The sequence below is a fragment of the Rhodococcus sp. 15-725-2-2b genome (genome assembly GCF_002259075.1).
Lineage (GTDB): Bacteria > Actinomycetota > Actinomycetes > Mycobacteriales > Mycobacteriaceae > Rhodococcoides.
Genome location: NZ_NPFL01000002.1, coordinates 1 through 55,840, shown reverse-complemented (window position 1 = coordinate 55,840; position 55,840 = coordinate 1). Strand labels below are relative to the sequence as shown.

Here is a 55,840-nt window from a genome sequence, read left to right as displayed (position 1 = left end):
GCGCGGACTGTCGCGTCGCGAGCTCGGTACGTGGACGAACGCGATGATCGCGTCGGGCACACGAATGGACTTCTCGACGCTGCCGGTGCCCACCGTCGACAAACATTCGACCGGTGGTGTCGGAGACAAGATAACGCTGCCGCTGGCTCCGCTGGTCGCCGCCTGCGGGGCCGCTGTGCCGCAGCTGTCCGGTCGAGGACTGGGCCATACCGGCGGAACGCTCGACAAGCTCGAGTCGATCCCCGGGTGGCGGGCGGATCTGAGCGGCGACGAGATGCACCGCATCCTGGCCGATCCGGCGATCGGTGCTGTCGTGTGCGCTGCCGGTGCCGATCTGGCCCCCGCCGACAAGAAGCTCTACGCCCTACGAGACGTGACGGGAACGGTCGAATCCATCCCGTTGATCGCCAGTTCGATCATGAGCAAGAAGATCGCCGAGGGCACCGGGGCGCTCGTGTTGGACGTCAAGGTGGGTGCAGGCGCGTTCATGAAGAACGTCGACGACGCACGCGAACTCGCGACCGCGATGGTCGAGCTCGGAACCGACGCGGGCGTACGAACTCTGGCGGTGCTGACCGCGATGGACACCCCGCTCGGGCTCACCGCGGGCAACGCGCTCGAGGTCGAGGAATCGGTGGAGGTACTCGCCGGAGGTGGGCCGGCCGACATCGTCGAGCTGACGATCACGCTGGCCCGCACGATGCTCGCCGCGGCCGGGATCGAGGGCATCGACCCCGCCGACAAACTCGCCGACGGTTCGGCCATGGATCGGTGGCGAACGATGATCGCCGCGCAGGGCGGCGATCCCGATGCCGCACTACCCGTCGCCCGCGAGAGCCAGGACTTCACCGCCGCCACCGACGGTGTCGTCACCGGATTGGACGCGATGGGCGTCGGACTGGCGGCGTGGCGGCTGGGCGCGGGCCGCGAGCGACAGGGTGAGCCGGTGCAGGCCGCCGCCGGTGTCCGATTGCACGCCAAGCCTGGCGATCGGGTGCATGCAGGAGATCGGCTGGCGACGCTGTACACCGACACTCCCGAGCGCTTCGAGTATGCGCAGCAGGCACTCGAATCCAGCTGGGAGATAGGGGCCACGGCCCCGCAGCCGAGGCCCCTCGTGATCGACCGCATCGGCCGGTAGCAGCCTCCGTCAGATCAGGTTCCCTGCCTCGGTCAGAACGCTGCGCAGGATCTGCTCCATCTCGTCGAACTCCTTCTGACCGCAGATCAGTGGCGGAGCCAGCTGCACCACCGGGTCGCCGCGGTCGTCGGCGCGGCAATACAGGCCTGCGTCGAACAAGGCCGTCGACAGGAAGCCGCGAAGGATGCGTTCGGCTTCGGCGTCGCTGAACGTCTCCTTCGTGGTCTTGTCCTTGACCAACTCGATGCCGTAGAAGAATCCCTCGCCGCGCACGTCTCCGACGATCGGCAGGTCGTGCAGTTTCTCGAGCGTCGCACGGAACGCCGGTGCACTGTCCGCGACGTGCGCGTTGATGCCCTCGCGCTCGAAGATGTCGAGATTGGCCATGGCCACGGCGGCGGAGACGGGGTGGCCGCCGAAGGTGTACCCGTGCGCGAAGCTCGATTTGCCGTCGTCGAACGGCTCGAAGAGCTTGTCGGAGGCGATCATTGCGCCGATGGGTGAGTATCCCGAGGTCATACCCTTCGCGCAGGTGATGATGTCCGGCACGTAGCCGAAGTCGCTGCAGGCGAACATCGACCCGATCCGGCCGAAAGCGCAGATGACTTCGTCGGAGACGAGCAGAACGTCGTACCGGTCGCAGATCTCACGGACCCGCTCGAAGTATCCGGGCGGGGGAGGGAAGCAGCCGCCGGCGTTCTGAACCGGCTCGAGGAACACCGCGGCAACCGTATCCGGGCCCTCGAATTCGATGGCCTCGGCGATCCGGTCCGCTGCCCAGATTCCGAACGCCTTGGGGTCGGTGTCCAGGGGAGCGGGGGCGCGGTAGATGTTGGTGTTGGGCACTCGGAACGCGCCCGGTGTCAGCGGCTCGAACGGTTCCTTGAGCGCAGGGATCCCGGTGATGGCCAGCGCGCCCTGCGGGGTGCCGTGGTACGCGATGGACCGCGAGATCACCTTGTGCTTACCGGGCTTGCCGACCTTCTTGAAGTACTGTTTGGCGAGCTTCCATGCGCTCTCGACGGCCTCGCCGCCGCCGGTGGTGAAGAAGACGCGATTCAGATCGCCGGGGGCGTACCCGGCGAGCCGCTCGGCGAGCTCGATCGCAGGTTCGGTCACGTACGACCACAGGGGGAAAAAGGCCAATTCCTTGGCCTGCTTCGCGGCAGCCTCGGCCAGTTCCTCCCGGCCGTGCCCCACCTGCACCACGAACAGCCCCGAAAGACCGTCGATGTAGCTCTTGCCGTTCGAGTCCCAGATGGTCGACCCTTCGCCGCGGGTGATGATCGGGGGAGTGACCCCTGCGCCGTGGCGGGTGAAGTGGCCCCACAGATGCTTGGCTGCGGAGGCGTCGAGCTCGGATGTCGTTCGCGTCATCGTGTTCCCCAATTGTATTGCTGCTTGACGAGTTTGAGATAGACCAGCGTTTCGGTGCTGGTGACACCGTCCAGACTGCGGATCTGTTTGTTCAGGATCTGCAGGAGTTGTTCGTCGTCCTCGCACACGACTTCCACGACGACGTCGAACGACCCTGCGGTGAGGACGACGTAGTCGATCGCGTCGATCGCCGACAGTTCCTCGGACAGTGCGTAACTGTCGCCGGTGCACCTGATGCCGATCATGGCCTGGCGCTTGAATCCGACCTGTACCGGATCGGTCACCGCGACGATCTGCATGACACCGGAGTCCGTCAGGCGCTGAACTCGTTGGCGGACAGCCGCTTCCGAGAGTCCGACGGCTTTGCCGATGGCAGCGTACGAGCGTCGCCCGTCCTCCTGGAGTTGCTCGATGATCGCCTTGGAGACGTCGTCGAGTGCGATGGGTGGTTGCTCGGGCATGGATCGATCTTGTCACTGTGGTAGCCGTGAACACAACCCGTCGACGATGAAAAGCGTGTCATTTCTCGATCGATACGACAGAATCCGTTGTCGAAAGGCCAGAAACAGAGAGAATCCGTGGATCCCACGGTACTGTCGCAGGCATGGCGAACATTCCTGGTTGTTGGATCGGTGGACGCTCGGCGGACGGTAGCGGTGATCGGTACGAGATCGACGATCCCGCGACCGGAGCGGTCGTCGCCGAGGTGGGTCTGGCCACCGCCGCCGACGTCGATTCGGCTCTCGCGCATGCCCGATCGGCCTTTCCCGCATGGTCCACCGCCACCCCCGCGCACCGCAGTGCCGTGTTGACGGAACTGGCGCGGCTCGTGGCCGCCGACGCGGAGAACTTCGTGTCCGAGGAAGTGGCGCAGACCGGCAAATCGTCAAGACTGGCAAGGGAATTCGACGTTCCGGGCAGCGTCGACAACATCGAGTTCTTCGCCGGAGCGGCGCGGCACCTGGACGGCAAGGCCGCTGCGGAGTACTCGGGTGAGCACACCTCCGCCATCCGTCGCGATGCCGTCGGAGTGGTCGGTTCGATCACGCCGTGGAACTATCCGCTGCAGATGGCGGTGTGGAAAGCGATGCCTGCGTTGGCGGCCGGATGCTCCATCGTGCTCAAACCCAGTGAACTCACCCCGCTGACCACGTTGCGGCTGGCGCGCCTGGCCACCGCAGCAGGCGTTCCCGACGGGGTGTTCAACGTGGTCACCGGAACCGGTCTCGACGCAGGCGTCGCACTGTCATCCCACGCGGGTCTGGACCTGATGACGTTCACCGGCTCCACTCCCGTCGGCAGGCGCGTGATGGCGCAGGCTGCCGCGCACGGCACCCGCGTGCAGCTCGAGCTCGGCGGCAAGGCACCGCTGGTGGTGTTCGAAGACTCAGATCTCGACGCAGCCATCCACGGAGCCGTCGCGGGATCGTTGATCAACGGCGGCCAGGACTGCACGGCAGCCACCCGCGCCATCGTCGCCGAATCCCTGTACGACGACTTCGTGGCCGGAGTCGCCGAGTTGATGGGACGCGTCGTGATGGGAGACCCGACCGATCCGGCGACCGACATGGGATCGTTGATCTCCCTCGCGCACCGCGATCGTGTTGCCGCCATGGTGGATCGGGCTCGCGCCACCGGAGCCAGGATCGTCACCGGAGGCCGTGTGCCGGAGGGCCCGGGTGCGTTCTACCCGCCGACCCTGATCGCCGATGTCGGCGAGCAGGACGAGATCTATCGCGACGAGGTGTTCGGCCCGGTGCTCACGGTGACGAAGCATCACGGAGACGACGATGCGATCCGACGCGCCAACGACACCGAGTTCGGACTGGCCGCCTCCGCCTGGACCAGGGACGTGTACCGCGCGGGCCGAGCGACGCGGGAGATCGCCGTCGGCTGTGTGTGGATCAACGACCACATCCCGATCATCAGCGAGATGCCACACGGCGGGTTCGGGGCCTCGGGGTTCGGGAAGGACATGTCGAGCTACTCTCTCGACGAGTATCTGACCGTCAAGCACGTCATGACCGATATCACCGGTGTGGCTCGAAAGGCCTGGCACCGAACGGTGTTCGCTTCGGCCCATCCCGAGGCGCAGGGGGATGCCCGATGAGCGCGTCATGGGCAACCGCCCCCACCGACCGCGGCGTGGCGATGGTGGCGGGCGCGGCACCGGAGTCCTACTGGCTCGACCGTCCCGAACGCCCGGCACCACGGCCACGGCATACGGGTTCGGCAGCCGCGGATCTGGTGATCGTCGGCGGCGGGTTCACCGGATTGTGGGCGGCTCTGCAGGCGGCGGAGGAGAATCCGAACCGGTCGATCGTCCTGCTCGAAGGCGATCGAATCGCCGAGGGCGCAACGGGACGCAACGGCGGCTTCTGCGCGGCCAGCCTGACGCACGGACTGAGCAACGGACTCGACCGCTACGCCGACGAACTACCCGAGCTGCTGCGCATGGGCACCGAGACGCTCGATGCGATCTGCGCGACTGCCGAGAAGTACGGAATCGACGCCGACATCGAACGCACCGGCGAGCTCGACATCGCCAATTTCGACTGGCAGGTGGACGACCTGCGGGAGCTCGGCGACGAGGGGAGACGACTGTCGCAGCCGATGGAATACCTCGATGCCGCGGCAGTGCGGTCCAGAATCGCCTCACCCATGGCGCGCGGCGCACTGTTCGACCCCGACGTCGCGATGATAGATCCCGCCAAACTCGCGTGGGGCCTGGCCGACGCGGCCGAGTCGCTCGGCGTTCGGATTCACGAGAACACCAGGGCTCTGTCGATCGGCAAGTCCGGCAACGGTATTCGAGTGAAGACGGGATACGGCACCATCGAGGCCGCCAAGGTTCTGCTCGCCACCTCGGCATCGAAGTCGTTGCGTCGCAAGCTCCGTCACTGGATCGTCCCGGTGTGGGATTACGTGATCATGACCGAACCGCTGACGTCTGCGCAGCTCGCCGACATCGGCTGGTCCGGTCGCGAAGGCTTGGCCGACTGCGGCAACAGATTCCATTACTTCCGGTTGACGGCGGACGATCGCATCCTGTTCGGCGGGTGGGACGCGCACTACTTCTACGGTAGCGACACCGACCCACGCCGAACCCAACATCCCGAAGAGTTCGCATTGCTCGCCGAACACCTGCTGCAGATGTTCCCCGGCCTCGAAGGAATCCGTGCCACCCATGCCTGGGGCGGGTCGATCGACACGTGCTCGCGGTTCAGCGCCTTCTGGGACCTCGGACTGAACGGACGGGTGGCCTCGGTGGCCGGATTCACCGGCCTCGGCGTCGGCGCGTCGCACTTCGGGGCCCGCACCGCCCTCGATCTGCTGGACGGCAAGGACACCGAACGAACACGACTGAAGATGGTGCGCAGCAAGCCTCTGCCGTTCCCACCCGAGCCCATCAGATCCATCGGCATCAACGTCACCCGCGCCGAGTTCGCCCGAGCCGACCGCAACGGCGGCAAGCGCGGCCTGTGGCTCAAGGGAATGGACGCGCTGGGTCTGGGCTTCGACAGCTGACAGAGCGGCTTCGCCGCACGTGCACGGAAACTCGACCTCTGCTACGAATTTCCGCTCACATGCGGCGCAGCCGCTCTACTCGTGCGGGACGACGACCACCGGCACCGGGGCGGCCCGCAGAATCTTCGCTGCGCTCGAACCGAGGAACACCCGCTTGGGAGTCGCCAGTCGACTCGAGCCGAGGAACAGCACATCGCCCGGCTTCCAGTCGAGGTTGCCCATCGCCTCGTCCAGCGTCGACCCGTCGGCGACGACGGACTGCAGGCCGTCGATATCGGGGAGAGCGCGAACCGCCCGATCGAGATTGTCCTGCGCGGCGGCAACCTGTCGTCGACGGGTGTCCAGTGACGTCTCGTCGCTCGGAGCCCCGGTCGGTTCGAGCGAGACCAGCGACACCAAGCGCACCGGCACGTGCGCCGCGCTGGCAAGGGTGATGGCGAAGGGCAGCGGATTCGGGGCAGAGGCCCGAGTGGGGACGGCGACGGTCAGGTCGGTGATCGGAGCGCTGGAGAGCCGGTAACCCCGAGGGGCAAGGGCCAGCGGTACCTCCGACGCATGCAGCAGTTGACTGGCGACCGACCCGATCGAGTGCCGGTTCAACAGACCGTCACCGGCACCGCCGACGACGATCATGTCGGCATCGGTGTTCACCGCGAAGTCGATCAGGGCACGGGCGAACGACTCGTGGGTGAGCACGTGCGTGGTCACCTCGATGCCCGACGGCACCTGGGCGGCCGCGTCGTCCACCCAGCCTCGCGCCTTGGCCTCGAGAACCTTTCGGTACGGTCCGCTGCCCTCCATGACGGGTTCGTCCACGGCCATGACCAGCACGATGTCGATGGAGGCATCGAGGGCACGGGCGAGGGCGGTGGCCAGGGCTACGCCGTCGTCTCCGCTGGGGGTGGCGAGGTAGCCGACGGTGATCTTCATGAGCTCGGTGTCCTTCTCTGCTAGTAAGTGTCCGGAACCTTGACTTCGGTGGACGCGGTGAGTGTCTTGCCCTGGAAGAAGTCCCTGTTGCCCACGAAGCACAAGAGCATGAGCGGAATTCCGAGTACCAGCATGCCGACGCCGAGAACGAACACTCCGCCGATCGGACCGTAGACGGTGTAACCGTAGTCGGGCTTGATCATGTCGACCGCGCTCTGGACGAACGCCCATGTCATCGACAATCCGCCGAGAAGTGGAAAGATGCCGCGCATGAACAGGTTTCGGACGGACGAGAACAGGGTCCGACGGAAATACCAGGTGCACGCGTACGCGGTGATGCCGTAGTAGAACGCGACGGCCAGTCCCAGCGAAGCCACCGAATCCTGCAGCGCGTTGGCGCTGACGAAGGTCAGCACCAGGTAGAACATCAGGGCCGCGGCCCCCATCACGAGCGTGCCGAAGCCGGGCGTCATGTACTTGGGGTGCACGCTGGCGAACCGCTTGGGAATCGCTTCGTACACGGCCATCGACAGTGTTCCGCGGGCCGTGGGCAGGATGGTCGTCTGCGTCGAGGACAGTGCCGAGATGGAGACCGTCAACAGCAGCAGCGACGCCACGATCGAGCCGGCGACCGGATCGCCGAGAATGGTGAGCACATCGTCGACGTTGTCCGGATTGTTCAGGCCGATTCCGGTGTCGCCGAACCCGGCGAACGACTGCACGGCGTATCCGACCAGCACGTACGTCGCGACGAGAATCAGTGTGGTGATCACTGCGGCCCGGCCCGGGGTCTTCTCCGAATCCTTGGTTTCCTCGCCGACGGCCAGGCACGCATCCCATCCCCAGTAGATGAAGATGCACAGAATGATGGCCTGGGCCGCGTCGGACATCGTCACTCCGGTGGGGACCAACCAACTCCACTCGGGGGTGATGGCCTGTGGTCCCGCGGTGCCCGTGCCCACCTTGACCAATGCCGTCACCGACACTCCGATGAGCACACCGAACTGCACGACGAGCAGCACGTTCTGCATCCGTTCGCTGATGAGGATGCCGCGAAAACTGACGTAGGTCATCGAGACGATGAAGAACGAACCGAGGGCGACCTTGGCCGCGGTCGACTCCGCCAGGTCCGACAGGCCGAGGAACTCGAACAGGTAGATGGCGGCGATCTCGGCAACGTTGGCGAGCACGATGATCGCCGAGACCGCCAGCCCCCATCCCGCCATCCAGCCCACCCACGGGCCGAACGCCTTGGTACCCCAGGTGAACGACGTTCCGCAGTCCGGGGTGTCGCGTCCGAGCTCTCGGTAGGCGAAGGCCGTGAGCAGCATCGGGACGAACGCGATGAGGAACATGGACGGCGCTTTGTCGCCGACGGCCAGAACGACGTAGCCGAGGGTGGCGGCCAGACTGTATGCCGGAGCCACCGCCGACAGCCCGATGACGATGTTGCCGACCAACCCGAGAGCGCCGGTGTTGAGTCCTTTACCCGGAAGGGTGTTCGGCGGTTCCACAGTGGACATAGGTCTCTCCGAAGTTCGAGTCGACCGAGCACGTCGGAGGGGGGACCCGACAGAATCGGCCGCGTGTGTGGGATGAACACTACGATTTCCGTCGCCGATTCGCTGTGTATCGACGGAATTGTTTTCATCGGAGTAACAATGCAACGGAATAGGTCGCGCAAGCGGCGAGGTTCGCCGAAATCCGTGGACTCGCCGATGGGCTTCGGCGGACGCGCGTGCGCGAGGGCCGCACGCTACCGTCGTCACATGAGCACCGCGGAGAACACTCAGTCCTCGATCGGTGGCAGTGCGCCACTCGATCTCGCGTCGATCAGGACCGCTCCCAAGGCGTTGCTGCATGATCACCTCGACGGCGGACTCCGCCCGCAGACCGTGTTGGAGCTGGCCGAGGAATGCGGTTACGACGACCTTCCCGCCACCGACGGTGCAGCATTGGGCGAGTGGTTCCGCGACGCCGCGGACAGCGGCTCCCTCGTGCGGTATCTCGAGACGTTCGCGCACACCGTCGCCGTGATGCAGACCCCCGAAGGGCTGTTCCGAGTGGCACGCGAATGTGCCGAGGATCTTGCCGACGACGGGGTCGTGTACGCCGAGGTGCGCTTCGCTCCGGAACAGCACCTCGAGCGTGGCCTGACTCTCGACGAGGTCGTCACCCACACTCTCGCCGGTTTCGAGGCGGGTATTTCCGCCGCCAAGGTACGCGGCAAGAACATCACGATCGGCACCTTGCTCACTGCCATGCGGCATGCGGCGCGTTCGCGGGAGATCGCCGAACTGACGGTTCGCTTCCGCGACCGCGGCGTCGTCGGCTTCGACATCGCCGGTGCCGAAGCGGGCTTTCCTCCCAGCCGCCACCTCGACGCCTTCGAGTACATGCGAGCGAGCAACGCGCACTTCACCATTCACGCGGGGGAGGCGTTCGGTCTGCCGTCGATCCAGGAAGCAGTGGCGTTCTGCGGCACCGACAGGCTCGGTCACGGAGTTCGAATCACCGACGACATCACCACCGGTGACGACGGCACACCGCAACTCGGTCTGCTGGCCGCCTACGTCCGCGACACCAGGATGCCCCTCGAGCTGTGCCCCAGCTCCAACGTCCAGACCGGTGCCGTCGAATCGTTGGCGACGCACCCGTTCGATCTGTTGGCCCGAGCGCGATTCCGGGTCACCGTCAACACCGACAACCGGTTGATGAGCGATACCTCGATGAGTCGCGAGATGGCCAGGCTGGTCGAGACCTTCGGCTACGGCTGGAGCGATCTCGAGAGATTCACCATCAACGCGATGAAGTCGGCGTTCCTGCCGTTCGACGAGCGGCTGGCCCTCATCGACGACGTCATCAAGCCCGGTTACGCAGTGCTCATCGGCTGATGCCGCGGACCGAGCCGGCTGCTACTTCTTGCGCAGCCGGCTCTCGAACTCACGCTCGAGTGCGCGCCACGCCTCGGCCTCGACGTCGAACGGTGCGCTCGGGGCGAGCCGATCGGGGCTGGGTTCGAGGGTGTACGAGACGTACCAGCCCAGCGGGGTGGACGTGGCGAGAGCCTCGTCCACGGAGTCGTCGCCGGCGAAATCGGCTGCGTCGGTGAACAACTCGACAGCGAGGTCGAGTTGGTCGACGTCGACTGCAGTGGGGCCTTCGGCGAGGTCGTCGGCCAAACCTGGCAGCACGTACACGTTGTCGTCGGTGACGGTGATGTCGAGGGATCCGTCGATGGCCGCGGTCTGAACGTCGGAGTAGGTACTGACCTGCGCCAGGTCGTGATCGTGGTCGTCGGCGAGATACCGGGCCAGCGACCGCTCGGAACCGAAGACGCTGATGGCTCCGCCGCGACCGAGGAACACCGGCTTGTCACCGAGGTAGCACCGCAGGGTGTACAGGGTGTCGTCCGAGGTGATGATGCGAATCGGGTCGATGCCCACGGTGGTCCAGAAGGTCTCCTCGGCGGCCGCCGCGGCGATCGGATCACGGTCCACCTCGGCAGAGTCGTCTTCGTCTTCGTCTTCGTCGTCGTCCGAATCGGAGTCGATGTCGTCCGTGACGTCGTCGGCGTCGACGGCGTTCTCGGCCGCGGCGGTGATCTCGGCTTCCGCTACGGCGACGGCAGCGGAGTCGACAGCGGGGGAGGTGACGATGGAGTCGACGGCGTCGAGCACGTCGTCCCAGTGCTTGGCGACAGCCGCTCCGATGCGGTCCCAGAGTTCTCCGCCCTCGCGACCGAGGAAGTTCTCGACGCCTCCGCCGACGGCCCCGACGAATGGGTTGGAGCCGAAAAAGCTTGTGACGGGGCGTAGTTCGCAGACATCGCCGATGGAGGAGACGATGTCGAAGGTGGCCTGCAGTTCGGCGAGAACGTCGGCCTCGGGGTCGGAGGCCACCAGCTCCGGTACCGCCACCAGATCGAAGCGGTGCAGATCGTCGGGCTCGAGTTCGTGTGCGGCGAGTGCGGAGACCACCTTCCACGACGGATGGTCGACCAGATCGTTGTCGTCGTCGGATCTGACGAATGCCGCGAGCTCTGCGACGCTCGAGAAGCCGTACAGGTCTTCCTCGTGTCCGAGAAATGCCTCCCACTCGTCGTCGCCTTCTCGCCACTCTGGTGCCCACAGCGTCGAGAAGTCACCTGCGGTGAGACCGAGTTCGATCGGGATGATGTCTCCAGCCATGGCGCGAAGCCTATCTCAGGAGTCTGTGAACGAACCCCGCAGACTTTGCAGGATCGTCTCGCGCTGCTCGAGCGCCGCAGCGGCGGCCTCTGCGGCCGCTGCGGTGATCGTCGACGCGAGTGCGTGGGCGGCAACCGATCCGAGGTTCTCGGCGAGCTCGAGCTCGACCAGGGCTCCGGATCCGTCGGCGACGACAGTGACCAGGTTGTCCGGCGAGGTGAGTCGAATTCTGATGCGGTCCAGGCGCTCGTGCGTTTCGCGGAGCGCATCGAGCCGGTCCTGGGCGCTGCCGACCAGAGTGTCGAGGTCGGTGGTGCGGGCGTCGGTCATACCTGCTTCAACCAACTCGTGGGTGCGGAGTCCTCTGCGAGATTCTCGTTCGCCTCGGCAGCGACTCGGGCAAGGGTGGGCAGACCGAGGCGATCGAGAACCTCGGTGGGAACGCCGTCCTCGGCGAGAAGCGTGCGGCGCCGAGCGCGGGCAGCCGCGCTGGCCCGTTCGCAGTGCTGGAGAATCGTCGACGCCAATGCGCCTCCGCCGTAGCGCAGTTCGCGCTCGTCGATGACGATTCCGATCGGCAGTCCGTGTTCGGTGGCACGCACCGTCACCGATCCCGATCGAGTACCCGACACCGCGCTGACGACGGTGGTGTCCGAGTCCGTCATCGTCTGACCCCTCATTCGGTCGGACGGTAGAAGCCCTTGAAGCCCATACCGCTGTTGGTTGTTCTGATCGGTCCCACCTGCACGGGGTCGCCTGCCTCGACGAGCTGACCGTTTCCGATGACCATGGCCACGTGCCCGTCCCAGACTGCGAGGTCACCGGGCATCACCTCACCGGGTGCCACGGCGGATCCGATGTCCTGTTCCTGTGCCAGACGCGGGATCTCGATGCCCTGCTGCGCGTACGCCCACTGGGTCAATCCGCTGCAGTCGAGCCCCCGGCCCGGCGTGGTACCTCCCCACGCGTAGGGCACACCCTGTTGGGTCAGTGCGCTGCGGACGGCACCTGCGGCTTCGGCGTTGGGTGCGGTGACGGTACTGCCGTCGGGTAGGCGTATCTCGACTCCCCGGCCGATGTGCTCGGGGGATCGGGAGGGATCGGTGCCCGGATTGCCCAGGTAGTTGTGGGCACCACCGCTGCCGAGCGACTCGGTCCCCGCGGCGGGGGACGAGACGGACTGGGCGAACGTCCTCGCCAGCTTCTCACCTGCCTCGATCACCTGTGATGTCGCGGGCGAGGTCATGAGATTCGAGGGTGCGCCGGAGGCCGGTGTCGGTTCGCCGCCCACGGGGGCGGGAACCGTGGGCGGAACGGCCAGTTCACCGACTATCGCGGTGTGGACGGCCAATTCGCCGCGAACCCTGGACACCACCACGAGAGCTCGCTCGAGGTGCTCGATGGCCGCCGTGATCAGCATGGTCTGCCCCGGCGGGGTGGCGATGATCGGCCCGGCCGACAGTGCGATTCCCACGAACGACTGCACGATCGCCTGCAGCTCGAGGAAGCCTTGGTTGGTGTCGCGACAGGCCCGATCGACGACGGCAGCGATGTCGTCGGCGTGGTCGGCGAGAGCGACGGCGCTCGTATGAGCGTTCTCGGCGTAGCGAACTGCCGCATCGGCGGCCTCACCGTTCCAATTCGCAGCGAGCTCGGTGACCGCGACCCTGCCGATTCCCCGAGCCGCCTCGATCGCTGCCGAGGACACCCGCAGCACGTCGGCCGGCCCCCCGGTGGGGAGCGCCCCGTTGCCGAAGGCCCCGAGCAGATCGACGATGGGACGGGCCAGCAGATCGATCATCGGCGCTTACCGCGCGTCCGTCGCGACACCGGCGGCCGAGGCCGCAACGGTTGCGCCGGTGCCGGCGTCGGTGAGGGCGTACGAGACCGCGGATGCAGTGGCCGCGGAGCCGATGCTCGCCACCGCGCCGGCCAGGCGCACCACGGCGTCGGTGTGCGCCAGATGGGTGCCGGTGACGGCGCCGAGAAATTCCTGTCCGATCAGGCCGAAGACCGGAGCCAGCACAGCGGGGCCGCACGCGGCGGCGGCAGCACCTGCCGCCGCGATCTGCTCGGCCATGGTCGACGCCACCGCACCGTATGCGAGGACCCCCTCGGTTTCGACGACGAGCTCGGCCATCACTGCCCCCTGAGAATGCAATCGATTCACGGTCGTCGAGTGCGACGCCCAACTGGTTCGACGCGGGTACGCGCCATTCGGTTCCCCCGAGTTGCCGTTCGCGCCCCGCCGCAAAGGTCCTATCCTGGTCGGCATGGAAACACACGTGGTCGATCACCCACTGGCCGCAGCCCTGCTCACCACGATGCGGGACGAGCGCAGCGACAACGCCACGTTCCGGTCGGCTCTGCGCCAGCTCACCCACATGCTGGTCTACGAGGCCACCCGCGATGCCGCGATCGACACCTTCGAGGTTCGGACACCCGTCGCGGTCACCGAGGGAACCAGGCTGGCTCGACCGCCGTTGCTGGTTCCGGTTCTGCGTGCGGGCCTCGGCATGGTCGAGAAGGCCAGCAGCCTCATCCCGCAGTCCGGCGTCGGTTTCGTCGGGATGGCCCGAGACGAGGAAACGCACCAGCCCGTCCCGTACATGGAGTCGCTGCCCGACGATCTGTCGAGGACGCCCGTCTACGTCTTGGACCCGATGCTCGCCACCGGCGGATCCATGGTCCACACGATCGAACTGCTCGTCGGCCGCGGCGCAGCCGACGTGACCGCCATCTGCGTCGTTGCTGCTCCCGAAGGGGTTGCCGCCCTCGAAGCCTCGGGTCTGCCGGTGCGACTGGTGGCCGCGAGCATCGACGACGGCCTCAACGACAACGCCTTCATCGTTCCCGGCCTCGGCGACGCGGGCGATCGTCAGTTCGGCCCGCGCTGACGAACGCCGCCGCGCCGAGTCTGGTCCTCGGTGTCTCGTGGCCGTCGGCGGCGTCACCTGCACCGCAGCCCGGCTTGCGGCTGCTCGACGTCGCCACCGAGCAGATCGAGTTCCGCGAACTGGTCGGTCGCACGCTCGGATTCCGTGCGCCGGGTGCGTCGACCGATCGGTACTGCACCGGGCGCATGGCATTTCGGGCCGACGGCCCGCCGCGCTACGTGGCGTGCCCCGGCCGGGAGCGGGCCGTCGCGTCGGGACAGTGCGCGTCGTGCGCGGACAAGGACAGCTTCCGATTCGTGCACACCGTGCATCGCAGCGGGTTCGTCTCGCGGGATCTGGAAAAGCATGTCATGCAACCGCATTGGTTGTATCTGGCAGCGTTCGCCAACGGCACCTTCAAGATCGGGACGGCAGCGGACACCCGTAAATGGGGCCGATTGGCCGAGCAAGGTGCCATCTGCGCTCGGTACGTCGCTCACGCGGACGACGGAAAGGTCGTCCGAGTGGCCGAGGATCTCGTGACCGAATCGATGGGACTACGGCAGGCGGTGCGGTCGGCCGCAAAGGCCGCCTCGCTGTGTCTGCCGATCGACGTCGACAGGCTCGACGCCGCCGCCGCTGCCAGGGCCGAGCAGGTCCGCGAGATGCTGACCGAGGCAGGCATCGCCGGATGCACCCCGGTCGACGAACGGTGGGCCCCGCCCGCAGGCCGGGAAGCGTTGAGCGAGAACGTCAGTCGCGTCGCCTACCCCGCCGACATCGCAACCGGATCCCACGGTCTCGAGATCAGGACCTGCGTCGGGCAGGCGGTGATCGCGACCGTCGACGACGAGACCTACGTCGTGGATCTGGCGGCGCTGAAGGGTCGGCGAATCGAACTGGGGGCCTTCACGTCCGATCTGCCTGCGGTGCAGTCGGCGCTGTTCTGAGGGTTCCTCGACGCCTAGAGGTGTTGGGCGTAGTCGGTCAGTTCGGCCAGGATCTCGGCTGCTGCCGCCCGCGCTCTCGGCAGGTCCTCTCGGCCGACGACCTGCTCGATCACTTCGAGGTAGGCCTTGAGCTTCGGTTCGGTACCGGACGGTCGCACGATCACCCGCAGCCCCGATCCGCTGATGTCGACTGCGTCGGTGCGTAATTCGTCGTCGCGCTGGGCGTAGTCCACAACGGTGACGGCCCGACCGGCCAATTCGGTCGGCGGTTCGGTGCGGAGCCGGTCCATCATGTTCCCGATCTCGGCGAGGTCCTGCACCCTCCGCGAGACCTGTGCACCCAGGTGTACGCCGAACTCGACCGCGAGGTCGTCGAGCACATCGAGCAGGGTGCGGCGCTCCTGCTTCAGGCCGGCGGCCAGGTCGGCGAGTACCACGGCGGCCGAGATGCCGTCCTTGTCCCGCACCACCGTCGGATCGACACAGTGTCCGATGGCCTCCTCGTAGGCGTACACGAGGCCCTCACCCGCACGGACGAGCCACTTGAAGCCCGTCAGGGTGCGGGCATAGCGAGCGCCGCGCGCCGGGGCGAGCGCCGAGAGCAGTTGTGACGACACGATCGTGTTGGCCACCAACGGGTCTGCGGGGCAATGACTCAGCAGGTGGTTCGCGAGGAGGGCACCGGTCTCGTCGCCGGTCAGCATGCGCCAGCCGTCGGGCCCGGGAACTCCGACCGCACAGCGGTCGGCATCGGGGTCGAGTGCGATCGCGATATCGGCGTCGATGTCGGCCGCCAGTGCGAGCACCGCGTCGGCCGCGCCCGGTTCCTCGGGGTTGGGGAACGTCACGGTCGGGAAGGCGGGGTCCGGTTCGAATTGGTCCTCGACCACTCGGATGTCACGGAACCCCGCACCACGCAGTGCGGCCGTCGCGAGCTCGCCACCGACACCGTGCAGGGGAGTCAACGCGATGCGGATGTCTCGACGCGTCGAACGTGGCAGTGCGACAACGGAGTCGAGGTATCGCGCTGCGATGTCGGAGCCGCCGGGCTGCACGATCGCGCGCGGGATCTCGACCGCGTCGGCCGTGGCGGCGATCAGCGCTTCGATCTGGGCGTCACTCGGCGGGATCAATTGCGAGCCGCCGCGTAGGTACACCTTGTACCCGTTGTCGGCCGCAGGGTTGTGCGACGCCGTGATCTGTACGCCGAGTTCGGCGTCGAGTGCCCGCACAGCGAAGGCGACGACGGGGGTCGGCAGTGGCCGCGGCAGCATCACCACGGAAAAGCCCTGCGCGGAGAAGACTTCGGCGGCCGCGACAGCGAACTGCTCGGATCCGTTTCTGGCGTCGCGACCGACCACAACGGTTGACCCGCCGAGACCGTTCTCGATCAACCACGCCGCGATGCCGGCCGAGGTTTTCGTCACCACCGCCACGTTCATCCCGTTCGGTCCCGCGCGCACCGGGCCACGGAGCCCCGCGGTGCCGAACGTCAGGGGACCGCTGAACCTGTCGGCGAGTTCGGCGTCGGACAGGCCGTCGAGTTCCTCGCGGGCGACGGGGTCGGGATCGCCTGCGATCCATCGTTGCACCCGCTCGGTGAGCTCCTCGGTCACAGGCGTGAAACCAACTCGTGCAACAGCGCTCCCATGCGAGCGGCGGAATCCTTACCGGCAGCGAGCACTTCGGTGTGATCGAGGTGTTCGCCGGTCATTCCGGCGGCGAGGTTCGTCACCAGAGAGATGCCGAGGACGCGTGCACCCTTCGCGCGAGCGGCGATCGTCTCGTGCACCGTCGACATCCCCACGAGGTCGGCACCGAGCGTGCGCAGCATCTTGATCTCGGCGGGCGTCTCGTAGTGGGGGCCGGGCAGTCCGGCGTAGACGCCGTCCTCGAGCGACGGGTCGATCCGTGCCGCGAGCGCGCGAAGTTCGGGCGAGTACGCGTCGACCAGATCGACGAATTCGGCACCGACGAGGGGCGAGCGAGCCGTGAGGTTGAGGTGGTCGGAGATCAGCACGGGCTGCCCGACGCTCATACCGTCCCTGATACCGCCTGCAGCGTTGGTCAGCACGACGGTCGTGGCACCGGCGGCGATCGCGGTCCGCACGGGATGCACGACGCGTCGTAGATCGTGACCCTCGTAGGCATGAGTGCGTCCCTGCAACAGCAGTGTGTGGGTACCGCCGACGTCCACCGAGGTGATGGTGCCGGAATGTCCCGACGCCGACGGCGGCGCGAAACCGGGCAGGTCGGCCATGCGCACGGTCGCGGTGGGGGAGCCGAAGACGTCGGCTGCCGCCTGCCATCCGGAACCGAGAACGATGGCCACGGTGTGGGTATCGACCCCGGTTGCTGCGGCGAGTGCGTCGGCGGCGATGCGCGAGGCACCGTCGGGATCGGTCACGGGGTCGGTCGTATGTGCGTCGGTGGTTGCCACGATGAACAACAGTAGGAGATCGACGACACGGATGTGCGACCGGCGGAAGTTACCGTTGGGTAGTATCCGCTGCATGCCTTATCTCGAACGCGACGGCGACGTCCACATCCTGTTCCTCGGTGCCCAGGACGGAGCGGACAATCCAGAGAACCGTTTCCACCCGGACTGGATCGACGCCACCCACGCGTTGCTCGACGAGGTCGAGGCCTCGGAGGGCCCGGCGGCTCTGGTGACCACGTCGGCAGGCAAGTTCTACAGCAACGGTCTCGACACCGACTGGCTGTTCGCCAACCTGGACAAGATCACCTGGTATCTCGACCGCGTCCACACCCTCTACACCCGGTTGCTCGCTTTCCCGATGGCCACCGTCGCAGCTGTGCAGGGGCATGCATTCGGTGCGGGCGCGATGTTCGCCACCTCGCACGACTTCCGTGTCCAGCGCGCCGACCGAGGCTTCTACTGCCTGCCCGAGGTGAACCTGAACATGCCGTTCACCGTGGGAATGTCTGCTCTGATCAACTCCCGGCTGCCCAAGCAGACCGCCGTCGAAGCCATGACGACCGGTCGCCGCTACGGCGGTGCCGACGCAGTGGCCGCAGGAATCGTCGAGGCGACGGCATCGGAGGAGACGCTGCTGTCCGACGCGGTCGCGAAGGCGGCGGCGCTGACGAGCACCCGGGGTGCGAACCTTGCCGGGATCAAGAGTCGTATGCACGTGGATCTGCTCGCCGCGCTGAACACCACGACAGACGACAGCAACTTCAGCTTCGGGAAGTAGCAGGACCGTCGTCACCCGCGACTCGGCACAGCTCTGTTCCGACACTCGCTCGCGCTAGTGACACACTGTCTCTCGTGATCGACGAATCGAACAGTGCTGCCGTGGGCGAGGCGATGGACCGCGCCCTGGCCGACGCCACCGACGAAGTGGTCGCGCTCTCGCACTCGATCCACGCTGAACCGGAGCTGGCGTTCGCCGAACATCGCAGCGTCGCCAAGATCCTCGATACCCTCCGGGCGCACGATTTCGAGGTCGAGACGGCCGTTGCAGATATGGACACCGCCTTCACCGCGTCGTTCGGCAGCGGCGATCTGGTGATCGGTATCTGTGCCGAATACGACGCTCTACCCGAGATCGGTCATGCGTGCGGGCACAACATCATCGCGGCCTCGGCTGTGGGTGCTGCGCTTGCGCTCGCTCCGGTCGCCGACGCTCTCGGCATCACCGTGCGCGTGCTCGGTACCCCGGCCGAGGAGACCGGCGGCGGCAAGGTGTTGATGCTCGAGCGAGGAGTGTTCGACGGCGTCGGCGCGGCGTTGATGGTCCATCCCGGTCCCTTCGACATTGTCGGTGCGACGTCGCTGGCGCTGGCGGACATCGCCGTCGAGTTCACCGGCCGGGCCGCCCACGCGTCCGCCGCTCCCGAGTGGGGGATCAACGCAGGCGATGCGGTGACCATCAGTCAGGTGGCACTCGGGCTACTGCGGCAGCACCTCGCGCCGGGTCAGCAGCTGCACGGCATCGTCAGTGACGGGGGTGCGGCCCCGAACATCGTGCCCGGCCACGCGGAGTTGCTGTACTACCTGCGCGCGAACACCACCGAATGGTTGCACGCTCTGACCGCGAAGACGTACGCGTGTTTCGAGGCAGGAGCGATCGCCACCGGGTGCACTCACGAGATCCGTACGGTGTCGCCGACCTACGCGGCGTTGACGCCGGATTCGTGGCTGGTCGCGGCATTTCGGCAGGAGATCGAAGCGCTGGGCCGATCGCCCCTCGCTCCGGATTTGGAAGGATTTCGCCCGTTGGGCAGCACAGACATGGGAAACGTGACGAATGTTCTACCCGGTATCCATCCCGTCGTCGGACTCGATGCAGGAGGGGCGGTGACGCATCAGCCGGAGTTCGCCGCCGCGTGCATCACGGAGTCGGCCGATCGGGCATTGTTCGACGGAGCCCTCGGTCTCGCCAGGACCGCTGCGCGTGCCGCCGCCGATCCCGGTACCCGTGCTCGTCTGCTCGACGGCGTGATCGCCCGCTCGGCGGCGCAGTCGTGAGCACCCGAGAAGACGCGATCGATCGGTGGATTCACGCGCACACGGCCGACCTGTCTCTGTGGCGTCGGCACATTCACGCCAATCCGGAACTGGCTCGACGCGAATTCGGCACCACCGCATTCGTGATGGAGCATCTCGAAGCAGCGGGCCTGTCACCCAAGCCGCTCCCCGGCGGAACTGGGTTGATCTGCGACATCGGTCCCGACGGTCCCCGGGTGGCGTTGCGGGCGGACATGGACGCCCTGCCGCTGCAGGAGAACACCGGCGCGGTGTACTCGTCGACCGTGCCGGGGGTGTCCCACGCCTGCGGGCACGACGCACACACCACCGTGTTGCTCGCAACGGGGCTGGCGCTGGCGTCGCTGCCGGACCTGCAGTACGGGGTGCGTCTGATCTTCCAGCCCGCCGAGGAGGTCATGCCGGGCGGTGCGCTCGACGCGGTGGCCGCGGGAGCGCTCGACGGCGTCACCAAGATCTTTGCGCTGCACTGTGATCCGCGGCTCGAAGTGGGGCAGGTCGGCCTACGTCTCGGTGCGATCACCTCGGCGGCGGATACCGTCGAGCTGCGGCTGGATTCGCCCGGCGGGCACACCTCGCGGCCACACCTGACCACCGATCTCGTGTACGCGCTCGGCACCGTCATCACCGGCCTGCCCGGAATGTTGAGCAGGCGAATCGACCCGCGGACCAGCACGGTCATGGTCTGGGGAGCGGTGGTCGCCGGCCAGGCTCCCAACGCCATACCGCAGACCGGCATGCTGACCGGCACCGTCCGCACCGGCGACCACGAGACCTGGGCATTGCTCGAACCGTTGGTCCGCGAGATCGTCACCGGATTGCTCGCACCGACCGGGGTCCGATTCGAGCTGCACTACCGTCGCGGCGTGCCTCCCGTGGTCAACGATCCGGAGTCGACGCACACGTTCGAGAAGGCCATCGGCCGGGTCGGACCCGACGCGCTGGCCGATACCGCGCAATCCGGTGGCGGTGAGGATTTCTCGTGGTACCTCGAACGCGTGCCGGGCGCAATGGCTCGACTCGGTGTGTGGCCGGGCACCGGACCACAACTCGACATCCACCAACCCACCTTCGATCTCGACGAACGAGCACTGGCCGTCGGCGTGAAGGTGATGACCGCAATCGCGCTGGATCCGAACTAGAGGTGGGGGACGAGACGGTGTTCGACGTGTCGCCGATCGGGATCGTCGGATCCGATCGCGCCGAAGTGGTCGACGACAACTGGGGGTCGGTCGAGTCCGTGATCGACCTGCACGAGAGTGTCCTCGACGCCGACGCGACCCTCGGTCTCGCCGAGTTCTCCCACCTCGAGGTGATCTACGGATTCCACCTGTGCGATCCCGCCGCGACGACCACCGGCTCACGGCACCCCCGCGGTGACACGACGCTTCCTCGGGTGGGTGTCCTCGCTCAACGAGTCAAGGACCGACCCAATCATCTCGGGGTGTCGCGGTGCGAGCTCGTCGACGTGGACGGACTGCGCATCCGAGTCCGAGGTCTCGATGCGATCGACGGCTCACCGGTGTTCGATATCAAGCCGTTCCTGCAGTCCATGGTTCCGAAGCGTGAAGACGTGAGGGAACCGGCGTGGGTGGCGTCGGTCATGAAGAACTACTTCTGAGCTGGATCTCCGGCTACGAGGTGGTACCCGGGCCGACGTTGCGACTGTTGCGGGTGCGAAGGTCTCGCACGTATTCGGCTGGGGCACCGGCGATTTCGGCTGCCTCCGCCATCACGCCGAGGTAGCGTGCCGACGGCAGACCGCCCTCGTAGGCGTCGAGTACGTACATCCACGCGAGCACCGGCTCCCGGCCGGTCTCGATGCGCAGCCGGATCTTCCGATGAATGCCGAGTTCGGAGCCCTCCCAGCGATCCAGACTCTCCTCGTCCTCCTCGGACACGTCGTAGAGCACCACGAACACCTGCGAGTCGGGATCCTCGACGACCGTCGCCAGCGCGCCTTCCCAGCCGATGTCGCCACCGCCGAAGGTCAACCGCCATCCGTGCAGCCATCCGGTTCCCGACAGGGGCGAGTGAGGGCATCGCTGCAACATCTGCTCCGGATGCATGTTCGATCCGTAGGCGGCATAAATTGGCACGTCGGCCAGCCTAAACCGTATCGGTGCACACTGACGCCCCGTGGTCGTGTTTCGGTGCGTCGCCCCAGGTCCGGCCTTCCATCGGGCCGACGAAGCCAGCCCTACCGACGCGCGAGGACAGCCTCTCGAATACCGTTGACGCGAGACAACGAGAGATTTCGAGCACGCGAGAAGAGGATCAATGACCCGGATTGTGATCATCGGTGGTGGTCCGGCAGGGTACGAAGCAGCGTTGGTTGCCGCACAGCACGGCGGAGAGGTGACGCTCGTCGATTCCGACGGTATCGGCGGTGCCTGCGTCCTCTGGGACTGCGTGCCGTCGAAGACGTTCATCGCGTCGACCGGCATTCGCACCGAGATGCGTCGAGCCAGCGACCTCGGCATCTCCCTCGATCCGTCGCAGGCCGCCGTCGCATTGCCGAAGATTCACGACCGCGTGAAGAGCCTCGCGCAGGCGCAGTCGTCCGACATCGCCCACCGCGTCACCTCCGTCGGGGTGCAACTGCTGGCCGGACGCGCCGAGATGATCGACTCCCATGTCGGGATGGCCTCGCACCAGATCAAGGCCGTCCTCGCCGACGGCGAAGAACGCATCCTCGACGCCGATGTCGTGCTCATCGCGACCGGAGCCCGCCCCCGCGTGGTCAAGGGAGCCGAGCCCGACGGCGAACGCATCCTCAACTGGCGTCAGCTCTACGACCTCGAGGCTCTCCCCGAACACCTGGTGGTCGTCGGATCCGGTGTGACCGGTGCCGAGTTCGTCTCGGCCTACACCGAGATGGGCGTCAAGGTCACCGCGGTCTCGAGCCGTGACCGCGTCCTCCCGCACGAGGACGAGGACGCCGCGCTGGTGCTCGAGGACGCGTTCAACGAGCGCGGTGTCACCCTCGTCAAGCATGCCCGCGCCGATTCGGTGGTCCGCACCGACGACGGTGTTCTCGTCACGCTCTCGGACGGTCGCACCGTCGAGGGCAGTCATGCGCTGATGACGGTCGGATCGGTGCCCAACACCTCCGGTCTCGGTCTCGAGAGGGTCGGCATCGAACTCGACAAGGGCGGATATCTGCGCGTGGATCGCGTCTCGCGTACCGCGGTCGCGGGCATCTACGCAGCCGGCGACTGCACCGGTCTGCTGCCGCTGGCCTCGGTCGCGGCGATGCAGGGACGCATCGCGATGTACCACGCACTGGGGCAGGCGGTCAGCCCGATCAAGCTCAAGACCGTGGCCTCGGCGGTGTTCACTCGGCCCGAGATCGCGTCGGTCGGCGTCGCGCAGTCCACGATCGACGCAGGCGACGTGCCGGCGCGCGTGGTGATGCTGCCGCTCACCACCAATCCGCGAGCGAAGATGAGCGGCCTCAAGCGTGGTTTCGTGAAGATCTTCTGCCGTCCGGCCACCGGCGTCGTCATCGGCGGTGTCGTGGTCGCCCCGAGTGCGTCGGAGCTGATTCTGCCCATCGCGATGGCGGTGCAGAACAATCTGTCGGTCAACGACCTGGCCAACACGTTCTCGGTGTACCCGTCGCTGTCCGGTTCGGTCATCGAGGCCGCGCGCCAGCTGATGGCGCACGACGATTTGGACTGATCTCACGATGTGAGAATTGCGTTTCATATTTCGGTAGCACGTGAGACAGTCGAAGGAGCGGACACACCCGTCCGCTCCTTCTTCGACTCAGCGGATCCGCGGGCCGTTCTTCCCCCATTCCTGCTGCCCCGGAGTCTCTCTCATGTCCTCTACGTACCTTCCCGCCGGCCTGGCCAGGCGCACCGACTCGCTCACCAGCTCGGCCATCCGCGACCTCCTGTCCCTTACCGCACGTGACGACGTGATCAGCCTGGCCGGAGGTCTACCGGCCACCGATCTGATACCGGTCGACCGCATCGCCGCAGCCGCAGAGGCTGCGCTTCGCTGCCCCGACGCGGTGCAGTACTGCGAGACATCCGGCCACCGCACTCTGCGCAGCATCATTGCGGCCAGGGAATCGGCCGTGCGCGGGGGAGTGCCCGTTCCGGTCGAGTCCGTCATCGTCACGCACGGTTCGCAACAGGCCCTGACGTTGCTCGCGCAGGCCCTGATCGACCCGGGCGCTGTCGTCGTGGTCGACGAACCCGCGTACACCGGTGCGCTGCAGGTCTTCTCTATCGCCGAAGCGAGCATCGAGTCCATTCCCCTGACCGATACCGGAATGGACACCGACGAACTCGAACGTCGACTGACAGCGGGACTGCGGCCCGCTGTGGTCCACACCGTCGCCAACTTCCACAATCCGCGTGGAGTCACGATGAGCGAGCAGCGACGTCGTCACCTCGCGGCGCTGGCGGATCACTACGGCTTCTGGGTGATCGAGGACGACCCGTACGGTGAGATCTGGTTCGGAACAACGGAATCCGGCGTCGACGCCCCGCCGGCACCGATCGCGCGTCACAGCGATCGCGTCATCCGACTGTCGAGTGCGTCGAAGATCCTGGCTCCGACGCTCCGAGTCGGCTGGTTCGTCGCCCCACCCAGCGTCTGTGCGGCGGTGGAACTGCTCAAGCAGGGCGCGGATCTGTGCGGATCCTCGCTGACGCAGTCGATGACGGCGGAGATGCTCGCCGACTCCGCGTGGCTGGACGCACACCTGACTGTTCTGCGGCGCGAGTATGCCTGCCGTGCAACGGCATTGATCGCCGCTCTCGCCGCACAGTTCGGTGATCGGCTGGTCGTTTCACGCCCCGCGGGTGGGATGTTCGCCTGGGCCGTCTTCCTGGACGGAACGGACACCGGCCAGTTGCTCGATGCGGCACTCGAGCACGGAGTGGCCTTCGTGCCGGGAACGGCGTTCGCGTCGGGTGCGCAGTACCGTCACTCGCTCCGGTTGAGCTACGCCGGATCCACCCCGCCCGTGCTGGCAGACGCAGTGCAACGATTGGCCGCCGCGCACTCGGCAGGTTCTGCGGCCTGACGACCAGGGGCGGTAGCCTGACGTGCAAGCAATGCGGGGATTTTCGAAGGAGAGGGAGCGTTCGAGATGAGCAACCGATCGAATACGAAGTTCCTCGGACCCGACCAGCGGGTGGAGGCGTGGGACCAGCTCGGAACCGAGCAGTTCGACGTAGTGGTCGTCGGCGGTGGCGTCGTCGGCTCAGGAGCGGCCCTCGACGCGGCGACGCGCGGACTGAAGGTCGCCCTGGTCGAGGCGCGTGATTACGCGTCGGGAACGTCCTCTCGCTCGTCCAAGATGTTCCACGGCGGGCTTCGATACCTCGAGCAGCTCGAGTTCGGGCTCGTGCGCGAGGCCCTGCACGAACGCGAACTCTCTCTGTCCACGCTCGCACCGCACCTGGTCAAGCCGCTGAAATTTCTCTTCCCGCTCACGCATCGGTTGTGGGAGCGGCCCTACATCGCCGCAGGGATCTTCCTCTACGACCGCATGGGTGGGGCCAAATCGGTGCCGCAGCAGAAGCACCTGACTCGATCCGGTGCACTGCGTATGTCGCCCGGGATCAAACGCAAGTCGCTGATCGGCGGGATTCGGTACTACGACACCGTCGTCGACGACGCCCGGCACACCATGATGGTCGCCAGAACGGCCGCCCACTACGGCGCAGTGGTGCGTACATCGACCCAGGTGGTCGGATTCCTGCGTGAGGCCGACCGGGTTTCCGGTGTCCGCGTGCGTGATTCGGAGACCGGTGCCACCACCGAGGTGCGGGCACACGTGGTGATCAATGCCACCGGCGTGTGGACCGACGAGATCCAGTCACTGTCCAACATGCGCGGCCGGTTCCGGGTACGCGCCTCGAAGGGCGTGCACATCGTGGTGCCGCGCGATCGAATCGTCAGCGAGGCCGCGATCATTCTGCGCACCGAGAAGTCGGTGCTGTTCATCATTCCGTGGGGCGCGCACTGGATCATCGGTACCACCGACACCGACTGGAACCTCGATCTCGCACACCCGGCCGCCACCAAGGCCGACATCGACTACATCCTGGGCGAGGTCAACTCGGTGCTCGTCACGCCGCTCACCCACGAGGACATCGACGGGGTCTACGCGGGCTTGCGGCCACTGCTCGCCGGCGAGAGCGACGAAACCTCCAAGCTGTCCCGGGAACACGCGGTCGCTCGGGTCGCACCCGGACTCGTCGCCATCGCGGGAGGCAAGTACACGACCTACCGCGTGATGGCCGAGGACGCAGTCGATCTGGCCGCCGAGGACATCCCGGTGCGGGTGGCGTCCTCGATCACCGAGAAGGTGCCCCTCGTCGGTGCCGACGGCTACTTCGCGCTGGTCAATCAAGCACCGCACCTGGGCGAGATGCACAAGCTGCATCCGCATCGGGTGACGCATCTGCTCGACCGATACGGTTCGTTGATCGACGAGGTGTTGGCCATGGCCGACGGCAAACCCGAACTGCTGCAACCACTCACCGATGCGCCGGCATACCTCCAGGTGGAGGTGGTGTACGCCGCGGCAGCGGAGGGCGCACTGCATCTCGAGGACGTGCTCTCGCGTCGGACCCGAATCTCGATCGAGTACTCGCATCGTGGGATGAACTGCGCGGGTCAGGTCGCTGCATTGATCGCACCGGTTCTGGGCTGGGACGAGGCCACGGTCGATCGTGAGGTCGAGACCTACCGCGCCCGAGTGGAGGCCGAGATCGAGTCGCAGCGTCAGCCCGACGACGAGTCGGCAGACGCGCTGCGCGTCGTCGCGCCCGAGGCCCGCCAGGAAATCCTCGAACCCGTTCGCACGATCTAGCGCAGTCGAACCAGCGTCCGGGGCGCGCGAGCGGCCGTCGCGCCGGAGACGGCCATGACGAGCAGGGTGAGTATCGCAAGTGTCAGCATGCGATCCATGGTGGTCGGCGAAGCTGTGAAGGGGCTTGGTCGCACCTGACAGGGAGCTTTCAGGTTTCTTCCCGTCGTCGCTCGACAGGGTGGGAGGACGGCGCGAGCTGCGCCTCGAGATACGCCCTCTCGGCAGGCGACGGGCCGAGAGCGAGCGCGGTCGTTCGTGCGTTCCTGGCCTCCTCCGCGCGGTCCAGGCGATCGAGCATCACCGCTCGACAGGCATGCCACAGGTAGTGGCCGCCCAGAGAATCGATGGCGTCGAGTGCGTCGAGCCCGGCGGCAGGCCCCTGGCTCTCTCCGATGGCCACGCCGCGGTTGAGTGCCACGATCGGTGTGTTCTCCACAACCGCCAACGCGTCGTACAGCGCGACGATCCGAGACCAGTCGGTGTCGGCGTAGGTCGCTGCTGTGGAGTGACACGCGGCGATGGCTGCCTGGACGGTGTAGCGACTGGGCCGAGAGTCGTTGCGCCGCAGAGCACCGTCCATCAACCGGACGCCCTCCTCGATCGCCTCTCGATTCCATCGAGATCTGTTCTGATCCTCGAGCCTGACGAGGCGGCCCGATTCATCGGTCCTGGTCGCCCGGCGCGAATCCGTGAACAGCATGAGGGCCAGTAGCCCCCGAAGTGACGGCTCGTCGGGCATCAGGTCGATCAGCATGCGGGCCAACCTGAGTGCCTCGTCGCACAGTCGAGGCCGCACCAGCGTCTCGCCGCCGAGATGGCCGGCCGTGAACGTCAAATACACCGTGGCGGCCACCGCGTCGAGTCGTTGCGGCAACTCCGCCGAATCCGGTACTCGATACGGAATGTTGGCAGCTGCGATCTTCTTCTTCGCACGCGTGAGCCGTTTGGACATGGTGGCCTCGGGCACGAGCATCAGTCGGGCGACGTCGGCAGTGGCGAGACCACAGAGAGTGCGCAGGCTCAGTGCCACCTGCGCCTCGACGGAGAGCGTCGGATGACAGCAGGTGAAGACCAACCGCAGAAGATCGTCGTCGATCTCGGAGTCGTCGCTCTCGCTCCAGTTCTGGTTCGCCACGGCGAGATCCGCCGCCTCTCGTTCCTTCGCGGTGCGCCCGGCCTCGCGCCGGAGGATGTCGAGCGCCTTGTTGCGGGCCACGGTCGTGAGCCAGGCACGCGGATTGTCGGGGACACCCGATCCGGGCCAGTGAGCGAGCGCTGTCACCACCGCCTCGGAGACCGCGTCCTCGGCGACGGCGAAACTGCCGGTGGTGCGTACGAGGGTCGCCAGGACCCGGCGACCCTCGTCACGGACCACGGCCGAGAGGTGCTCGGCCGGTGTACTCATCGAGTCATCGGAATGACCGGCCGGACTTCGATTGCTCCGTTCCATGCCGCTGGAATCTGGGCGGCCAGTGCGATCGCGGCATCGAGGTCCTGTGCCTCGAGGAGGAAGAACCCGGCGAGCACCTCTTTCGCCTCGGCGAACGGACCGTCCGTTGTCAGGACGTCGCCGCCCTTCCCTCCCGACACGCGCACCGTGGTGGCGGTCGACGTGGGATGCAGGACCGCTCCGCCGGTGATCGCGGATCCGGCCGCGGCACTGAATGCACCGTATTCGGCCATCTCGTCGGCGACCTCGGGCGAGGTCCAGTCGGCATCATGGGTGTAGACGATGGCTGCGTACGTGGTCATGAAGACTCCTCGGGTTCGTTGCGATCGGCACCGTTTGCCGACCTACACACGAAGGACGAACGGGGTTCGTCGAAAAGGACACCACGGACCGAACTATCTCGCCACACCTCGTTTCTGGCAGTGTGGGCAGTGGTAGATCTGGCGTTCCTCCAGGGGATTGTCTCCGATCAGACCGAATTCGATGGTGGTTCCGCAGCGTCTGCACGGCTTGTTCTCGCGCCCGTACACCCAGAAGTGTCGGCCCGGACGTCGATCTCCGGTGGTGACGCGTTGGTTGCGATCCTTGTTGGCCATGATCAATCGGTAGGACAGGTCGATCGTCTTGCTCAGGTCACCGGCGTCGCCGACCGGGGTGCGCGGGTCGACGCCCCGGAGAAAGCAGATCTCGTTGCGGTAGACGTTGCCCAGGCCGGCAATGTTGCGCTGATCGAGAAGCGCGAGCCCGATCGGCCGGGCCGGATCCGCTGCGAGCCTGGACAGCGCCGCGTCGGGATCCCAGTCGGGACCGAGCAGATCCGGTCCGAGATATCCGACGGCATCGTCCTCGTCCTCGAGGATCTCGAGCACTCCGAGCTCGAAACCGATGGCCTGCGCGTCGGCGGTGTTCAAGATGATCCGCGCCTGGAACGCAGGGCGGCGCCAGCGAGCACCGGGTGCGTAGACGTGCCAGGTGCCCTCCATCTTCAGATGCGAATGAATGGAGTATCCGCCGACTCGAATCAGCAGATGCTTACCGCGTGAGGCGACGGAATCGACGGTCTCGCCGGTGAAGTCGACTGTGGCGTAGCGCGGTACGCGAATGTCGCAGGTGGTGAGCTGCCGGCCCTCGAGTGCGGCGCGCAGGCTGTTGGCGGCGCGCCAGACGGTATCGCCCTCGGGCATCGGTGTTCGTGTCCTCTCCGGTGGTCTCGCAGGCAGTGGGCAATCAGCGACGCAGGCGAAGTCCGCGTGGGGTCGCCGAGAAACCTGCTTCGGTCAAGGTCTTGGCGAAGTCGGTGCCGTGGATGTCGTGACCGTTGATCCGCTCGACGAGTAGCTTGTCGACTCCGCCGCGGCGAACGGTGGCCGCCAATGCGGTTGCTGCAGCGCCGATGTCGTCGGCGTTCTCACCGAACGTGAGCACCGACTTCCCGCCGCGTTCGACGAAGATCGTCAACTCGCCCCGAACGAGGACGACCAGTGCACCGGCCTTTCGGCCCGGCCGATGCTTCGTCGTCTCGTCCGGCGTATCTCCGACACCGGCCTCGCCGCTGCCGGCTTTCGGCCAGGGCAGTGCTCCGCCGTAGGGGTTGGCCGGATCGCACGACGCGAGTACGACAGCGCTGGCGTTCTTTTTCGGTTCGTCGTAACTGCGTAATCGGTCGACCACGTCGGAGGTGGAGAACTGCGCACCGCCGAGTGAGTCGACGAAGTAGCCCCGACGGCATCGACCGGAATCCTCGAATCCGGTGAGCACCTTGTACATCGTGGCGAAGCCGCCGGGCACACCTTCGTTCATCACCGAACCGCGGGTCACCACGCCGTAGCGTTCGAGCAGGACGTCGGCGGTCGCGTGCGCACGGACGGTGAGGTCGGGTTCGAGCTCGGGCAATCGTGACCATCGCCCACCCGCCGTCGGCGGTCCGGTTCGGGTCGGGAGCGAGGGACGTTCGAATTGTCGGTACGAGCGCAACCGCGGTGTACGGCGAGGTGCACGATGACTCGGGGCCGAGCGGGTGGTCGTGGAGTTCAGCAGCGCCCGAAGCGGAGCGAATGTGTCGTTGCTCAGACGACCAGCCCACACCAGCTCCCACAGTGCAGCCTGCAGTGCGGTGTCGTCGGTACTGCCGACGGTGTCGGACAGCTGCCGGAAGAAGTACGCACCGCCCCCCGCGACGGCGTCCTGAATGCGAATCTGCAGTTCCGACAGATCGGACTCGGCTGCAGGCACCAGGGTCAGTGGTGCGGTGTCGGCCATGTGCAGGCTCACCCAGCCGTCCTTCGACGAGATCGCGCCGTGTCCGGACCACAGCACCTCGCCGGTCGAGGTGAGCTCGTCGAGCATCGCCGGACTGTAGTCGGTCACCCGCGACGAGAGCACGAGAGATTCCCACGCCGATGCCGGAACAGGAACGCCCGCAAGCTGTTCGATGACGGTCGCGACGCCGTCGATCCCGCTCAGGCGTCGGCTGTCCACGTGCTGCCACGCGGGCAGGAAGCGGCCCAGGGTGGCGGTGGAGACGGGTTCGACCTCCTGCCGGGCCGCAGCCAGCGACCGCCGCCGCAGTCGCCGAAGTACCTCGGCGTCGCACCATTCGCTACCCGTGGCACCGGGCCGGAATTCGCCCTCGACGACGCGCTTGTCGACGGCGAGTCTGCGTAGGACGTCGCGTACCACGGCGGTGCCGACCCCGAAGCGCGCCGCTGCGTCGTCGAGGGTGAACGGTCCGTGGGTTCGGGCATACCGGCTGATCAGGTCCACCAGCGGATCGTCGACGGGTTCGATGAAGGCGGCCGGAGTACCGATGGGAAGCGGGACGCCCAACGCATCGCGCAATCGAGCGGCGTCCTCGATGGCCGTCCACCAGTTCCGGCCGGCGAACGAGACCTCCATTGCCCGTTTGGCGTCGACGAGTTCGGCGAGCCACTGCGGATATTCGTCGCCGTCGGTGCGTAGGCCGACTTCGTCCACGGTCAACGGTCCGAGCAGGCGTAGCAGGTCGGCCACGCCTTCGATGTCCTTGGCGTGACGGTCCTCGGGAAGACGCTGCAGTTCGAGTTCCGCGGTGGTGATGACGCTGTCGTCGAGCAGCTCTCGCAGCTCGACGCGTCCGAGCAGTTCGGCGAGGAGCGCCGAGTCGAGTGACAGTGCGGCGGCCCGGCGTTCGGCCAACGGGCTGTCGCCCTCGTACATGAATGCGCCGACGTAGTTGAACAACAGCGAATTGGCGAACGGTGACGGTGACGGCGTTTCGACATCGACGATTCTGATCTGTCGTCGGCCGATGCGGGCCAGGATGTCCTCGAGGGCAGGAAGGTCGTAGACGTCCTGCAGGCACTCGCGGACGGTTTCGAGCAGGATCGGGAACGTCGGGTACTTGCGTGCCACGTCGAGCAGCTGAGCCGAACGCTGGCGCTGCTGCCACAACGGCGCGCGTTTGCCCGGGTTTCGGCGGGGGAGAAGCAGTGCGCGCGCGGCACATTCGCGAAATCTCGATGCGAACAACGCCGACCCGCCGACCTGCTCTGTGACGATGTCGGCGATCTCGTCGCGCTCGAACACGAACAGTTCTGCGCCCGGCGGCTGGTCGTCGGTGTCGGGGAGCCGGACGATGATGCCGTCGTCGGATGCGGTGGGGGCGGCGTCGATGCCGTAGCGCTCGATGAGCCTCGCGCCGACTGCGAGGGCCCACGGCGCGTGTACCTGCTGGCCGTAGGTGGAATGCAGCACCAGCCGCCAGTCGCCCAGTTCGTCGCGGAACCGCTCGACGATCATCGTCTTGTCGGTGGGGAGCTGACCGGTGGCCTCGAGTTGCTCGTCGAGCAAGGCGATGAGGTTGTTGACGGCGTTGGCGTCGAGACCGTCGGAGCTCAGTCGCTCGGCGAGGTTGCTGCGATCGGTGGTGCTTCGCAGGAATTCGCCCAGCGCCTGGCCCAGTTCGGCCGGTCGACCGAGACCGTCGCCGTGCCAGAAGGGGAGCCGGCCGGGTTGGCCGTACGCCGGGCTCACGAGCACCCGATCGTGGGTGATCTCCTCGATGCGCCAGCTGGTGGCACCGAGTGCGAACACATCACCCACTCGCGATTCGTAGACCATCTCCTCGTCGAGTTCACCTACCCTGGACTGCTTTTCACCCACCATGTAGACGGTGAAGAGTCCGCGGTCCGGGATGGTGCCACCGGAGGTGACGGCCAGTCGCTGCGACCCGGGACGGCCGGTGAGAGTGTTGGCGTCGCGGTCCCACACCAACCGCGGGCGCAGTTCTGCGAACTCGTCGGAGGGGTAGCGGCCCGAGAGCAGGTCGAGAGTCGACTCGTAGGCAGATCGGGGCAGGGTGGCGAAACTGCCTGTGCGACGGACCGAATCGAACCAGTCCTCCGCGTCGATCGGTTCGAGAGCGCAGGCTGCCACGGTCTGCTGCGCCAGGACGTCGAGAGGGTTGGCGGGAACGAACAACGCCTCGATCTTGCCCGACGTCATGCGTTCGACCGTGACCGCGCAGTGGATCAGGTCGGTTCGATGCTTGGGGAACAACACGCCCTTGGAGATCTCGCCGACCTGGTGGCCTGCGCGTCCGACGCGCTGCAGACCGCTGGCCACCGATGGCGGTGCTTCGACCTGAACGACCAGATCGACTGCGCCCATGTCGATTCCGAGCTCGAGGCTGCTGGTGGCCACGACGCAGCGCAGCCTGCCGGTCTTGAGGTCGTCCTCGATCAGTGCGCGTTGGTCCTTGCTGACGCTGCCGTGGTGGGCCCGGGCCAGCAACGGATCGGCACCGTGGTTCACGTCGTTCGGAGTGCCGACCTGCGAGGGCGGCTTGTGTTGTGTCTCCACGCCGTCGCCGATCCGTTCGGCGTACACCTCGTTGAGCCGCGCGGTGAGCCGTTCGGCGAGGCGACGGGAATTGGCGAAGACGATGCACGATTTGTGCTCGAGGATGAGATCGACCATCTTCTCCTCGACGTGCGGCCAGATCGAGCCCTGCGCCGGGGGAGCGGCGGAGGTGTCGGCGTTCGGATCGGTGACGCCCAGTTCGGTCATGTTCTCCACCGGCACCTGGACCGTCAGATCGAAGGTTTTCGGAGCGGGTGGTGCGACGATCTCGATGGGGGCCGCACCGGCCAGGAAACGGCCCACCTCCTCGTGCGGTCGCACCGTCGCGGACAGGCCGATGCGCTGGGCGGGCTTGTCCAGCATCGCGTCGAGCCGTTCCAGGGACACCGCCAGATGCGCGCCGCGTTTGGTGCCTGCCACGGCGTGAACCTCGTCGACGATCACGGTGTCGACCTCGGCGAGGATGTCGCGGGCGGCCGAGGTGAGCATGAGGAACAGCGATTCCGGAGTGGTGATCAGAATGTCCGGCGGAGTCTTGATCATGTTTCTGCGGTCGGCGGCGCTGGTGTCGCCGGACCGCACACCGACCGAGATCTCGGGTGGGTTCAGGCCGAGGCGCTTGGCGGTCTGGGTGATGCCGACCAGTGGCGCACGCAGGTTGCGTTCGACGTCGACGGCAAGGGCCTTGAGTGGCGAGATGTAGAGGACCTTGGTCTTGCGAGTGCTGTCCGCACCCAGTTGCGCCAGCTCGTCCAAGGCCCACAGGAAGGCCGAGAGCGTCTTGCCCGAACCCGTCGGCGCCACCACGAGAGTGTGCGAACCACTCGAGATCGACGACCACGCGCCCAACTGCGCGGACGTGGGAGCAGGAAAAGCGCCGGAGAACCACTCCCGGGTCGGCCGCGACAACTTCTCCATCACCGACAGCTCGCCCGCTACGTCGGTGCCCGTACTGTGCCTGGCCATCCCATCATCATGCCCCCGGGCACCGACAGATAATCCTCACGCGGTTCCCCGATCGCGCAGCGGTGTCGATTCGAGCGATTCGGGTACACCCTTCCCATGACCGACGACCAAGAGATCATGCAGAAGATTTCCGCGAAACTCGACGCTCTGCTCGGCAGCAAGACCAACGGACTGCAGAACGAGGTGCCTCCGGGCGCAAGCATCCAATCCGACGAGGACGATGCCGAGCAGGGGCCGCTCGGTCGTGACTACCACCTGGCGAGCAAGTACGCGCAGGCGCTCGCGATCAACGAGCCACAGGTCATCGACCGTGACGAATTCGATCGATTGGTCGCCGAGTACGGCTGACCCGACACCGCCGCGACCCCGGCCCCGGCCCGCACAACGGTCCGGGGCTTCGTCGTGTTCCGATCTGGCGAACAGCGCAGCCACGGATCTACAGTCGGTGGGGTGACCGAGCGCAAGGAACCAGGAGTCACGTTCGAGTCCTGGGTGGACAAACAGATACGTCAGGCGCAGGAAAACGGCGCGTTCGAGAATCTGGAAGGGACCGGCAAGCCGATCCCGATGGGGGATCCCGGTGACGAGTTGTGGTGGGTGCGAGGCTTTCTCAAGAGGGAGAACCTGCCCGCCGACGCACTGCTGCCGACCGCATTGCAGCTCCGCAAGGAGATCGAGCGGCTGCCGTCGACGCTCATCGCCATCCGGCGCGAGGACTCGGCGCGAGATGTGCTGGACGAGTTGAATGCTCGCATCGTCGACTGGATTCGGTTCCCGACGCCGCCGGTCGTGCCGCTCGGCCCGGTGGACGTCGAGACCTGGATGCAGAGTTGGCGGATCAACCGCGCCGAGGTCGACCGACTCGCGCGCGAGCACGCCGCTCAGGCGGCCCGGACGTCCGGTGCCACGACGACGGGCGTCGGCCGACCGTCGTGGTGGACACGTATCGGCAGCAGGTTCATCCGGCGGCGCTGAGGCCCGGTGTCGTCGCGCACAGGGCCAGTGCATCGGCGGCGGTCGACACGAACGGAATGCTCGAGGTCCCGTCGACGCGAGTCCGGTCCGGCAGCAGGCCGTCGGATCGGCTGGGCTCGTCCATCGTCGTCCAGCCGGTCGCCCGCCGGACGATACCGCCGATCAGCGTGTCCGCTGCGTGGCGAACACCGCTGCGCACCGTGATCGGCGCGGTGTCGAGTTCCACCCGAGCGAACCGTGACGCCGCATCCACGGCGGCGGTGGTCTGCGCCGCCGACGATCGACCGCGCCGACCCGTACTCAAGCCGTGCCCGGGGAGATCGAGCACGACGGCATCGACCCCTCCGGCCGCGATGTCCGACGCCAACGTCGTCAGATACCGCCCGTGCGTACCGGTGTCCGCGAGAAGTACGACGGAACGATCGGATCCCGCGGACGACCGATGGATCTCGACGTGCACGCTTCCGTGACCGGTATCGAGATGTCGATGGTCGATCTGCAGGGCCGCGACGTCCGCGCGGCTCAGCTCCACCGCCTCGGAGGCCGGGCGTAGGGCGGCTTCGCAGGCGATGCCGCGCGCGAGGGCGTCACCGCGCCGAAGCAGCGGCTTGCCTTGTAGCAGAATCATCACCGCCGCGCTCTCGTGTGCCGTGAGGGTCGGTGCCCAGCCGGTGGCGCGGCCGAGGGCAGAGGAGTCGACGATCGGTTCGCCCGGTGTCACCCACTGCCCGGAGAAGGGCGTCAGGCCCAGCCGGAACGCCACGTTCGCGACGTGGGTCGCGGCTTTCTGGGGAACGTCGAACATCACCTGCCCCTGCATCGCGGCGAGTTCGCGTACACCGACCCAGTCCACCGGACCGAGGTTGTACGGGCCGACGAGGTCGGTCTTCGCGGCTCGGTGGAACGCGTCGGCCATGTCGTCCTGATACAGGAATTGATACGACGCGCGATCCGCGTCGGGAAAGGCTCCCACCGGGCCGGTGAACTGATCGATTCCGTCGTTGGAGAAGTCCGGTCCGACGATGTAGGTGCACCGCAGCATGGAGATGGCCATCTCCTCGGGGTGTCTGCGTAGCCACCACTCCGCGTAGTGCTCCACCTCGGCCTTGTCGTAGAAGTAGTAGCGGCCGGGGTCACCTGTGGGATAGGTGTTCTCGGTGAGCGGTTCCGGCGCGATGTCGGCACCGTACGCGTTGATGCTCGACGCGATCACCACCCGCGCGACGCCCGCTCGGTACGCCGAGTCGATCACGTTGCGTGAGCCGCGCAGGTTGATGTCGTGAGTTTCGGTCTTGTCCCTGAGCTCCTCGACGACGAACGCCAGATGCAGGACGGCATCGCAGCCGTCGAACAGCGTCTCGAGTTCCGGCGACCGGATGTCCGATCGGACGGAGGTGAACTTGGGGTGTTGTATTCGCGCAGGCCGACGGGCGATGCCGACGACCGTGTCCACCTCGGGGTCGTCGAACAATCTGGGCAGGATCGCGGCTGCGAAGTCGCTGGTGGCACCGGTGACCGCAATTCGGAGACCGCGGGCGTGCTCACTCATCCGGGTAGTCCGGCCACGGCCTCGACGATGTGGTCCGTTGCGGTCGACAGCTGTTGTTCGGTGTGTGTTGCCATCACACACAGGCGCAGTATCGCACCGGATTTCGGCACCGCGGGGTGCAAGGCGGCGCTGGTGAAGATGCCGCGGTCGTAGAGGTTCTTCCACAGACTCATGGCCACCAGATCGTCGCCGACGTGGAGTGAGACGATCGGTGAGGCCGTGTCTCCGTGCGGGGTCGCTGATCTACCGGCTACGTCCAGCCCGGCCGACTGCAATCCGCCGCGCAGCATCTCGGCGTTGTCGAGGACGCGCCGAGCCCGATCCTTGCCCTCGTCGCTGCGGATCAGCTTGACCGAAGCCAGCGCGGCTCCCACCGCAGCAGGCACGCCGGAAGTCGTGAACAGGAAGGCGCGGGCCTTGACTCGCAGGGTGTCGATCAGATCACTCGATCCGGTGACGAACCCGCCGGTGGAGCTGGGGCTCTTCGACAGTGACGCCATCGTGACGTCGACGTCCCTGGTGATGCCGAACAGCTCGGCGGCTCCGGTGAGTTGGGGCCCGTAGATGCCGAGGCTGTGGGCTTCGTCGACCATCAGTGCCGCGTGATAACGGATACACAGCTCGGAGACGGCATCGAGCGGTGCGAGGTCGCCCTCCATGGAGTAGAGGCCGTCGACGATGACCAGCACGGCCCCGTCGTCGACGACGGGCTGCTGGAGTCGGGCCTCGAGATCGGCCATGTCGTTGTGCTTGAACTTGACCACCGACGCTCCGGAGAGCGCGCTGCCGTCGCGGATCGAGGCGTGGGCTGCAGAATCGACGATCACCGTGTCACCGGGGCCGACGATCGCGCTGATCGTTCCGAGATTCGTCTGGTAGCCGGTGGTGAAGACGAGTGCGTCGTCGGTTCCGTGCCACTGGGCGATCTCGTGTTCGAGTTCGAGGTGGAGGTCCAGGGTGCCGTTGAGCAGGCGACTTCCGGTGACGGCACTGCCGAACGTGTCGAGCGCGTGCTGAGCACCCTCGACCACCTTCGGGTGGTCGGCGATGCCGAGGTAGTTGTTGGAACCGAGCATGATCTTGTCTTCGCCCTCGACGCGAACGACGGGAGCGACAGCCGATTCCATCTTGCGGAAGTAGGGGACCACATCGGCTTCTCGGACGGCCCGCAGCAAATCCACGCGTTCGTCGCCGCCGAGTCGTTTCATCAATCTGTTGACAACCATCGTGTACCAGAACTCCTCACAGAGTCGATTGTGGTTCGTCGCGAATTCATGAGTTGATTCGGAGCCGGCGGCGACATCGATCGGTATTCGACGAAAGAATATTCGATGTTTCGATAGACGCTTTCGCAACGGAAATCAGTCGGTAAAACGGCCCGAAAAAATGATCTCGGTATTTTTTGATCGCCAAGATTTTACGATATCTTTAGTTTATCTGTGCAGGTCACAGGGTATCGTCGATGGTCAGCGCGAATTCACCTGCTCCACCGCTGTGATTATGGATTACAACCGATTTGTCGCGATCAAGTGATGGCACAAAACGGCGTAGATGCAATCAATCAGTGGCACACAATCGATTAGTGACACAAGGAGAAGAACTGTGACTGGATTAATGGTGCGCGAAAGGGAAACCCTCGAGAAGTACATGCCGGGTTTGATGCACTATCTGGACACAACCCCGCTGGATCGACTCGAGTCGCGTGAGTCGGACGCGATCGACAAGTTTCGAGAATTCGGTGGCACCGGTTTGGTGGTTCCGACCGAACTCGGGGGTCTCGGTGCTCCGGCCATCGACGCGGTCCGGGCGCAGCGGGCCATCGGGTCGCGGTCGCCCTCTCTGGGTGCGGGAACCACGATGCACCATCTCTCGGTCGCCTCGCTGACGGAATTCGCTCGCGGTGCCACCGAGGACGACCGTGCCTTGATCAAGGGACTGGTCGAACAGAAGGCGATCGTCGCCTCCGGATTCTCGGAGGGCGTGACCGGCGGGAGTGTGTTCATCCCGACGATGACCGCGGTGAAGAAGGGCGAGACCTACATCGTCAACGGCAGCAAGAAGCCGTGCAGCCTGGCACGATCGATGGATCTGCTGACCTGCAGCGTGGAGATCGACTCCGGCGACCGTGCCGTCGCCCTGATCCCGGCAAGTCTCCCGGGAATGAGCGTGAAGCCGTTCTGGACCACCGACATCCTGGCCGGCGCGCAGAGCGAAGAGGTCCTGCTCGAGGACGTCGAAGTGCCTGCCAGTCTGGTTCTGCCGAACAAGGACGATGACCCCGACGGTGTGCACGAGATGACCGGATACCTCTGGTTCGGCATGCTGATCTCGGCCAACTACATCGGTGCAGCGACGTCTCTGCTCGAGCGCATGATCGAGCAGGACAAAGGCGACTACGAGGGATACGCTCGCGCGGCGGCCGAACTGGAGACGTCGATGGCGGCGATCGAGAACGTGGCCCGCGCCTTCGACGAAGGTGAACGCGGGCAGGACATCTCGGTGAGGTTGTTGTTCAACCGCATCGCCGTTCGCGACGCTCTGGTGCGGGGCAGTTCCGCTGCGGTCGAATCGTTGGGCGGGATCGGCTTCATCAAGTCACCCGAAATCGCTTATGTCGCAGCGGCATTGCACGCCTTTGCTTTTCATCCGCCGTCACGGCGATCGATCTCGGAGACCCTCGCCCGGTTCCACGCAGGCGAAGAGTTCGCCTTCGTCAAGTAGGGGTCAGTCCTCGAATCGCTCTTCGTCGGCCAGCTTGTCCTCGCCGCGGTTTCGGAAGAACTTGAATCCGGGGATTCCGATGACCGCGCGCCGGACGTCCTTGGTGACTCCGAGCAGCTCGTGAATCTCGGGGGACACCGTGTCGAGGGTGGCGAGGATGGGAAGCAGCGCTTCCATGTGAGCGAGGAGTCCAGGCAGCTGATCGACCATGGCGATCGCTGCGTCGACTTCCTCCTCCGAGAGGTTGTCGACGAACTTGCGGGCCATGGGTTCGGATTTCTTGGCGATGGGATCGAACAACTCGATCAGTTCGAGCGCGGTGTGCGAGGCGACCGATGCCGAGGCGACCACGTCGTCCGCGGCACCGGTTGTCCGCTGCACGCTGGCGACCACGGCGTCGGCGGAGTCGATCACGTGATCGATGCGTGTCATCAACATCTCAATACGCGTCAGCAGTGCTTCGATTCGGCCGGGGAGGGTAAGCGCGAAAGCGGTCGTGGTGAGCATCCAGCCCGCTCCGGCCCGCGCTACCGCGACTCCGCGCCGGAGCACCGTTTCGGTACCGAGGGGATCGGGGAGAACCACACCTGCCAAGACCAGAGCCATAGGAGCGACAATGCCACACCGACACCACGCCCCGAGTGCCGTTAGCCTCGACGCATGAGAGCTCTCGTCACCGGTGCCAGCGGATACATCGGGTCGCGGTTGGTGGCAGCGCTGCTGGCCGACGATGCCGACGTCGTCGTCGGCTCCCGAACGCCGGACAACCTGCGGACCTTCGACTTCTTCGACTCCGTCACCGCAGTCTCGCTCGACGTCACCGACGAACGGTCCTGCGCGGCCGCGTTCGCGGAATCCGGTGACATCGATGTCGCCTACTACCTCGTTCACGCCATCGGCGAGTCGGATTACCGCGCGCAGGACCGACGATCCGCCGAGCAGTTCGCAGCCGCGGCCGCCCGTGCGGGAGTGGGCCGAATCGTCTACCTCGGCGGTTTCGTACCCGACGACGACCATCTGTCGGAGCACCTCGCGAGCCGGGCGGACGTCGGCGAGGCACTGACGGTGGACGGCGTCGAGCTGGTCTGGCTCAGAGCGGCCATCGTCCTCGGTGCCGGCTCGACGTCGTACGAGATGTTGCGTTACCTCGCGGACCGCTTGCCGGTGCTGCCGCTGCCGAGTTGGCTGGCCGAGCCCGTGCAGCCCATCGCCGTCGACGACGTGCTGCACTACCTGGTGGCGTCCGCCGACGCCGAGACGGTCCCGGCGGGCTCCTACGACATCGGTGGGCCGGATGTGGTGCCGTATCGAGATCTGGTGTTCGCGTACGTCGAGGCTGCCGGTCTCCAGCGCATCGGCGTTCCGGTGCCGCTGGTGCCGACCTCGCTCGCAGGAAAGGTGATCGGAAAGATCATTCCGGTTCCCGCCGGACTCGCCGAGGATCTCGTCGGATCATTGCACAACACGATGACGACGTCCGAGAGTCGGATTCGCGAGCTCGTTCCCGACCCTCCCCGAGGTCTGACCACGATTGCCGACGCCATGGCCCGTAGTGTGCGGGGAATGGTCGGTGACCCTCCCGGTGTGTGCGCCCTGAAGGATCCGCTTCGGCTGGCGAACACCGACGCGGCGTGGAGCGGCGGTGACGCCCTGGGGATCAGGCGTCGCGGTGTCGCGGCGTCGTCGGACCGCACGTGGGGGTTGATCGAAGCCCTCGGTGGGCGTCGACTGCTGTACTCGAAGCCCGTTGCGGCGGCGGTGCGGACCAATCTCGACGTGATGGCCGACGTGAATCGACGCGCGAGGTCGGTCGTGCGCCGACTGACCGATACCGAGGAGGCGTGATGGGAACGTGGTCCACGACCGCGCTCAACGTGATGAAGTCAGCTCTGGTCGACCCGGTCGAGCGCGATCACAAGGAGTCCGACGCAGCGTTCCGCAAGCGGCGGATCATCGTGCTGATCACACTGGTGATCGGTGCGACGGTGCTCTATTTCTCGCTCAAGGTCGAGCCGGGCGATCCGGCGTTCTACGCACTGACCCTGGTGTTGGCTGCGGTGTGGACGGTAGGTGGATTCCTTTCGGGCCCATTGCATCTCGGACGCATTCAGGTCGGGGGATCGATCAGGCGACCGATCGTCACACCCATCCTGATCGGCCTCGCCGTCGGTGGGGTGTTCATGCTCGGCGGACTCGTCGTTCGGCAGATACCGCCGCTCGCCGACTTCACCGAGAACGTACTGGCGCACGCTCGGGTGGGTTCGCTGGTGCTCATCGTGTTCATCGCGCTGCTCAACGGCGTCGCCGAGGAGATCTTCTTCCGAGGAGCGTTGTACGCGGCCATCGGCGTCAGGCATCCGGTCATCATCTCGACGGTCGTCTACGCGATCGCCACCCTCGCCTCGGGCAACCCGATGCTCGGCTTCGCCGCGGTACTTCTGGGGTACGTGATGGGACTGCAGCGGCGTGCGTCCGGCGGAATTCTGGCGCCGATCCTGACGCACGTCAGTTGGTCGGCGGTCATGGTTCTCGCCCTACCGCCGCTCTTCGTGTGACCTCTGCCGGACGATCGAAAAGAGGCACAAGCACCGATTCGACCAGCGATAACGGATCTGGCCGCTGATTCGTTCGGGATCTGGGCTACATTGCGCAGGTGAGTGAAAATCTCGATCGCGTCGATCGTTTGATCATCGACGAGCTTGTCTCCGACGGACGCGCCACTCTGGCGACGTTGGCGGAGAAGGCTTCGCTGTCCGTCTCGGCCGTTCAATCCAGAGTCAGGCGGCTGGAGTCCCGACGCGTGATCCGTGGGTACACGGCGCAGGTCGACCCGGAGGCCCTCGGTCGGCCGCTGTCGGCGTTCGTGGCCATCACTCCGATCGATCCCGCGCAACCGGACGATGCCCCCGCCAGGTTGAAGCATCTGTCGGCCATCGAGTCGTGCCACTCGGTTGCCGGTGAGGAAAGCTACGTCCTGCTGGTACGCGTCGAGTCGCCGAGGGCGCTCGAGCGTCTGCTGCAGGAGATCCGAGCAACCGCCAACGTGCGGACACGCAGCACGATCATTCTGCAGACCTTCTACGACCGCTGACCGCACGCCACACCCGGTCCGACGACATGGGCAGGTCGTACAGTCGGGCACCGACGGCGTCACGGATCGCGTTGGCCAGAGCCGGTGCCACGGGGTTGTACGGAGACTCGCTCATCGACTTGGCACCGAACGGACCCAGACGGTCGTAGGTGTCGGCGAACAGAACCTCGGTGCGGGGAATGTCCGCGAACTGCGGAACGTGATAGCTGCGAATCGAATCGGTGGTGACCAGACCGGCACCGTCGGTACGAATCTCCTCGTACAGTGCGCTCCCGATCGCTTGGGCGACGCCACCCTCGACCTGTCCACGGCACTGCTGCGGGTTCATCACGGTTCCTGCGTCCGCGCTCTGCACCGACTGCAGTATTTTCACGGTACCGGTGTCCTCGTGCACCGCCACCCGGAACGCGTGCACGTTGAACGCGAGCGAACGCGGCAGCCCACCACTGTTGCCCGCGGTCACGAGGGTGCCTCCTGCCATCGTCAGAACGTCGTCGAGGGTGACGAAGCGATCTCCGCAGCGCACCCCCTCCGGTCCGAGTGTGCAGTCCGAATTCCGGTGTCCGGTCGCGGCGGCGGCCAACTCCAGGATCCGAGTCGACATCGCGCGAACCGCCGCGTACAGGGCCTTGCCCGCCACCACGGTGCCCGCCGAACCGAATGCGCCCGTGTCGTACGTGACCGAGTCGGTGTCGGATTGATCGACTCCGATGCGGTCGACGGACGTGCCCAGCTCACTCGCCGCGATCTGAGTGTGGACGGTGGTGGTGCCGTTGCCGAATTCTGCAGTCCCGACCCGTATCTCGTACCGACCCTCGGGCAGCAATGCCACCGAGGTCTCGGCGCGGTGACCGCGCGGCGGAATGGTCGCGATCATGGCCACCGCCATCCCTTCGCCGATCTTCCATCCCGCCGGTGCGTGCTCGCCGTTGCCGCGTCGCAGAGCGGCTTCGGCCAGATCGATGCACTGGTCGAGGCCGTAGCTGCCGAACTGCAGATCGTCCGCCTCGTGGTGTGCGGCGACGATGTCGTCGCCGGGGACGATCACGTTGCGCCTGCGGAACTCGAACGGATCGATGTCGATCTCTCGGGCGAGATCGTCCATCGCCGATTCGATCGCGAACATCACCTGCCCCAATCCGTAACCGCGGAAGGCTCCGGACGGAATGTTGTTGGTGTACACGGTTTTTGCGTCGACCCGCTTGTTGGCGCACCGGTAGATCGCCACCGACTCGCCGCAGCCGTGGAACATCACTCCGGCACTGTGGTTCCCGTAGGCACCGGCGTCGGTGAGGACGTCGATCGCCAGGGCCGTCAGGATACCGTCGGCGCTCGCGGCGGCGGTGACGTCGACACGGAACGGATGACGACACGGCGACACGGTGAACTCGTCCGTGCGCGTGAACTCGAACTGCACCGGTCTACCGGTACGCAGTACCGCCAGCGCCACCACGTCCTCGGTGAGCAACTCCTGCTTGCCGCCGAATCCGCCGCCGACGCGCGCGGTGAACACGCGGACGCGATCGCGTGCCAAGCCGAAGATCTCGCAGATCTCGTCTCGCACCAGAAACGGAACCTGAGTGCTGGTGCGCAGATTCAGCTTTCCGGTCTCGTCCAACCAGCCGATGGTGCCGTGGGTTTCCAAGTGCACGTGCTGAATCCGCTGAGTGGTCCAGCGGCCGGTGACCACCGCAGCTGCGTCGCGAACGCCCGCGTCGACGTCCCCGGTACTGCCGTGCAGCTCGGCCACCAGATTGCGCGACGGATCCGCGATCCGAGCCGTCGCGTCCTTGTCGCCGTGGATCTTCGGCGCATCGTGGGCGAGCGCGGACTCCGGATCGAACACTGCGGGCAGCACGTCGTACTCGACGACGAGAGCGCGGCACCCTTCCTCGGCTGCCGCGACCGATTCTGCTACCACGATCGCCACTCGCTGGCCGATGAAGCGCACGACGGTATCGAGAACGTGGGTGTCGTCCGGATCGTCGACGCGGCGGTCGTGTCGGGCCGTCGAGAACGCGGTTCTCGGACTGTCTTTCGCAGTCAGGATCAACTCGACGCCCGGCACCTGCTCGGCCGCGCTGGTATCGATGGACACGATCCGGGCATGTGCATGTGGACTTCCGAGAACACTGGCGTGCAGCAATCCGGGAGGGGTGTGGTCGAGTGTGTACGGCTCGGTTCCGGTGACGATGCGGGTACTTGCCGGTGCCGCGAGGGACCGTCCACACGCCGGACCGTCGACGGACTTCTCGGTGTTGACCACTCCGCAGACCGCGTCGGACACGGCGCGATACCCGGTGCAGCGACACAGGTTTCCCTTCAGCCGTTCGGGAAGCTCGTCCAGATCGCCCTCGGTCAGCGTCGAGGCCGTGACGATCATTCCCGCAGTGCAGAACCCACATTGGAATCCGGCGGCTTCGACGAACCGGCTCTGCATCGGATGGAGATCGTCCGGTGTACCGAGCCCCGCAACGGTGGTGACGGACCGGTTCGCTGCACGGAACGCGGGGAAGATGCACGAATGCACCGGTTCACCGTCGACGAGAACCGAACATGCGCCGCAGTCGCCCGCGTCGCACCCCTTCTTCACCTCGAAGTGGTCGTGTTCACGGAGCATGGTGCGCAGACACTGACCTGGCCGTGGAGTGACATCGGTCGGCACACCGTTGATGTCTACGATCATGACAACTCCTCGCGAATCTGCTGCGCTGCAGTGCAACTGATGTGACGCCGCCAGTCCGGAGCCCCGTGGGGGTCGTCGTACCAGTGCTGGGGACCGATGGTGGCGGCGAGCGCGTCGTCGAGCTCGCCCGCCGTCGGCAGGGCCGGGAAGCGCAGAACGAACGGACGGACGGTCGACGCGCTGACGGTCAGAACGAACTCGCCGCCCTCGTCGACCCGCCCGATCACCACGGCCGCCGATCGGCCGAGCGGTGACAGCGCGAGCTTGCGCATCGCCGTTCGCGACTGGAGAGCGTGCAGTGGAACATCGATACTGCGCAGCACGTCTCCCGGTCGGAGGGCATTGGCGTGCGGGCCCGTGACCAGGTCTGCGATCGCGATGCGATAGTCGTGATCGGGGCCATCGCCCGACCACACCTGCCCGACGCCGTCGAGGGCTGCGGTCAACGAGATCATCGCTCCGGCAGGAAGAGCCAGCGCGATGTTGCCGCCGACGGTGGCGGTCTTCCAGATCTTGAACGAGGCCAACAATGCTGCTGCGCAGCGGGGAAACAGCGCGGTGGCCGGCCACGGAGAGGTGTAGCGTGCCAGCGTCTCGATGGTGCACGTCGCGGCGATCGAGAGCCCGGTCTCGGTGACTGTCAACGGCTCCCAGCCCAAGGCGGTGATGTCGACGAGGGTGACCAGATGGTCCTGCTTCTCCGAGAACAGCCAGGTACCTCCCGCGAGGACCGCAGTGTCCACACGTCCTGGCGGAAGGTCCGCGCGGGAGCCGGGAAGCACGATGTCGTCGACAGTACCGAGATCCATGGTCGTCGTTCACCCCTCGTCCTCGCCGGCGGATCCTCCACGCCGGCAGATCCACCAGCCGATGTGTTCTCTCGAACTGTAGTGAGTATCTGTTACCGATCTTCGGTCGTTCGGCGATACGCCCGAAACCCGGTGGAAACAACCCACACATACTGTTTCTTCCTACGCGCTCGGCTGTTTCGGGCACGCTCAGCGAGGGCCGGGGGAGGAACCGCAGTGCAGGTCAAGGACTTGCTGGACGCCGCGCAGCTCGGCATTCGATTGCTCACCTCCGATACCGACGCACTGGGTCGGACGTTGCGATGGACGTACACGACGGATCTGCCCGACCCGTCGCGCTACATCGCGGGTGGTGAGCTGGTCATCACCGGTCTCGTATGGCATCGAACGCGCGCGGACAGTGAGATGTTCGTCCGGGCCGTCACCGAATCGGGAGCGTCGGCACTGGCCGCCGGTGAAGGGCTTCTCGGCCACGTCCCACCCGATCTGATCGAGGCCTGCGAGCGGCACGGTCTACCGCTGCTCGCAATACCCGAGGCCGTGTCGTTCGGGGAGGTGACCGAGTTCCTCGTCGGCCGTGTCACCGGAGACCGCATAGCCATGCTGAACACCTCGCTCGTCCGGCAACGTCAGCTGCTCACGGCGATCGCGGACGGCAGGGCGCTCGACGAGCTGGCGCTGTACACCTCCAGGGAGACCGGGATGGCGTGTCTGATCTTCACCGCGACCGGACGTCGGCTGGTCGCCGAGGTCTCGGCGTTCACCGATGCCGACGTGGACACGCTGACGCACGCCGCGCTGTCCTCCGAAAGGCTCCCCACGACAACCACTCTCGGTGACGGCGATGTGTACAGCATCTTCGGCATCGGACCGTCGCTCGTGCAGCGGACCACGCGATGGTTCCTCGCAGTGGCCGGAGACATGGCGACGTTCCCACCCGCCATCTCCGACGCGTTCGGTCAGCTCGCGGCGATCGCCGCGCTCGATCGTGCTCGACGCGAGGAGGGGCGGCTGGTCCGTCGTGAAATCGCCGACCAGGCAGTGGCGTTGATCGAAACCGACAGCACCAGACCCGAAGCCATGACGCGGCTGCGCCAGGCAGGAGTCGACCCGGACCGCTCGCTGGTCGTCGTCAGGGTCGTCCACAGCGGACGGATCGACCTGCGCGAGATGCTGCGTACGGTTCTCAGTGACACCCTGACCTCCTTCGGCGGCGGGTGCGTCGGATGCAGCACGCACGGCGACATCGTCGCCGTCGTGAACACCGACGATCCGAGCTTCACGCACACACTGCGAACCCGGTTGAGCCGCTTGGGCTCCGGCATCGGACACAGCCGTCTGCTGGTGGGCGTCAGTTCCGAAGCGACCGGGATCACCATCGACGGCGCGCTGCGATCGGCCCGCCACGCACTGGAAATGAGCAGGCAAGGGTCGAGCCCGGTGACCATCACCGCGGGTGCGCAGCCGACATCGGCGGTGACGATGCTCTCGGCTCTGCCCGACGACGTGCGTCGGTCGTTCGTCGAACACGTTCTGGCGCCGCTGCTTGACTACGACAGGCGAACCGATGCCGGTCTGACCGATACCCTCCGCGAGTTCCTGGCCTCCGGCGGATCGTGGAACCGAACGGCCGAATCGTTGCACGTACACCTGAACACCGTGCGGTACCGAATCAAGCGAGTCGAGGAGTTGCTGGGCCGCGATATGAGTTCCACCTCGGATCGGCTCGATGTCTATCTCGCGCTTCAATCCATCCCTCGTTCGTCGGCTACCGGGGCCGCATAGGATCGAACGATGACTGGCTTCACCGGAATACCCTTCGCGGCTCTGGACTTCTACGAGGACCTCGAAGCCGACAACAGCAAGCTCTGGTGGAACGAGCACAAGGATGTCTACGACAACGCGGTCAAGGGGCCGATGACGGCGTTGCTCGCGACACTCGAATCGGAGTTCGGTACCGCCAAGGTCTTCCGCCCCTACCGCGACGTTCGCTTCTCCAAGGACAAGACCCCGTACAAGACCCACCAGGGCGGCTTCGTCGCTCGCGGTGACAGTCTCGGCTTCTACGTGCAGATAGATCCCGCCGGATTGTTCGTTGCAGGCGGCTTCTACGACTCCTCGTCCGAGGGCGTTGCCCGCTACCGCCGCACCGTCGACGACGACGTCCGCGGAGCCGAACTCGAGCGGATACTGGCGACGCTGACCAAGGCCGGCTACGAGATCGGCGGCGACAAGCTCAAGACCAAGCCGCGGGGATACGAGCTCGACCACCCGCGCATCGACCTCTTGCGCCACAAGTCACTCACCGCGGGCAAGCATTTCGGCTCACCCGCGTGGCTCGAGACACCCAAGGCCGCGACGAAGGTGCGCGATGCCTGGCGAGCTCTCACCCCGTTGGTGGAATGGACCGCGGCGCTGCACACATGAGCGCGGCACCCTATCCGACGACAGAGTATGTCCGCCAGGCACTTCCGGCGTCCGGGGCATCCTCGCGTTCGACGGTTGCCTGAATCAGACCGTACGGCCGATCGTCCGCGTTGAACACCTCGAGATTGTTCTCGATGCCGAACTTGCCCAGGTCGTAGACGAAGTGATGCTTGTTCGGTGCGGACATGGTGATCTCGGCGATGAACGGATACTTCTCCAGCACCGCCTCGCCCATGGCGTAGAGGGTCTGCTGGAGGGCCAGTGACTGCAAATTGGCGAACCGTTCGATCATCGCCGCCTTCACGCCCGCGTAGACGGCATCCCACTCGACGTCGGTGGTGGTGTATCGCCACTGCGCTGTCAACGATGTCGCCATCACCCGGTCGGTCGTGGGCTCGAGAATCGTCAGGTCGTCCTCGAGAAATCCGTGGAACTCCGAACCCGTGGACTTGAGGATCACCATCTCCTTGAAGCCGCTGATCACCCACGTCTGCTGCGCGTCACCCTTGCCCTCGACGGTCACCGCCGACGTACGGATCTCCTCGCCCTTGCGGGTCCACGTGTGATCGTGCTCGACGCCGTCGATCACCGCGCGGGCCCACGCGTACTCCTCGAGTTCGATGCGCGCACCCTCCACCGGCTCCACATCGTCGACGAAGTGGCGGGCCAGATCGAGGCCGTAACTCTCCAGGTGGAGCAATCCCTTGGTCTTCGCGTACGCGTACGCGGTCTGCTTCTGAGTATCGGTGGGAAGGACATTGGACTGATCGCCCACCAGGTGAGCTGGGGAGAAGTCACCACGCAGAGCGCTCGAGACGTTGATGTCGTGGATCTCGTGCCGAGGCGAGTCCCGATAGATCCGCACCACGCGGTTCTCGGCCTTGCCGTACTGATTGGATCCGAGGACGATCTTGCCGGTCAGGTCGGTCATGTCAGCTCCCGCGATAGGTCGAATAAGCGAAGGGGGACAACAGCAATGGGACGTGGTAGTGGGCGTCGGGATCGGTGACGGTGAACGAGATGGACACCTCGGGATAGAAGCTCGGTGTTCTCGTCGCCTCGAAGTAGTCGCCGGTGTCGAACGACAGGCGGTACACGCCCGGATCGATCGGACCGGGCACGACCTCGCCGATGCGGCCGTCGCCATCGGTGGTGGCCGTGGAGATCTCGCCTTCCTCGGGATGGAACAACCGCACCCTCATCCCTACCGCAGGTGTCCCCGACGTCGCGTCGAGGACGTGCGTCGACAATCCCGTCACTGCTCGGGGCCCAGCATGCGGCCGAGGCGAATTCGATTGATCTTGGCCAGTTCCACGCGCAGCACCCGTCTTTCGGTTTCGGCATCGTTGTCGAGCCTCTCCTCGAGGATAGCGAGCAGTTCCTCCGCGGATCTGCCGGTGGCGCACACCAGGTAGACGTGACCGAACTTCTCCTCGTAGGAACGATTTCCCGCCGCCAACTTGTCGAGCACCTCGGTGCCCGCGCTCGTCACCGCGGCCTGCTCACGTTTCGACGACGGGTTGTCGGCCTTGCCTCCGATCCGAGGATGACCGTCGAGCGCATGGTCGATCTCCGCCTCGGGTAGTTCGGCCAACACCCGATCTGCTCTGTCCAACAGCATGTCTCGGCTGTCGAAGGGGCGACCGTGGGCGACTCGACGGGCCCAGATCGACGACGCGCAGCACTCGTAGAGCGCATGCATCGCCTGCCTGTCACTGAGCCGATTGAACCCGTCGAGCCCTATCCATTCGTGTAGCAACTCGCGCTCTCTATCTGAAATCGTTGATGCGACCGAACCGCGCGGCCGCGATCGGGTTGGCATCGGCCACGAGATCGTCGAACCGGTAGTTGGCGATCTTGGCAATCTCGATCATCGCGAACGACCGCTCGGCCGACGGTGCGTTCTCGACGCGAGACCAGCCGTTGGCCAGGACTCGATCGTAGCGTTCGGTCTCCCGCGCGCAGATCACCAGCGGGAAGCCGAAGTGTTCCCTGTACTCGGCGGCGAGTTGGACGATGTTGTTGTGTTCGTCCTCCTCGAGGTTGGACAGGCCGACGTGATCGGCCGCGTTGAGGGTGCCGGTGGCGTCCTCGCTGCCGAGATCGGGGTAGCTGTTGATCAGCTCGATCTGTTCCTCGGTGGTGCCGGCCAACAGTGCCTCCTGGAAGGCCTCGCGCAGACCGTGCGCATCGGCGAAAGGGCGCTGCTGGTAGGCGCGTTCGACCACCCACGGAGTGCCCTGCACCAGGCCGCCGAACGTGGCGGCGAAGTCCTCGGCGGACATCTCGTTGACCTTGTCGAGGGTGATGCCTTTACCCGGACCGCCTGCAACCGCCTGGCCGCGGTTGCCGATGTGGAAGAACAACACGTTGAGCACGATCGCGGACACCGCGCCGAGAACGATGCCGCTGCCGAACAACATCTCGAGCCAATCCGGCACGCCCTCGGAGACCGACGGTTGAATGGTCACCAGCATCGCCAGTCCGAGACTGGTGGCCACGATGATCAGGTTGCGATGATCGGTGAAGTCCACCTTCGACAGCGTCTGGATTCCGACCACGGCGACGGTCGCGAACAGCGCCAGCGCGGCACCACCGAGTACCGGTGGCGGGATGGACGCGACGACCGCCGCGGTCTTGGGCAGCAGGCCGAGCAGGATCATGATGCCGCCGGCCGCGGCGACGACCCACCGGCTGCGCACACCGGTCAGGCGCACCAGGCCCACATTCTCCGAGAACGCCGTATACGGGAACGAGTTGAACGTACCGCCGATGACGGTGGCCACTCCGTCCGCCCGCAGAGTCGCTGCGATGTCGTCCTTCTTGATGCGCTTGCCGACGATCTCACCCGTCGCATACACACTGCCGGTGGTTTCGACGGCGATGATGAGCATGACCACGATCATCGAAATGATCGCGATGACACTGAATTTGGGTACTCCGAACAGGAAGGGTTGGGTGAAGCCGACCCACGATGCATCCGAGGTGCCGTCGAAGTTCATGTCTCCCAGCACGAATGCCACGGCGCTTCCGATCACGAGGCCGAGCAGCACGGCGATGGTGGCCATGAAGCCCTTGAAGAAACGTTGGATCAGCACGATGATCAGCAGCGTGCCGATCGCGTACGCCATCCACCGGCCGTTCGTCGGATCCTGCTCGTGCGTAGCGGGATTGGTCACCGCATCGTTGACGGCCACCGGGAGCAGCGCGACACCGATGATCGTGATGACGGTACCGGTCACCACCGGCGGGAAGAACCGCAGCAGCTTGCTGAAGTACGGAGCCATGAAGAAGGTGACGAGTCCGGCGACGATGACGGCGCCGTAGACGTACAGCAACCCCTCGGTGCCGCCGCCGTTCGCCATCGCGATCGCGATCACCGGAGAGACACCGGCGAACGTCACACCCTGCAGCAGCGGGAGTCGAACGCCGACCTTCCAGAATCCGACCGATTGAATGATCGACGCGATGCCGCAGGTGAACAGATCCGCATTGATCAGGTGGATCAACTGTTCGTTGGTCAGTCCGATCGCGCTGCCGATGATGATCGGTACCAGGACAGCGCCTGCGTAGAACGCGACGACATGTTGGAACCCGTAGGCGGCAAGTTTCGGAACGGGAAGCACTTCGTCGACAGGATGGACACGTTTGCGTGTGGTGGGCTTGACGGACATGGGTGGGCACCTCGCGGAAGCAACAGGGCAGGATTCCTGCGACGCTGCAGGAGAAGTGCACTAAGAATCAGCCATCACGCCTATCCTCGCTAGTCGAGCGCGCACAAACTTCGGGGCGTACTCGACGTGGACGTTGTGCGAACATCCAAGACTCCACCGAACGGAGAAGGGAGCGATCGTGTCGGACCTGGCCGTCGGAGTGCTACTGGCCGCCGGTGCCGGAACGCGATACGGATCGCCCAAGGTTCTCGCCCACGACGGGCTGTGGTTGCGGACGGCGGTGCAGGCGCTGCGCGACGGTGGCTGTGATCGCGTGGTCGTGGTTCTCGGCGCAGCAGATGCGCCCATGCCCGACGGCGTGATCGCGGTGCACACGCCCCAGTGGAACCAGGGCATGAGCGCCTCCTTCACCGCCGGTTTGGCGGCGACGGCGGACGCGGAGTACGCGGTTGTGCACGTGGTCGACACCCCGGACGTCGGATCCGAGGTGGTTCGGGCAGTACTCGGTGCAGCGCGGGAAACCGGTCTCGCCAGGGCCGTGTTCGACGGCCGTCCCGGCCATCCTGTCGTTCTGGCGCGTCGACACGTGGACGCAGCCGTGGCATCGGCATCGGGAGACTCAGGTGCCCGAGACTTCCTGAGGGGAAGAGACGACGTCGTTGCCGTCGAATGTTCGCACTGGGCAACGGGAATCGATCACGACTATCGGTGAGCGCCCGGTCGGAGGATTCGAGCGGCAACGGCGTCGATCATGCCGTCGAACTGATGACCACCGGTCGGGAACTCGACCACCGTCGCCGACGGGAGAGCCTTCGAGTTCAGCGCCAGGTGAGAAATGGGAACCACGTCGTCGTCCCGGCAGTGGAGGAGTGTCAGGCCGGTCTCGGGCTCCTGGGTGGTGAACGCGTAGTCGGCGACGTCCCACCCACGCGGCGTCCAGTCCGGCATTGCCAACAGAGTGGCTCGCAGGGGTAGCTCCCGGCGATGTTCTGCCAAGACCCTGACGAGGATCGATGCGCCGAAAGAATGCGCAATCACCGCATCGTCGGGTCCGAGCCGGTCCAGGTGCTGCCGAACCGGTTCGGCCCAGTCCTCGAAACCCATCGCGGTGTCGGGCAGCTCCGGCATCCGAGGGTCGAGGCGCAGAGCCTGCGCAAGCCCGTTGGCCAGCGGTGCGTCGTCGACGAATCCGCCGGCACCGTGAACGAACAGAAGTCGGCCGACCATGCTGTGGTCCTTTCCTCGGCAATGCTGTCATCGGAGATGACCGAACTGCGGCCGTGAATTCACCGGTTGACTCGGATTCGGGGTCCGTGCGAGCATCGGCGGCAGCGTCGCGTGTCGATGACGGACTGCGTCAGGCATGGAGGCGTCGTACTGCCCAGGAGGCAGCGCATGTCCATTTCGTTCGATCACACCATCATCGTGGCGAAGAACAGTTCCGACTCTGCGGCGTTCTTTCGCACGCTGTTCGCTCTGCCGGAGGCACCGTCGTGGGGGCCGTTCGTCAACGTGCAACTCACCGACGGCACGCTCGTTCAATTCGCCGAGCCTCCCTTCGACGATATTCAGTTCCAGCACTACGCCTTTCGAGTCAGCGACGATCTGTTCGATGCGGCTTACGCCAGGCTTGTCGACCAGGGCATCGAGCACTGGGCCGATCCTCGGATGACCGAACCCGGCACCGTCAACACCGGGCACGGTGGCCGCGGAGTGTACTTCCGCGACCCGACCGGTCACTTCTTCGAGATGCTGACGCACTCGTACCTGCCGACGCCGGGTGAGCCGGTACCGTAGCCACCGTGGCCGAGCACCAGCATGTCTCGATGACGAGATCTGCCTACGACACCGTCGCCGAGAGCTACGCCGACCTCGTCCGCGACGAGCTCGACGGCCGACATCTCGAGCACGGATTGTTGACGACATTCGCGGCCCGGGTACCGAGCGGGTCCGTTCTGGAGGTGGGCTGCGGATCCGGCCGCATCACCGCGGAGCTGCACCGCCTCGGCCTCGACGTAGCGGGAATGGATCTGTCGCCCAACATGATCGAGGTCGCTCGGCGCGAACATCCGCACCTGCGATTCGGTGTCGGATCCATGGAGGCATTGGACGCGGGGGACAGCTCCGTCGCCGGGATCGTTGCCTGGTACTCGATCATCCACACCCCTCCGGCGCACCTGCCTGCCGTGTTCGCCGAACTGCATCGAGTGCTCATGCCCAACGGTCCACTGCTCTTGGCATTTCAGTCCGGCGACCAGCGAGTGCGGCTCGAACACGTCTACGGGCACTCGGTCTCCTTCGACGCCTATCGACTCGACCCCGACGCAGTCGCGGGCATGCTCGTCGACGCGGACTTCGAGGTGGACGTGCGCGTGCATCGAGCCCCGATGGGGCACGAACCCACGCCTCAGGCGTATCTGTTGGCCCGCACACGAGCGACGCGGTCGTGATTTTCGGACCGGATGCTGCGCTGCCACATCGCCCTGCGCGAATCGTCGTCGCGGGAACATCCGGTTCCGGCAAGACCACGCTGGCCGCGCGCCTCGGGTGCCTGCTCGGTATCGAACACATCGAGATCGACAGCCTGTTCCACGGACCGAACTGGACACCGCGTCCGACCTTCGAGCACGACGTCAACGAGTTCGTTGCACGTTCTTCGTGGGTCACCGAATGGCAGTACAGCATTGTTCGAGACCGTCTCGCCGACCGAGCCGAGCTGTTCCTGTGGCTCGACCTACTCCGTCGAACAGTCATGCGGCAGGTGACAATTCGGACGCTACGCCGCAGGTTCGGTAGGCGTGAGCTGTGGAACGGGAACATCGAGCCGCCACTGCACCGCATCTTCCTCGACCGTGAACACATCATTCGATGGGCGTGGAACACCGATCGGTCGACCACCGAGCGGGTGCGGCAACTGAGTGTGCGCCGCCCTGAGCTGACGATTGTCCGCTTCCGGTCGCATCGGGACGTGGACGCGTGGATTGCGCGCCAACTCATTCCTCTCGCGCGTCACTGAGCGGCAGGTGCGGTCAGCAGCCCAATTGTGTTGCCAGAGACTCGATCGAGTCGACGCTGTGGGTCCAGTCCGACTCCGCGGCGAGGTCGGCGGTCTGGCTCGGCCCGTGTTCGAGTGGACGGGCGACGAAGGCCGTAGCGAACCCGCAGTCGGCTGCTGCCATGAGATCACTGTTGTGGGCAGCGACCATCATGCATTCGCTCGGCTCCAGGCCCAGAATGTCCGCGGTGCGGAGATACGCGTCGGGCATGGGCTTGTACGCCTGGACCGGTTCTGCACCGAGGATCGCGTCCCACGGCAGTCCAGCGTTCTTGGCCATGTCGAGAAGCAACGAGATATTGCCGTTGGAGAGCGGGGCGATGATGAAATCGGTCCGCAGTCTCGTGAGACCGGGCACCGAGTCCGGCCACGGATCCAATCGGTGCCACACGTTGTTCAAGGATGCGACGTCGGCGTCGTCGAGCTGAACGTCGAACTCCGACAGTACGACTCGAAGAGACTCGAGATGAAGTACGTCGAGCCGGGTGAACGGTCGACTACCCGACCTGACCTGTTCCATCGCCGGTTGATACAGGCTGCGCCAGCGGTCGGCGAATGCATGACTGTCCACGTCGGAACCACACAGAGATTCGACCTCACGGGCCACACTGGTGCGCCAATCGACCACCGTGCCGAACACATCGAACAGAAGCGCCTTCAACGATCCCTCTTCTTCTTCCTTTTCTCGTTCTTGGAATGGCCACCTGCCGACAGCACCGCACCCGCCAACGGAATGAGAAGGAAGAAGAGCCAGTTCTGATCGAAGTCGGTGAGGAAGAACAATGCCAGGGAACCGAATATCACCACCGGCATCACCACTGCGCGCCAGTCGATACCGGTTCCGGCCGTTGCGGGAACGGGCGACGCCCCGGTCCGAGCAGGTGCCTGGGCCGTACCCGGCGTCGCGGGGAGATCGACGAAGACTGTGTCGAGCTCCCCACGCGTCGTGGCCGAAGCGATAGTGGCACTGCGCTCGTCGAACTCGGGAACCGTGAGGCGACCCTCGCTGAAGTGCAGGCTCAGCGCGTCGAGCGCCTTTTCCCGATCAGCTGTACCGATACGAATTTCCGGAAGCTCGGACATTGCTACAGGGTAACGCTATCCAAGGCCCGGATTCGAGCCAAAATTCGCATCGCTACCGATATGTCGTTATTTGATCTCTGCGAGGACGGTGCCTTGGGTGATGGCGTCGCCTGCGGTGACGGTCAGGCCGGTGATGGTGCCTGCTTTGTGGGCGTTGACGGGGTTTTCC

At 65.8% G+C, this 55,840-nt stretch carries 54 protein-coding genes (1 of these 54 cut by a window edge); 25 read left to right on the top strand and 29 right to left on the bottom strand.

The genetic code is table 11. The features are described from left to right. Positions 1–1,141 carry the 3' portion of a thymidine phosphorylase gene (locus CH306_RS00330; RefSeq protein ID WP_094645342.1) on the top strand. The gene continues 143 nt to the left of window position 1, outside the view, so 1,141 of the gene's 1,284 nt are visible here — the last part of the coding sequence; the start codon falls outside the window, past its left edge; it ends in the stop codon at positions 1,139–1,141. 9 nt (positions 1,142–1,150) lie between these two features. On the opposite strand, the gene CH306_RS00325 is transcribed toward CH306_RS00330, so the two are convergent. Next, complete coding sequence (locus CH306_RS00325) at positions 1,151–2,518, bottom strand: aspartate aminotransferase family protein (RefSeq protein WP_032397460.1); 1,368 nt, start codon at positions 2,516–2,518, stop codon at positions 1,151–1,153. After that, a complete protein-coding gene (locus CH306_RS00320) occupies positions 2,515–2,979 on the bottom strand; it encodes an Lrp/AsnC family transcriptional regulator (RefSeq protein WP_032397459.1) in 465 nt (154 codons plus the stop codon). The genes CH306_RS00325 and CH306_RS00320 overlap by 4 nt, the downstream gene beginning before the upstream one ends. Before the next feature lie 143 nt (positions 2,980–3,122). On the opposite strand from CH306_RS00320, the gene CH306_RS00315 reads away from it, so the two are divergent. Both CH306_RS00315 and CH306_RS00310 read left to right on the top strand, forming a co-directional pair. Continuing rightward, positions 3,123–4,628: a gamma-aminobutyraldehyde dehydrogenase gene (locus tag CH306_RS00315; protein ID WP_094645341.1), complete on the top strand. Its 1,506-nt coding sequence runs from the start codon at positions 3,123–3,125 to the stop codon at positions 4,626–4,628. Continuing rightward, positions 4,625–6,046, top strand: a complete 1,422-nt coding sequence (locus CH306_RS00310; RefSeq protein WP_094630139.1) for an NAD(P)/FAD-dependent oxidoreductase — start codon at positions 4,625–4,627, stop codon at positions 6,044–6,046. The genes CH306_RS00315 and CH306_RS00310 overlap by 4 nt, the downstream gene beginning before the upstream one ends. A gap of 75 nt (positions 6,047–6,121) precedes the next feature. Here the strand turns inward: CH306_RS00310 and CH306_RS00305 are convergent, their stop codons facing one another. After that, a complete protein-coding gene (locus tag CH306_RS00305; RefSeq protein WP_094628528.1) occupies positions 6,122–6,976 on the bottom strand; it encodes a universal stress protein in 855 nt (284 codons plus the stop codon). Positions 6,977–6,996: 20 nt separating this feature from the next. Further along, complete coding sequence (locus CH306_RS00300; protein WP_094628530.1) at positions 6,997–8,499, bottom strand: APC family permease; 1,503 nt, start codon at positions 8,497–8,499, stop codon at positions 6,997–6,999. 246 nt (positions 8,500–8,745) lie between these two features. Here CH306_RS00300 and CH306_RS00295 point away from each other — a divergent pair, with 246 nt between their 5' ends. After that, complete coding sequence (locus CH306_RS00295; protein WP_094645458.1) at positions 8,746–9,870, top strand: adenosine deaminase; 1,125 nt, start codon at positions 8,746–8,748, stop codon at positions 9,868–9,870. Between the two features lie 21 nt (positions 9,871–9,891). Here the strand turns inward: CH306_RS00295 and CH306_RS00290 are convergent, their stop codons facing one another. The 5 genes from CH306_RS00290 to CH306_RS00270 are packed head-to-tail and all read right to left on the bottom strand — an operon-like array spanning position 9,892 to position 13,306. Next, positions 9,892–11,166 (bottom strand): primosomal protein, encoded by a 1,275-nt coding sequence (locus CH306_RS00290; RefSeq protein WP_094645340.1) that lies wholly within the window; start codon positions 11,164–11,166, stop codon positions 9,892–9,894. Between the two features lie 15 nt (positions 11,167–11,181). Beyond that, on the bottom strand, positions 11,182–11,496 hold the full coding sequence (locus CH306_RS00285; RefSeq protein ID WP_094645338.1) for a YbaB/EbfC family nucleoid-associated protein: 315 nt from the start codon (positions 11,494–11,496) through the stop codon (positions 11,182–11,184). Continuing rightward, complete coding sequence (locus tag CH306_RS00280) at positions 11,493–11,831, bottom strand: hypothetical protein (RefSeq protein ID WP_032397453.1); 339 nt, start codon at positions 11,829–11,831, stop codon at positions 11,493–11,495. The genes CH306_RS00285 and CH306_RS00280 overlap by 4 nt, the downstream gene beginning before the upstream one ends. An 11-nt stretch (positions 11,832–11,842) precedes the next feature. Beyond that, complete coding sequence (locus CH306_RS00275; RefSeq protein WP_094645336.1) at positions 11,843–12,967, bottom strand: C40 family peptidase; 1,125 nt, start codon at positions 12,965–12,967, stop codon at positions 11,843–11,845. Between the two features lie 6 nt (positions 12,968–12,973). Next, on the bottom strand, positions 12,974–13,306 hold the full coding sequence (locus tag CH306_RS00270) for a type VII secretion target (protein ID WP_032397451.1): 333 nt from the start codon (positions 13,304–13,306) through the stop codon (positions 12,974–12,976). A gap of 133 nt (positions 13,307–13,439) precedes the next feature. Between CH306_RS00270 and upp the strand changes: the two genes are divergently transcribed. Both upp and CH306_RS00260 read left to right on the top strand, forming a co-directional pair. Next, complete coding sequence (gene upp, locus CH306_RS00265) at positions 13,440–14,063, top strand: uracil phosphoribosyltransferase (protein ID WP_032398209.1); 624 nt, start codon at positions 13,440–13,442, stop codon at positions 14,061–14,063. Between the two features lie 74 nt (positions 14,064–14,137). Next, positions 14,138–14,992, top strand: a complete 855-nt coding sequence (locus CH306_RS00260) for a DUF2797 domain-containing protein (RefSeq protein ID WP_256980993.1) — start codon at positions 14,138–14,140, stop codon at positions 14,990–14,992. Between the two features lie 14 nt (positions 14,993–15,006). On the opposite strand, the gene CH306_RS00255 is transcribed toward CH306_RS00260, so the two are convergent. Then, a complete protein-coding gene (locus CH306_RS00255) occupies positions 15,007–16,608 on the bottom strand; it encodes a phospho-sugar mutase (RefSeq protein ID WP_094645334.1) in 1,602 nt (533 codons plus the stop codon). Further along, positions 16,605–17,507, bottom strand: a complete 903-nt coding sequence (locus CH306_RS00250; protein ID WP_373453958.1) for a purine-nucleoside phosphorylase — start codon at positions 17,505–17,507, stop codon at positions 16,605–16,607. Before CH306_RS00250 ends, CH306_RS00255 begins: the two co-directional genes overlap by 4 nt. Between CH306_RS00250 and CH306_RS00245 the strand changes: the two genes are divergently transcribed. The 4 genes from CH306_RS00245 to CH306_RS00230 all read left to right on the top strand — a co-directional run bounded on the left by CH306_RS00245 (position 17,506) and on the right by CH306_RS00230 (position 21,126). Then, complete coding sequence (locus tag CH306_RS00245; protein WP_045195813.1) at positions 17,506–18,210, top strand: enoyl-CoA hydratase/isomerase family protein; 705 nt, start codon at positions 17,506–17,508, stop codon at positions 18,208–18,210. The genes CH306_RS00250 and CH306_RS00245 overlap by 2 nt on opposite strands. 113 nt (positions 18,211–18,323) lie before the next feature. Further along, a complete protein-coding gene (locus tag CH306_RS00240) occupies positions 18,324–19,487 on the top strand; it encodes a M20 family metallopeptidase (protein WP_094645455.1) in 1,164 nt (387 codons plus the stop codon). Further along, entirely contained in the window at positions 19,484–20,647 is a 1,164-nt protein-coding gene (locus CH306_RS00235; RefSeq protein ID WP_032397448.1) for a M20 family metallopeptidase, read from the top strand. The genes CH306_RS00240 and CH306_RS00235 overlap by 4 nt, the downstream gene beginning before the upstream one ends. A 26-nt stretch (positions 20,648–20,673) precedes the next feature. Beyond that, positions 20,674–21,126, top strand: coding sequence for an SAM-dependent methyltransferase (locus CH306_RS00230; protein WP_094645454.1), 453 nt, complete (start codon positions 20,674–20,676; stop codon positions 21,124–21,126). Between the two features lie 13 nt (positions 21,127–21,139). Here the strand turns inward: CH306_RS00230 and CH306_RS00225 are convergent, their stop codons facing one another. Next, positions 21,140–21,604, bottom strand: a complete 465-nt coding sequence (locus CH306_RS00225) for a gamma-glutamylcyclotransferase (RefSeq protein ID WP_032397447.1) — start codon at positions 21,602–21,604, stop codon at positions 21,140–21,142. A 181-nt stretch (positions 21,605–21,785) separates the two neighbouring features. Between CH306_RS00225 and CH306_RS00220 the strand changes: the two genes are divergently transcribed. The 3 genes from CH306_RS00220 to glpD all read left to right on the top strand — a co-directional run bounded on the left by CH306_RS00220 (position 21,786) and on the right by glpD (position 26,346). Continuing rightward, a complete protein-coding gene (locus tag CH306_RS00220) occupies positions 21,786–23,189 on the top strand; it encodes an NAD(P)H-quinone dehydrogenase (RefSeq protein WP_032397446.1) in 1,404 nt (467 codons plus the stop codon). Between the two features lie 142 nt (positions 23,190–23,331). Next, positions 23,332–24,549 carry an aminotransferase-like domain-containing protein gene (locus CH306_RS00215; protein WP_094645332.1) on the top strand — a complete coding sequence of 406 codons (1,218 nt, stop codon included), beginning with the start codon at positions 23,332–23,334 and terminating at the stop codon, positions 24,547–24,549. 66 nt (positions 24,550–24,615) lie between these two features. Beyond that, positions 24,616–26,346, top strand: a complete 1,731-nt coding sequence (glpD, locus tag CH306_RS00210; RefSeq protein ID WP_032397444.1) for a glycerol-3-phosphate dehydrogenase — start codon at positions 24,616–24,618, stop codon at positions 26,344–26,346. Positions 26,347–26,494: 148 nt separating this feature from the next. Here glpD and CH306_RS00205 read toward each other — a convergent pair whose 3' ends face one another. The 4 genes from CH306_RS00205 to CH306_RS00190 form a co-directional block, all read right to left on the bottom strand. Continuing rightward, positions 26,495–27,751: an RNA polymerase sigma factor gene (locus CH306_RS00205; RefSeq protein WP_094645330.1), complete on the bottom strand. Its 1,257-nt coding sequence runs from the start codon at positions 27,749–27,751 to the stop codon at positions 26,495–26,497. Further along, a complete protein-coding gene (locus tag CH306_RS00200) occupies positions 27,748–28,098 on the bottom strand; it encodes a YciI family protein (RefSeq protein WP_032397443.1) in 351 nt (116 codons plus the stop codon). The genes CH306_RS00205 and CH306_RS00200 overlap by 4 nt, the downstream gene beginning before the upstream one ends. Before the next feature lie 93 nt (positions 28,099–28,191). Next, the gene (locus CH306_RS00195; RefSeq protein ID WP_094645328.1) at positions 28,192–28,980 is read right to left on the bottom strand and encodes a DNA-formamidopyrimidine glycosylase family protein; all 789 of its coding nucleotides are present in this window, start codon (positions 28,978–28,980) and stop codon (positions 28,192–28,194) included. 43 nt (positions 28,981–29,023) lie between these two features. Next, positions 29,024–33,601: an ATP-dependent helicase gene (locus CH306_RS00190; protein WP_373453957.1), complete on the bottom strand. Its 4,578-nt coding sequence runs from the start codon at positions 33,599–33,601 to the stop codon at positions 29,024–29,026. Positions 33,602–33,697: 96 nt separating this feature from the next. Here CH306_RS00190 and CH306_RS00185 point away from each other — a divergent pair, with 96 nt between their 5' ends. Both CH306_RS00185 and CH306_RS00180 read left to right on the top strand, forming a co-directional pair. Beyond that, a complete protein-coding gene (locus CH306_RS00185) occupies positions 33,698–33,949 on the top strand; it encodes a hypothetical protein (RefSeq protein ID WP_032397441.1) in 252 nt (83 codons plus the stop codon). Between the two features lie 102 nt (positions 33,950–34,051). After that, positions 34,052–34,576 (top strand): J-domain-containing protein, encoded by a 525-nt coding sequence (locus tag CH306_RS00180; protein ID WP_094628546.1) that lies wholly within the window; start codon positions 34,052–34,054, stop codon positions 34,574–34,576. On the opposite strand, the gene CH306_RS00175 is transcribed toward CH306_RS00180, so the two are convergent. Together CH306_RS00175 and CH306_RS00170 are read right to left on the bottom strand one after the other, a co-directional pair. After that, a complete protein-coding gene (locus CH306_RS00175) occupies positions 34,560–36,125 on the bottom strand; it encodes an NAD-dependent epimerase/dehydratase family protein (RefSeq protein ID WP_094645326.1) in 1,566 nt (521 codons plus the stop codon). The two genes, CH306_RS00180 and CH306_RS00175, sit on opposite strands and share 17 nt — an antisense overlap. Further along, on the bottom strand, positions 36,122–37,351 hold the full coding sequence (locus tag CH306_RS00170) for an aminotransferase class I/II-fold pyridoxal phosphate-dependent enzyme (protein ID WP_045195801.1): 1,230 nt from the start codon (positions 37,349–37,351) through the stop codon (positions 36,122–36,124). Before CH306_RS00170 ends, CH306_RS00175 begins: the two co-directional genes overlap by 4 nt. A gap of 376 nt (positions 37,352–37,727) precedes the next feature. Between CH306_RS00170 and CH306_RS00165 the strand changes: the two genes are divergently transcribed. After that, positions 37,728–38,846, top strand: coding sequence for an acyl-CoA dehydrogenase family protein (locus CH306_RS00165; RefSeq protein WP_094645324.1), 1,119 nt, complete (start codon positions 37,728–37,730; stop codon positions 38,844–38,846). A 3-nt stretch (positions 38,847–38,849) separates the two neighbouring features. On the opposite strand, the gene CH306_RS00160 is transcribed toward CH306_RS00165, so the two are convergent. Further along, the gene (locus CH306_RS00160) at positions 38,850–39,452 is read right to left on the bottom strand and encodes a ribulose 1,5-bisphosphate carboxylase large subunit (protein ID WP_032397436.1); all 603 of its coding nucleotides are present in this window, start codon (positions 39,450–39,452) and stop codon (positions 38,850–38,852) included. A gap of 54 nt (positions 39,453–39,506) precedes the next feature. On the opposite strand from CH306_RS00160, the gene CH306_RS00155 reads away from it, so the two are divergent. The 3 genes from CH306_RS00155 to CH306_RS00145 all read left to right on the top strand — a co-directional run bounded on the left by CH306_RS00155 (position 39,507) and on the right by CH306_RS00145 (position 41,937). Then, a complete protein-coding gene (locus tag CH306_RS00155) occupies positions 39,507–40,691 on the top strand; it encodes an NAD(P)H-binding protein (protein WP_094645322.1) in 1,185 nt (394 codons plus the stop codon). Next, complete coding sequence (locus tag CH306_RS00150; RefSeq protein WP_094645320.1) at positions 40,691–41,401, top strand: CPBP family intramembrane glutamic endopeptidase; 711 nt, start codon at positions 40,691–40,693, stop codon at positions 41,399–41,401. Before CH306_RS00155 ends, CH306_RS00150 begins: the two co-directional genes overlap by 1 nt. Positions 41,402–41,499: 98 nt before the next feature. After that, the gene (locus CH306_RS00145; protein WP_032397433.1) at positions 41,500–41,937 is read left to right on the top strand and encodes an Lrp/AsnC family transcriptional regulator; all 438 of its coding nucleotides are present in this window, start codon (positions 41,500–41,502) and stop codon (positions 41,935–41,937) included. Here CH306_RS00145 and CH306_RS00140 read toward each other — a convergent pair. After that, positions 41,909–44,623: a molybdopterin-dependent oxidoreductase gene (locus CH306_RS00140; protein WP_094645318.1), complete on the bottom strand. Its 2,715-nt coding sequence runs from the start codon at positions 44,621–44,623 to the stop codon at positions 41,909–41,911. The two genes, CH306_RS00145 and CH306_RS00140, sit on opposite strands and share 29 nt — an antisense overlap. Further along, the gene (locus CH306_RS00135; protein WP_094645316.1) at positions 44,620–45,432 is read right to left on the bottom strand and encodes an FAD binding domain-containing protein; all 813 of its coding nucleotides are present in this window, start codon (positions 45,430–45,432) and stop codon (positions 44,620–44,622) included. The genes CH306_RS00140 and CH306_RS00135 overlap by 4 nt, the downstream gene beginning before the upstream one ends. A gap of 216 nt (positions 45,433–45,648) precedes the next feature. On the opposite strand from CH306_RS00135, the gene CH306_RS00130 reads away from it, so the two are divergent. Both CH306_RS00130 and CH306_RS00125 read left to right on the top strand, forming a co-directional pair. Further along, positions 45,649–47,217: a PucR family transcriptional regulator gene (locus CH306_RS00130; protein WP_094645314.1), complete on the top strand. Its 1,569-nt coding sequence runs from the start codon at positions 45,649–45,651 to the stop codon at positions 47,215–47,217. Between the two features lie 9 nt (positions 47,218–47,226). After that, positions 47,227–47,859 carry a DUF2461 domain-containing protein gene (locus CH306_RS00125; protein WP_094645312.1) on the top strand — a complete coding sequence of 211 codons (633 nt, stop codon included), beginning with the start codon at positions 47,227–47,229 and terminating at the stop codon, positions 47,857–47,859. Positions 47,860–47,869: 10 nt separating this feature from the next. Here the strand turns inward: CH306_RS00125 and pucL are convergent, their stop codons facing one another. The 4 genes from pucL to uraD (CH306_RS00105) are packed head-to-tail and all read right to left on the bottom strand — an operon-like array spanning position 47,870 to position 51,533. Beyond that, positions 47,870–48,790, bottom strand: coding sequence for a factor-independent urate hydroxylase (gene pucL / locus CH306_RS00120; protein ID WP_032397428.1), 921 nt, complete (start codon positions 48,788–48,790; stop codon positions 47,870–47,872). 1 nt (position 48,791) lies between these two features. After that, entirely contained in the window at positions 48,792–49,118 is a 327-nt protein-coding gene (uraH, locus tag CH306_RS00115) for a hydroxyisourate hydrolase (protein WP_032397427.1), read from the bottom strand. Then, the gene (uraD, locus tag CH306_RS00110; protein WP_032397426.1) at positions 49,115–49,618 is read right to left on the bottom strand and encodes a 2-oxo-4-hydroxy-4-carboxy-5-ureidoimidazoline decarboxylase; all 504 of its coding nucleotides are present in this window, start codon (positions 49,616–49,618) and stop codon (positions 49,115–49,117) included. The genes uraH and uraD (CH306_RS00110) overlap by 4 nt, the downstream gene beginning before the upstream one ends. 10 nt (positions 49,619–49,628) lie before the next feature. Beyond that, positions 49,629–51,533 carry a 2-oxo-4-hydroxy-4-carboxy-5-ureidoimidazoline decarboxylase gene (gene uraD, locus CH306_RS00105; protein WP_045195792.1) on the bottom strand — a complete coding sequence of 635 codons (1,905 nt, stop codon included), beginning with the start codon at positions 51,531–51,533 and terminating at the stop codon, positions 49,629–49,631. 175 nt (positions 51,534–51,708) lie between these two features. On the opposite strand from uraD (CH306_RS00105), the gene CH306_RS00100 reads away from it, so the two are divergent. Beyond that, positions 51,709–52,245: a nucleotidyltransferase family protein gene (locus tag CH306_RS00100; RefSeq protein ID WP_094645452.1), complete on the top strand. Its 537-nt coding sequence runs from the start codon at positions 51,709–51,711 to the stop codon at positions 52,243–52,245. On the opposite strand, the gene CH306_RS00095 is transcribed toward CH306_RS00100, so the two are convergent. Next, positions 52,236–52,760 carry an alpha/beta fold hydrolase gene (locus CH306_RS00095; RefSeq protein ID WP_094645310.1) on the bottom strand — a complete coding sequence of 175 codons (525 nt, stop codon included), beginning with the start codon at positions 52,758–52,760 and terminating at the stop codon, positions 52,236–52,238. The two genes, CH306_RS00100 and CH306_RS00095, sit on opposite strands and share 10 nt — an antisense overlap. A 168-nt stretch (positions 52,761–52,928) precedes the next feature. Here CH306_RS00095 and CH306_RS00090 point away from each other — a divergent pair, with 168 nt between their 5' ends. Genes CH306_RS00090 through CH306_RS00080 form a run of 3 tightly spaced genes read left to right on the top strand, consistent with a single transcriptional unit; the run spans position 52,929 to position 54,549 of the window. Further along, entirely contained in the window at positions 52,929–53,330 is a 402-nt protein-coding gene (locus CH306_RS00090) for a VOC family protein (protein WP_094645308.1), read from the top strand. Positions 53,331–53,359: 29 nt separating this feature from the next. Beyond that, positions 53,360–53,983, top strand: a complete 624-nt coding sequence (locus CH306_RS00085) for a class I SAM-dependent DNA methyltransferase (RefSeq protein ID WP_094645451.1) — start codon at positions 53,360–53,362, stop codon at positions 53,981–53,983. After that, entirely contained in the window at positions 53,983–54,549 is a 567-nt protein-coding gene (locus CH306_RS00080; protein WP_094645450.1) for an AAA family ATPase, read from the top strand. The genes CH306_RS00085 and CH306_RS00080 overlap by 1 nt, the downstream gene beginning before the upstream one ends. Before the next feature lie 13 nt (positions 54,550–54,562). Here CH306_RS00080 and CH306_RS00075 read toward each other — a convergent pair whose 3' ends face one another. From CH306_RS00075 to CH306_RS28735, 3 genes are all read right to left on the bottom strand, one after another. Beyond that, positions 54,563–55,249 carry a haloacid dehalogenase type II gene (locus CH306_RS00075; protein WP_094645306.1) on the bottom strand — a complete coding sequence of 229 codons (687 nt, stop codon included), beginning with the start codon at positions 55,247–55,249 and terminating at the stop codon, positions 54,563–54,565. Next, on the bottom strand, positions 55,246–55,671 hold the full coding sequence (locus tag CH306_RS00070; RefSeq protein ID WP_094645304.1) for a DUF1707 SHOCT-like domain-containing protein: 426 nt from the start codon (positions 55,669–55,671) through the stop codon (positions 55,246–55,248). Before CH306_RS00070 ends, CH306_RS00075 begins: the two co-directional genes overlap by 4 nt. Positions 55,672–55,737: 66 nt before the next feature. Beyond that, a partial coding sequence (locus CH306_RS28735; RefSeq protein WP_141215328.1) for a biotin/lipoyl-containing protein occupies positions 55,738–55,840 on the bottom strand: 103 nt, incomplete at its 5' end.

What these genes read in the sequence shown, in the direction of transcription:
- CH306_RS00325 (WP_032397460.1), bottom strand. Translation starts at nt 2,518, where the DNA reads ATGACGCGAACGACATCCGAGCTCGACGCCTCCGCAGCCAAGCATCTG.
- CH306_RS00320 (WP_032397459.1), bottom strand. Translation starts at nt 2,979, where the DNA reads ATGCCCGAGCAACCACCCATCGCACTCGACGACGTCTCCAAGGCGATC.
- CH306_RS00315 (WP_094645341.1), top strand. Translation starts at nt 3,123, where the DNA reads ATGGCGAACATTCCTGGTTGTTGGATCGGTGGACGCTCGGCGGACGGT.
- CH306_RS00310 (WP_094630139.1), top strand. Translation starts at nt 4,625, where the DNA reads ATGAGCGCGTCATGGGCAACCGCCCCCACCGACCGCGGCGTGGCGATG.
- CH306_RS00305 (WP_094628528.1), bottom strand. Translation starts at nt 6,976, where the DNA reads ATGAAGATCACCGTCGGCTACCTCGCCACCCCCAGCGGAGACGACGGC.
- CH306_RS00300 (WP_094628530.1), bottom strand. Translation starts at nt 8,499, where the DNA reads ATGTCCACTGTGGAACCGCCGAACACCCTTCCGGGTAAAGGACTCAAC.
- CH306_RS00295 (WP_094645458.1), top strand. Translation starts at nt 8,746, where the DNA reads ATGAGCACCGCGGAGAACACTCAGTCCTCGATCGGTGGCAGTGCGCCA.
- CH306_RS00290 (WP_094645340.1), bottom strand. Translation starts at nt 11,166, where the DNA reads ATGGCTGGAGACATCATCCCGATCGAACTCGGTCTCACCGCAGGTGAC.
- CH306_RS00285 (WP_094645338.1), bottom strand. Translation starts at nt 11,496, where the DNA reads ATGACCGACGCCCGCACCACCGACCTCGACACTCTGGTCGGCAGCGCC.
- CH306_RS00280 (WP_032397453.1), bottom strand. Translation starts at nt 11,831, where the DNA reads ATGACGGACTCGGACACCACCGTCGTCAGCGCGGTGTCGGGTACTCGA.
- CH306_RS00275 (WP_094645336.1), bottom strand. Translation starts at nt 12,967, where the DNA reads ATGATCGATCTGCTGGCCCGTCCCATCGTCGATCTGCTCGGGGCCTTC.
- CH306_RS00270 (WP_032397451.1), bottom strand. Translation starts at nt 13,306, where the DNA reads ATGGCCGAGCTCGTCGTCGAAACCGAGGGGGTCCTCGCATACGGTGCG.
- upp (WP_032398209.1), top strand. Translation starts at nt 13,440, where the DNA reads ATGGAAACACACGTGGTCGATCACCCACTGGCCGCAGCCCTGCTCACC.
- CH306_RS00245 (WP_045195813.1), top strand. Translation starts at nt 17,506, where the DNA reads ATGCCTTATCTCGAACGCGACGGCGACGTCCACATCCTGTTCCTCGGT.
- CH306_RS00250 (WP_373453958.1), bottom strand. Translation starts at nt 17,507, where the DNA reads ATGCAGCGGATACTACCCAACGGTAACTTCCGCCGGTCGCACATCCGT.
- CH306_RS00240 (WP_094645455.1), top strand. Translation starts at nt 18,324, where the DNA reads ATGGACCGCGCCCTGGCCGACGCCACCGACGAAGTGGTCGCGCTCTCG.
- CH306_RS00220 (WP_032397446.1), top strand. Translation starts at nt 21,786, where the DNA reads ATGACCCGGATTGTGATCATCGGTGGTGGTCCGGCAGGGTACGAAGCA.
- CH306_RS00215 (WP_094645332.1), top strand. Translation starts at nt 23,332, where the DNA reads ATGTCCTCTACGTACCTTCCCGCCGGCCTGGCCAGGCGCACCGACTCG.
- glpD (WP_032397444.1), top strand. Translation starts at nt 24,616, where the DNA reads ATGAGCAACCGATCGAATACGAAGTTCCTCGGACCCGACCAGCGGGTG.
- CH306_RS00205 (WP_094645330.1), bottom strand. Translation starts at nt 27,751, where the DNA reads ATGAGTACACCGGCCGAGCACCTCTCGGCCGTGGTCCGTGACGAGGGT.
- CH306_RS00200 (WP_032397443.1), bottom strand. Translation starts at nt 28,098, where the DNA reads ATGACCACGTACGCAGCCATCGTCTACACCCATGATGCCGACTGGACC.
- CH306_RS00195 (WP_094645328.1), bottom strand. Translation starts at nt 28,980, where the DNA reads ATGCCCGAGGGCGATACCGTCTGGCGCGCCGCCAACAGCCTGCGCGCC.
- CH306_RS00190 (WP_373453957.1), bottom strand. Translation starts at nt 33,601, where the DNA reads ATGGCCAGGCACAGTACGGGCACCGACGTAGCGGGCGAGCTGTCGGTG.
- CH306_RS00185 (WP_032397441.1), top strand. Translation starts at nt 33,698, where the DNA reads ATGACCGACGACCAAGAGATCATGCAGAAGATTTCCGCGAAACTCGAC.
- CH306_RS00175 (WP_094645326.1), bottom strand. Translation starts at nt 36,125, where the DNA reads ATGAGTGAGCACGCCCGCGGTCTCCGAATTGCGGTCACCGGTGCCACC.
- CH306_RS00170 (WP_045195801.1), bottom strand. Translation starts at nt 37,351, where the DNA reads ATGGTTGTCAACAGATTGATGAAACGACTCGGCGGCGACGAACGCGTG.
- CH306_RS00160 (WP_032397436.1), bottom strand. Translation starts at nt 39,452, where the DNA reads ATGGCTCTGGTCTTGGCAGGTGTGGTTCTCCCCGATCCCCTCGGTACC.
- CH306_RS00155 (WP_094645322.1), top strand. Translation starts at nt 39,507, where the DNA reads ATGAGAGCTCTCGTCACCGGTGCCAGCGGATACATCGGGTCGCGGTTG.
- CH306_RS00150 (WP_094645320.1), top strand. Translation starts at nt 40,691, where the DNA reads ATGGGAACGTGGTCCACGACCGCGCTCAACGTGATGAAGTCAGCTCTG.
- CH306_RS00140 (WP_094645318.1), bottom strand. Translation starts at nt 44,623, where the DNA reads ATGATCGTAGACATCAACGGTGTGCCGACCGATGTCACTCCACGGCCA.
- CH306_RS00135 (WP_094645316.1), bottom strand. Translation starts at nt 45,432, where the DNA reads ATGGATCTCGGTACTGTCGACGACATCGTGCTTCCCGGCTCCCGCGCG.
- CH306_RS00125 (WP_094645312.1), top strand. Translation starts at nt 47,227, where the DNA reads ATGACTGGCTTCACCGGAATACCCTTCGCGGCTCTGGACTTCTACGAG.
- pucL (WP_032397428.1), bottom strand. Translation starts at nt 48,790, where the DNA reads ATGACCGACCTGACCGGCAAGATCGTCCTCGGATCCAATCAGTACGGC.
- uraD (WP_045195792.1), bottom strand. Translation starts at nt 51,533, where the DNA reads ATGTCCGTCAAGCCCACCACACGCAAACGTGTCCATCCTGTCGACGAA.
- CH306_RS00095 (WP_094645310.1), bottom strand. Translation starts at nt 52,760, where the DNA reads ATGGTCGGCCGACTTCTGTTCGTTCACGGTGCCGGCGGATTCGTCGAC.
- CH306_RS00090 (WP_094645308.1), top strand. Translation starts at nt 52,929, where the DNA reads ATGTCCATTTCGTTCGATCACACCATCATCGTGGCGAAGAACAGTTCC.
- CH306_RS00085 (WP_094645451.1), top strand. Translation starts at nt 53,360, where the DNA reads ATGACGAGATCTGCCTACGACACCGTCGCCGAGAGCTACGCCGACCTC.
- CH306_RS00070 (WP_094645304.1), bottom strand. Translation starts at nt 55,671, where the DNA reads ATGTCCGAGCTTCCGGAAATTCGTATCGGTACAGCTGATCGGGAAAAG.